The following is a 57,671-nucleotide window of genomic DNA, read 5'->3' as shown; positions in this document are numbered from 1 at the left end:
CCATATTATTCCGCTTGCCGAAGCCTTCTTCGCTCACCGTCAGAACCTGGCAGTCCGGTTCGAGCACGTCGGCGCCGATGACGCTGTCCCCTTCGGCCAGGGAAATGCCGCGGACGCCGCGGGTATTGCGGCCCATAGGACGGACGTCGTTTTCATTAAAGCAGATCGCCATGCCCAGCTTCGTCGCCAGAATAATGCGCTGATCGCCCTTTGTCAGGCGCACCTTCGCCAAGTGGTCGCCTTCCATGAGGGAAATGGCGATGAGGCCGTGGCGGCGAACGTTTTTAAATTCCTTCAGCTCCGTCTTCTTGACCAGCCCCTTTTCCGTCGCCATGAACAGGTTCATGGACGGGTCTACCTGGTCCAGGTCGATCAGGGCGTTTACCTTTTCCCCGCTGGCCATCTGCGGCAGGATGTTGATCGCGGCGATACCCTTGGAGTTGCGGCTGTTCGCTTCAGGGATTTCGTAGGCCTTCAGGCGGTATACGCGGCCAAAGTTCGTAAAGAACAAGACCGTGTTAAGCGACGACGTATACAGCAGATGGTTGACGGCGTCTTCATCTTTCGTGCTCATGCCCTTGATGCCCCGGCCGCCCTTATTCTGCGTATGGTATACGTTGGCGTTGATGCGCTTTACGTAGCCCCGGCGCGTCAGGGTAATGACCATCCGTTCGTTCGGAATCATGTCTTCGATAGCGAAATCAGACGAGTCGGCTACGATTTCCGTCCGCCGTTCGTCGGCAAATTTCTTCTTCGCGTCGAGCAGTTCCGCCTTGACGATTTCCATAATCTTGTGGTCGTCGGCCAAGACGTCGCGCAAGTAGGCAATCCGGTCCTGCACTTCCTTGTATTCCTGTTCTATTTTTTCTCGTTCCAAGCCGGTCAGGCGGCGCAGGCGCATGTCGAGAATCGCCGTCGACTGCTTGTCGCTGAGGCCGAATTTGCTCATCAAGGCCTGTTTGGCAATTTCATCGGTCTGAGATTCGCGAATCGTCCGGATGACTTCGTCGATGTGGTCCAGCGCAATGAGCAGGCCTTCCAAAATATGGGCCCGGGCCAGCGCCTTTTCCAGTTCAAATTTGCAGCGCCGTGTAATGACGACCTTCTGGTGTTCCAAATAGTAATGGAGGACTTCCTTCAAGGTCAAGATGCGGGGGTGGCCGTCAACGAGGGCCAGCATGATAACGCCGAAGGTTTCCTGAAGCTGCGTATGCTTATACAGCTTGTTCAGGACAATATCCGGGTTGGCGTCAGCCCGCAGCTCGATGACGATGCGCAGCCCCTTGCGGTCCGATTCGTCCCGCAGGGCCGTAATGCCGTCGATTTCCTTGTTGCGCGACAAGTTGGCAATCGATTCGATAACCCGGGCCTTGTTGACCTGATAGGGAATTTCCGTGACGACAATGCGGTTTTTGCCCTTCGCCATGGGCTCGATGGACGCGCAGGAACGCATCTTGATGCTGCCGCGGCCCGTAGAGTAGGCTTTTAAAATGCCGTCGTGTCCCATGATTTTCGCACCCGTCGGGAAGTCGGGTCCTTTGATCTTGGTCATAAGCTCGTCCAGGCTCGCTTCGGGATTGTCGATGAGCATGACGCAGCCGTCGATGACTTCGCCTAAGTTATGGGGCGGAATGTTGGTCGCCATGCCGACGGCGATGCCGGCAGAGCCGTTGACCAGCAGATTGGGAATCTTAGACGGCAGCACGACCGGTTCCTGGAGAGACCCGTCGTAGTTAGGCATAAAATCAACCGTATCCTTGTCGATATCTTCCAACATTTCGCCGGTGATCTTAGCCATACGCACTTCTGTATAACGCATGGCAGCCGCGGAGTCGCCGTCGACAGAGCCGAAGTTTCCGTGACCGTCAACAAGAGGATAGCGCGTGGAGAAATCCTGGGCCAGGCGGACTGTCGCATCATATACGGAACTGTCACCATGGGGATGATACTTACCTAAAACTTCCCCGACGATACGCGCTGACTTTTTGTACGGCTTGTTCGGCGTCATGCCCGCTTCATGCATGGCGTACAAAATACGGCGGTGAACAGGCTTGAGCCCGTCCCGTACATCAGGCAATGCGCGCGTAATGATAACGCTCATGGCATAGTCGATGTACGACGTCTGCATTTCGCTTTCCAGACAAACCGGTAATACTTTATCAGATTGTTGTTCGTCCACAATGTCACCTCAAATATAATGTAATAATATAAATACTGGGACGTCCTGCATATATCGTTATAGATATATATTTAGGATATCTGTTCTATTATACCAAAAAATCAGCAAAATAGATAGCTCCGCCGAAAAACAGCCCTTCATCCGCCTTGACGCGCCTTTTATAAAGGATGTAGAATAGAGAAAAAGTATTCTTTAGGGAGAATCCATCATGACAACTTCGCCTATTATACCCGATGATCCGGCAAAGGAAATCGGAAAAATTTTAAAACGCATCCGCTTTGACCGCGACTTGACGCTGGATAATGTCGCCGCCATGACCGGCGTGAGCAAAACCATGCTGGGACAAATAGAACGGGGCGTATCCGTGCCGACGATTTCCGTATTATGGAAAATCGCCAAGGGCCTGCAAATTTCCTTGTCTACCTTGCTGAACGAACCGCCGCAGCAATACCAGGCCGTCGATATCCTGAAGGATCTGCAGCCCATTTACGACGAAAACAATAACATGATATTGTACAATATCTTTCCCTTCAATCCCCTCAGCGGCTTTGAATATTTCTACATCATCCTTCAGCCCGGCACGAAGCATCATTCTGATGCCCACCGCAACATTGCCGAAGAATACGTCATCGTCACGGAAGGCACGCTGACCCTGCAGGTCGAACAGCAGACCTTTACGCTGACAGCGCCGGCTAAGATTAATTTCCGGGCCAACGCGGACCACTACTATATCAACAATACAGATAAGCCGGTTATTTTCCAGAATATCATGAAATATTAACGCCGATCGCGTCATCAAACCACGACAAAAAACCTCTCCGCCTCATATCCTATGGATATGAAAGCAGAGAGGTTCTTTTTTTATTTAAAGGATACGGCGCGGACGCCTTCCTTCTCGATGATATCAGTTAAATGCTGCAGCTCCTCCTGGGAGGGAGTTCGAAATTCGCCCTCGTCATAGGGCATTCCCAGTTGTACGTATTTATCCACACCGTATGGATGATAGGGCAGCAGCTCTATCTGCGGGTCGCAGAGGTGAGCCTTGACAAACTGCGCCGTACGCCTGATGTTGTCGTCATCGCCATTGACGCCCATAATCGTCGGAATGCGGACGACGATGCCGCTGCGCTGCCCGCCAAGAGCGGCGATATTGCGCAGGATGCGGTCGTTGTCGACGCCGGTAAAGGCGATGTGCTTTTCCCTATCCATATGCTTGATGTCCAGAAACAGCAAGTCGATTTTATCCAACGTAGGCTGCAAAGCCTCCAAGTCGAAATACGCGCTCGTCTCGATGGCCTGATCCAGCCCCATGTCGTACACGGCGTCGACGAGCTCCGCCAGAAATTCCGCCTGCATGGTACATTCTCCGCCGGAATAGGTGACGCCGCCGCCGGAATTGCGGAAAAACCGCAGCTGCGTTTCCAATTTAGCTGTAATCTCATCGACAGTATACTCTGTAACGGTATTCTTACGGGCCTTTTCCAGGCAAGCATCGACGCAGGCACCGCATCCCGTACAGCGTTCCCTGGCCTGGGGCGACTGAAAATCGAAGCTGATGCCTTCGGGGCATACGGCTTCGCAGCGGCGGCAGCCAATGCACCGCGACGCGACGTACAGGATTTGATTTTTCGGCGTATATCCTTCGGGATTTGCGCACCACCGGCAGCGCAGGGGGCATCCGGCGAAAAAGATCGTCGTCCGGATGCCGTCGCCGTCGTTGACGGAATAATTCTGCAGCTGTAAAATGCGGCCCTTAGAAGCCATCGTGAACGCTCCGGCGAATGATGGAGTCCTGCAGCGTCTTGGAAAGGTGGACGAACTGCGTGCTGTATCCGGCTACGCGGACCAGGAGGTCTTTGTAATCTTCAGGATGCTTCTGCGCTTCGATGAGCGTTTCCGTAGACAAGGTGTTGAACTGTACGTGGAACGCGCCCATATCGAAGAAGGTCTGTACCATAGCGGCCAGATTGCTTCTGCCCCGTTTCGTCTTGACCAGGTCGTGGCTTAAGCGCATGTTGAGCAGCGTGCCGCCGGAATGAACGTCCTGGTTCATCTTCGCGCAGGAATTCATCGCGGCCAGAGGCGTAGACGTATCGGTACCGGCGACAGGCGAAACGCCTTCGGAAATCGGTTCGCCGGCCTTGCGTCCGCATGCCGTCGCGCCGATAACCCGGCCCGTCGGAATGAAATTGGAAATGCCCATAAAGGCGCTCGTAAAGGGATTCCCGTAAATATCCGTGTATTTATGGGTTTCTTCATAGAAGTGGTTGGAAATGCGCTGGGCAATGTCGTCGACAAAGTCGTCGTCGTTGCCGTACTTCGGCGCGTTCTGAGCCTGTTTGCGCAATTCTTCGTAGCCTTCCCAGTTCTTGTCCATGGCGTCGAGGATTTCGTCCATCGTGCAGACCTTATCTTCGAATACGAGCTTCTTAATTGCCGCCAGGCTGTTGGCCGATTCGGCCAGGCCGATGCCGGTCAGCACGGGGCCGACGTTGTATTTCGCACCGCCGTCGACGAGGTCCTTGCCCTTTTCCAGGCAGTCTTCAAACAACGCCGAGAAATACGGACGAGGGATCATGTCCTTCTGCAGGCGCTGGGCGATGAGCGTGCCCGTAACGGAAATGTCGATGAGGTTGTCAAACTGTTCCATGAAAGCTTTTTCTACGTCTTCGTACGAAGCGAACTTTCTGTCCTGATAGATAGGCAGGCCCATTTGCTTGCCCGTCATGCGGCTCTTGCCGCCGTTCGTCGCGTATTCGAAAGCGCCGCTGAAGTTGACGTTTACCGTGCTCGTCCATTCGAAGGTCTTGCGGAAATGGGGCACGACGCAGCCGCAGTTATTCCAGTCGCGGGCGTCTTCCGTATCGTAGCCGAGGTTTTTCAGCATCTGGTATCCCGTCTTATCGCTGTGAATGGCCGGGAAGCCCGTGCCCAGGGCGACGAGGTCCATGACGGCGTCAACGAATTCTTTCGGGCTGTTCTGGGAAATGCGGACGGATAAGCCCGGCTGATGGGTCTTCACTTCGGCCGTCGCCTTCAGCGCCAGGTAGCTCAGCTCGTTCGTCGCGTCCTTGCCATAGCGGTCGCTGCCGCCGACGGTCAGGTTCTGGAACTGGTTATAGCCGGCGAAGAAGTCCGCCGTATTGGCCGAAATCGTCCAGACCCATTCGGACAGCTTGAGCCAGTAGCATTCGATGAGCTCTAAAATGCCGTCGTCGTCATGGAGCTTATTGTCGATATCGTAGCGGTAATACGGATACATGTACTGGTCGAAGCGGCCCGGGTTGAGGGACAAGGGATTTTCCATCAAGATGCCGCCGAGCTGATAGAACCAGATCATCTGCAGTGCTTCCTGGAAGGTCTGAGGCGGGAATTCGGGAACGCGGCGGCAAATCGCGGCAATCTGCTGCAATTCGCTCTTGCGCACGGCGTCCGTTTCAGCCGCAGCCATTTCTTCCGCCTTGTCGGCATAGCGATGAGCTAAGGCAATCATGCCTTCGCCGCACAAAATGACGGAGCGGTAGAAATCATATTTTTTCAGCGCATCGGGCTGGGAAAGCTTAAGCTGAGCCATTTTTTCCCGGCACGTATCGATAATGCCGCGGAAGCCTTTCTTAAACAAGACGTCCTGATAGTCCGGCGTAATTTCGCCTACGGACTGACGCCATTTGGAATCGATATCGATAATGCCCGTATCGACGGCGACCTTCGCCGTTTCCGCCGGAATCTGGGCCAAGAAGGCTTCTTCCAGCGATTTGCCCTTCCAATAGGGGAAAATATTCTGGCGAACGAAGGCACGCTGTTCGTCCGTCATTTCATAGGGATCCTGCACGCGGTCGGAGAAATGGTCCATTTCCCGATCTACCCAGGTCCAGGAAAATTCAGGCGTCAGGATACCGCATTTGCGGAATTCGCCGACGGCGCCGACGATGAGTTCGCCGGGGAAAATCGTAACGACGAGTTGTTCGCACACGTCTTTAAACGCCTGGGCGCGGCGAATCGGTTCCGTCTGGCCTTCCGTTTTTTTATACGACTCGGTCCAGATTCTGGCCCGGTCATAGGAAATAGCCGGTTTGTTATTTACATACTCGTTTTTTGCTTTTTGAATTCGTTCCGTAAGCATAGGATGTGCCTCCTCTTTGAAGTACAAAGCATTTTGTGCGTTATAACGTCTTTCATGACTTCAATGTATCACATTAATGCTCCATTGTCAATAGAAAAAAACAGCTCCTTTGCGCATATAATCGGGCCCGACGACACAAGCTTCGTCTTAGCAAAATATCTCCGTTCAACCGCGATAAAAGGGCCGCCCCGCCGCTGGCGAGACAGCCCTTCATCGTCCGATCCCGACGGAAGGAGCGCCGTCGTCAGGACAGGTTATCCATTGTATTCCTTATATAATTCGTTCAGGATGTGCCGTCTCGTCACGAGACCTACGAGCCGGTTGTTGTCGATGACCGGAATCAGCTTGAGATGCTCCGATACCATGATGCCGGCGATCTGTTCGACCGTCGCCTTCGGCGAAGCGACGACGACGTCCGTCGTCATGAGCTCCTTCGCGTTGCAGGCCATCTTCTTCTGATAGCCCTTTTCATACTCGTTCATGCCGTTGTAATAGACGTTTTCTCCCAGCAAACTGGAATAATGGGCCATATGGGGCTTAACTTTTTTATACACCAGGTCTGCTTCCGTCACGATGCCCGCCAGAGCGCCGTCGTCCCGTACAATGGGAATGACGGCTACGTTATGCTCTACCATCATGTCGATGAGGTCAAAGACAGACGTGTCCGGAGCGGCCGTGACAAAGCTTTTTTCCATAATATCGGCAACAGTACGTTTTTCCATCGAAAACCTCCCCCTCTCAGCGTACTTGTCTGGAATAGGTCGTATGCAGCAGCTTGTGGGCTTTTTCACCCAGCGGCTCGCCCAGCCAGTTCTGATACAGCGCCTGAATCTGCGGATTGTCGTGAGATTTGCGGAGACGGCTGGCGTCGTCGATGCGATACAGCGCTTCCATTCTCTTCTTTTTGATGGCCATGCTCGTCGGCACGGGCTGGCCGCCGCCGCCGATGCAGCCGCCGGGACAGGCCATGATTTCAATGAAATCATATTCGGCGTTGCCGGCCCGGATGCGGTCCATGATCTGCTGCGCCGCTCCCAGGGAATTGCAGACGGCAATGCGGACCTTATGACCGGCTACGTATACTGTCGCTTCTTTCGTCTGATACAAGCCGCGGACGGCCGTATATTCGATGTCCTTCAGTTCTTCGCCGGCTACGATATCGGCGACGGTGCGCAAGGCCGCTTCCATGACGCCGCCGCTCGTCCCGAAGATGACGCCGGCGCTGGAGCCGAGGCCGACCAAGGGATCGTCGAAGTCGCTGTCCGGCAGGGACTCAAAGCTGAGCCCGTCTTCACGGAGCATACGGCCCAGTTCGCGCGTCGTAATGGAAATATCGACGTCCTGATAGCCCGACGCGCGCAGCTGCGGCCGCAGGCATTCGGCCTTCTTTGCTGTGCAGGGCATGATGGACACGCTGACGATATTCGCCGGATCGACGCCGGCCTTTTCGGCCCAATAGGTCTTGATGATGGAGCCGAACATGCCCTGCGGCGATTTCGCCGTCGACAGATGATCCAGCAAATCGGGATATTTCAATTCGCACATGTTGACCCAGCCGGGGCTGCACGACGTAATCATCGGCAGGATGCCGCCGTTCTGCACCCGCTGCAGGAACTCATGGCCTTCTTCCATAATCGTGAGGTCGGCGCTGAAGTCCGTATCGAATACGCGGTCAAATCCCAGGCTCTTCAGGGCCGATACCATCTTGCCCGTTACGATACTGCCCGGTTCCATGCCCAGCTCTTCGCCGAGAGATACGCGGACAGCCGGCGCGATTTGGCATACGACGACCTTGTCGGTATCGTGGATGGCGTCCCATACGCGTTCCGTATCGTCCTTTTCGCGAATCGCCGCCGTCGGGCACACACTGGCGCACTGGCCGCAGTAGGTGCAGGCTACGTTGGACAAATCCTGCTCGAAGGCCGTCGAGACCATGGAGTCAAAGCCGCGGCGGGCGTAGCTGTATACGTTCATCTTCTGTACGTCGCGGCACATGCGGATGCAGCGGCCGCAGAGGATACATTTATCCTGATCGCGGACGAGACAGGGATTGGAATCGTCTATCGTATGGGCTTTCATTTCCCCGCCGTCGAAGCGCCGCGTGCGGACGCCCAGGTCGGCGGCCATCTTCTGAAGCTCGCAGTCGCCGTTCTTCTGGCAGGACAGACAGTCCTGAGGATGATTTGCCAGCAGGAGCTCCATGACCATACGGCGGGCCGCCCGCACCTTGCTCGTATTCGTCTTGACGACCATGCCTTCGGCTACGGGATAACAGCAGCTGGCGACCAGTCCTTTGGCGCCGCTGACTTCGCAGATGCAGAGACGGCACGCGCCTTCAGGCTTTAAATCAGGATGATAACACAAAGTAGGAATATATATACCGGACATCCGCGCCGCTTCCAAAATAGTAATTCCTTTGGGAACCGTGACGGTCATGCCGTTTATCGTTAAAGTAATCGATTCCATAACACACTCTCCTTACGCCTTTTTAACAGCCTTGAACGGACATTTACTCATGCAGACTCCGCATTTGATGCAGCGCTGCGGGTCGATAACGTGCTTTTCCTTCGGCTGGCCCGAAATCGCGTGGACCGGACAGTTGCGGGCGCACAAGCCGCAGCCCTTGCATTCGTCAGAAATGACGTAGTGCAGCAGGTCGGCACAGACGCCGGCAGGACATTCCTTGTTTTCAATATGGGCCTTGTATTCGTCGCCGAAGTAGTGAATAGTGCTCAGTACGGGATTGGGAGCCGTCTGGCCCAGGCCGCAAAGAGCAGACAATTTAATATTATTGGCCAAATCCTGGAGGAGATCGAAATCGCGGCGCGTCCCCTGGCCCTTTGTAATGCGGACGAGGATTTCCAGCATGCGCTTCGTCCCTTCGCGGCAGGGAGCGCATTTGCCGCACGATTCGGCCTGCGTAAAGGTTACGAAGAATTTCGCCACGTCGACCATACAGGTCGCTTCATCCATGACGACCAAGCCGCCGGACCCCATCATTGCACCGATGCCGGACAAGGAATCAAAGTCGACAGGCGTATCAAGCATGGCTTCAGGCAGACAGCCGCCGGAGGGGCCGCCGATCTGCACGGCTTTAAAGGCCTTGCCATGAGGAATGCCGCCGCCGATTTCAAAGATGATTTCCCGCATCGTAATGCCCATGGGCACTTCGGCCAGGCCCGTGTTGTTGATTTTGCCGGTCAGGGCGAAGACCTTCGTCCCAGGAGACGTCTTCGTGCCGATGGAGTTGAACCACGACGCGCCGTTGCGGATAATCGAAGCGACGTTGGCCCACGTTTCGACGTTGTTGTTGTTCGTCGGCTTGCCCCATAGGCCGCTGTTGGCCGGGAAAGGCGGACGGGGACTCGGCGTGCCGCGGCGGCCTTCAATGGAAGCGATGAGAGCCGTTTCTTCGCCGCAGACAAAGGCGCCGGCGCCTTTCTTGATGTGAATCTTAAAATTAAAGCCGCTTCCTAAGATATTATTGCCGAGCAGGCCGATTTCTTCTGCCTGCTTGATCGCGACTTCCAATCGGTGAATAGCCAAGGGATATTCAGCGCGGCAGTAGATATACGCTTCGTCGGCGCCGATAGCGTAGCCGCCGATGCACATACCTTCCAATACAGAGTGGGGGTCGCCTTCAAGAACGCTGCGGTCCATGAACGCACCCGGGTCGCCTTCGTCGGCGTTGCAGATGATGTATTTCTTATCGCCCGGCGCGTTGCGGCAGAACTGCCATTTTTTCCCCGTAGGGAAGCCTGCGCCGCCGCGGCCGCGCAGGCCTGAGGCAACAACTTCGTCGATGACGGCCTGCGGTTCCATGGTCAGCGCTTTCGCCAGGCCCTGATAGCCGTCCATGGCGATGTATTCGTTGATGTTTTCCGGATCTACGAGACCGCACCGTGCCAGGACGCGCCGTACCTGCTTCTTGTAAAAGGGAACTTCGTCGTTTGTCTCAACGCGCGTTTCCGTCACGGGGTCCATGTACAGCAGCGATTCTACGACTTCGCCCTTCATGATATGCTGTTCTACAATGTCTTTGGCGTCGCCGGCCTTTACGTGGACATAAAAGGTATTTTCCGGATATATCGTCACGATAGGGCCGTTTTCGCAGAAGCCGTGACAGCCCGTCTGAATCAGCTTAACCGCCGCCGACAAGCCGTTGTCTTCCAAAGCCTTCTGAAAGGCCTCCTGCAACTTTACGGAATTGGAAGCCACGCAGGCCGTACCGCCGCAGACCAGGATGTGCTTCTGCACGCCGGGACGAGTCCGGTCGACAGGCGTTACGGGAACGTTCTTTTCCGGCATCCGTATTTTCATATAGTCTTTCAGGGATTCGCGCAATGCGTTTAATTCTGTTATGGATTTCATTCCTGTATACTCCCTTCACGGTAAAATGAATCGATCTTATTCGTAGCTGGCCAAAATACGGGATATATCGTCGCTCGTCAGCCGGCCGTACGTTTCGCCGTTGATCTGCATGACCGGAGACATGCCGCAGGCGCCCAGGCAGGCGATAGTTTCCAGCGTAAACTTCTGATCGTCCGTCGTGTTGCCGGCTTTGATGCCCAGCTGCTTTTCCAGCTCGGCCAGAATGTGCTTGCCGCCGCGGACGTGGCAGGCCGTCCCCTGACAGCAGCAGATGATATTGCGTCCCCGCGGGTTCAAATGGAACTGGGAATAAAAGGTTACGACGCCGTACACGTCGGCAATCGGCACGTGAAGCCGTTCGGCAATGTACACCAGCGACGGCCGGGGCAAATAATTAAATAAATCCTGCACGTCCTGCAGGACGGCGATCAGCGAGCCTTCCTGCCCTTCATACTTCCTCATGATTTCATCAATTTTATCTTTTTTCTGTTCAAACGCTTCTTGTACGCTATTCGATGTCATCATATCCGCCTCCCATATTATGCAATTTTCTCATTTTCCCATTGCATTTCGATAATGATACTATACAACTTTTTTATCAAAATGTAAACATTTAAGTATAATATGCTTTCTATTTAATTATTTGTGAATCTTTTAACTTTATTAAACGTTTTTGTAATAATTTTCGTCAACTATAAAAAACAGGGATGCAAATAGAGTACGGTCTCCATCTGCATCCCTGAGTCTGCGCCCAAAAGGCTGTATATGTAATTGTCAAACTAGCTGCTGCATCCGCTTGTATACGGGAAGCTTCCGCAAGTGAGCGAGCGTAAAAGAGGCCGTTACGCCGATGAGAATCCCCGTGCCGACGCCGGCAACGGAAAGCACCGGCAAATACAGCATGATTTTGATATTTTCCACGACCAACGAAGCGACGATGACTTGTCCCAGATTATGAAACACGCCGCCGGCTGCGCTGACGCCGATCAAGCTGAACCGTCCCGCCCGTTTCAGCGCAATCATGCTCACCAGACTAAAGGCCGCGCCGGCCGCGCTGTACAAAAAGGCGTTGATGCCGCCGCCGAAGGCCGTCGATAAGGCGACGCGCAGCAGCAAAATCAGGCAGGCGTCCCGCTTTTTCGGCAGGGCGTACAAGGCGATGACCGTAATGAGATTGGCAAGGCCCAGCTTAGCGCCCGGCGCAATGAACGGCACGGGCAGCATGCCCTCGACGATATATAAGACGAGGGACTGGGCGACAAACAGGCTCAATATGATGATGCGAAAGGTTTTGTTCATGTGACACCTCTACCGGGCGGGAATAACATCGGGCTCGCCGCCATGGGACGAGCGCACTTCTACGAGGACTTTGTGAGGCAGACAGACCGTCGTCGCACCGGGCTGGGAAATAAAGCCTTCTCCAATGCAGATTTTATCGGGGCAGTCCGCCTCGACGATGCCGATTTCCTGATCTCTCACGACGACCGTATTATAGCCCGATTCGGTACGGACCGTAAACGTATCCGTGCCGCGATGCTCTGACAGCGGTACGGTTTTATATTCTGTTCCATCGACCTGTATGACGGCGTACGTCCCGCCCTTGTCTGCCGAATTGCCGCCGAGCAGGAATACTCCCTCGGGAATGAAGGAAGCCGCCAGCAGCGCCGCTATGAGGATAATATCCCATTTTTTTATCATGACACGACTCCTATCCGCCGAAAGACAGCCATTCCTGCCTCATCGGCGCGGTGCAGCACCGGTAATCAACGTATTCTAATTATAGCAAATTTTAGTATAATAGGGAAAAGAAATACTATCTGAAAAAGGAGCCCTCGCCATGAAATACAAGATATGCCTCGCCGTCTTAGCATCCATCCTCGCCCTCGCCGCCTCGGGGTGCAGCTCATCCCAAGACGAAGGGCAGCCAAACATGCCCCAGCAACAGCAGTCCGAGATGAAAACCGCGCCGCCTATCAGCGCTGAATCAGAACGATTTTGCCAGGAAGGACTGGCCGCCTACAGCCGGTTCGAATACGACGCGGCCATCGCCGCCTACGACAAGGCCATACAGACCGACGGCCGCAATTACCAGGCCTTATCGGGAAAGGGCGTCGCTTTAGCCATGCGCGGCAACGAGACGGGGAGCCGTCAGGATGTCGCCGACGGCATCGCGTCCATTCAAAAGGCTTTGGCCCTGCAGCCCGATTACGTCCCGGCCTTTTACGACCTGGCCCTAGCGTATAAAATCGACGGCCAGTACGACAAATCCATATCCTATTTTCAAAAGGTATTGACAGCTGACCCGAACAATACGTGGAGCTATTACGGCATAGCGACCATATACGGCGATAAGGGCGACGCCAAAAACGCCGTAGTTTATTTGAAAAAGGCCGCCGCACTGGACAAAGAAAACGTCTTGGAAGCGGCCCGCACGCAATCCCACTTTGACTCCATCCGCAATGACGCGGAGTTCCGCGCCCTCGTATCGCCGTAAGTCCTCGCGCCGGGCCAGACGTAATACAAGCCCCATATCATTTCATAAAAAAACGCTGCGCGCCCGTAGTTCAGGCAGCAGCGTTTTTCCGTTCTTATACAGGTTACATGTCTTCTTCGGCAATTTCGCAGAGGATGTGGCCGATCATGATGTGCATTTCCTGGGCCCGGGCCGTCGTCTTTGCCGGGACAGCCAGGATGACGTCGCACAGCTCCTTCATCTTGCCGCCGCCGATAGCCGTCATGCCGATGACCTTCATGCCTTTGGCCCGCGCTTCGGCAATGGCCGCCAGGACGTTGCCGCTGTTGCCGGACGTCGAAATGCCGACGAGGACGTCGCCTTCGTTCCCCAAGGCCTGGACCTGGCGGCTGAATACGGTTTCATAGCCGTAATCGTTGGCCACGGCCGTCAGGACGGACGTATCGACGGTCAGGGCAATCGCCGGAAAGGCCCGCCGTTCCTTCTGGAATCGGCCGACGATTTCCGCCGCCAAGTGCTGTGAATCTGCGGCGCTGCCGCCGTTGCCGCAGAACAAAATTTTATGTCCCGTCTGCAAGGCCGTCTTGATTATATCGCCGGCTTCGGCAATGGACGGAGCTAAGGCCTTTGTCGCCTGAAATACGGCTTCATGTTCCGCCATGCGTTCTTCAATGATATTCATAGTAATAGCGCCTCCTCATCAGACATTGGAATTATCGTCTACTACGCGGATTTCCCCGATGTGCGGATGGATGACCATGCCATAGACAGCGATATCCTTCGGCAAATAGGGGTTGCTGCGCAGCCGCCGTACCGTTTCCTTTACGGACGTATCGACGTCGCCGATCGGGTCGGCCCATTTCTGCAGCTTCGGCCGCACGGCTTCGATGACGGCGCTTTCGATGCCGGCTTCGGCCATTTTCCGGCTCAGGCTGTCCGACGTCGTGTTGAGCATGCCGCAGTCGTCGTGGCCCATGACGACGATATCGTGGACGTGAAGCTCGTACACGGCTACCATCAGGCTGCCGATTACGCTGTCAAAGTCGTCGAAGGCCGTGTTGCCGGCGACCTTGATGATCTTCGCTTCGCCGCGGCGCAGCCCCATGGCCGGCTCGAGAAAGTCGAGAAGACGCGTATCCATGCAGGTCAGGACGGCCAGATTGCGGTTCGGGTATTTGCTGACTTCGTCCAAACCGCCCTGGGCCAGGGCTTCCTTGACAAAGGCTTCGTTCGCCGTCGTAATTTGCTGTATCAATGCTGACATGATCTGTTCCTCCTATGGCCGCGCGGCTCTGGCGAGCTGCTTAGCCTTAACCTATTCATCTATTTGTTTCTATTCATTTCGTCTGCTCCGAACGCCTTCCTATCGCCGCATTTCACGACGCCGATACCAAAAGACTGTCCGGACTGGCTCCTACATAAAAAAATGGTGCGCCCAAGATGACTCGAACATCCGACACGCAGTTTAGGAAACTGCTGCTCTATCCAACTGAGCTATGGGCGCACAATAATACTATACGCTATGTATGATAGCATGAATCTATAAAAAAATAAAGTGGAGATTAAACAATGACCGGCTCCTTGCACACAAAAAACGCCGCCTCGGCATCGAAAAGCGCAGAGGCGGCGTGATGTACAGCTGTTAATTCGAAGCTAATTTCCGGCCGTCCTGACGATGGAGGAACGTTTCTCCCGCAATTCCCGGCTTCGTCATTTCTTGCGGCGAAAGAATGACGTCGAGCTGTTCTTTCGTCAAGGTGCCGTGAGCCAAAATGATGTCCCGGACGGGCCGTCCCGTGCTGTACGCTTCTTTAGCCAGCATTGCAGCTTCTTCGTAACCGATATGCGGCAGCAGCGCCGTAATCACGCCTACGCTGCGGTCCACCCAATGCCGGCAGCCGTCCGTATTCGCCTGCAAGTCCTTCAGAAGGTAATCTACAAAGGTCTGTACAGCATTCGTCAAATAGTCCATAGAATGAAAGAGATTAAAAGCCATGACCGGCTCCATGACGTTCAATTCAAACTGGCCGTTTTCAACGCCGAGCGTAATCGCCATATCGTTGCCAATAACCTGATAGCAGGTCTGATCCAGCACTTCGGCGATAACGGGATTCACCTTGCCCGGCATAATAGACGACCCGGGCTGACGGGGCGGCACGTTCAATTCATGAAGGCCGCATCTCGGTCCGGACGCCATAAGGCGTATGTCGTTTGCCATTTTAATCAGTACCAGCGCCGCCGATTTCATGCTTCCCGATACGTCGGCAAATACATCCGTATTATTCGTGGCATCGACCATATTGCGGGCCGTAACGAACATTTCCCCCGTCAGCTCCGACAACTTCGCCGCGGCCAGCTTGCTGTATTCCGGTTCGGCGTTCAGCCCTGTGCCGACAGCGGTGCCGCCCATATTGACGACATGCACGTCGTCCAGAGACGTTTCGATTCGCCTGCGGGCGCGGCGAACGGCGGACGCATAGGCGGCCATTTCCTGTCCTAACGTAATCGGCACGGCGTCTTGCAAATGCGTGCGGCCCATTTTCAATACGTTTCTAAATTCATCGGTCTTTTCATCCAGCCAAAATTCCAGCGTCCGCAGCGTACTGGCCAAGGCCTTCCCTTTTGCGGCAAGGCAGACTTTAATGCTCGTCGGAAATACGTCGTTCGTCGACTGGGCCATATTGGCATGGTTGTTCGGCGAAATGATGTCGTATCGACCCTTCGGCTTGCCTAAGATTTCCAGAGCCCGATTACAAAGGACTTCGTTCATATTCATGTTGATAGACGTGCCGGCGCCGCCCTGAATCGGATCGACGGGAAATTGATCGAGCCACTGTCCGTCTATAATTTCATCGGCTGCGCGCGTAAGCGCCTTCCCGACGATAGCATTCAATCGCCCCGTTTCCATATTCGCCAGCGCCGCCGCTTTTTTCACAGTCGCCAGGGCCTTAATAAAATCCGGATCCAGCCGTTCACCGGTAATATGAAAATTCTTAACGGCCCGCATCGTCTGCACGCCGTAGTATACGTCATCCGGTACGTTCATCGTCCCTAAAAAATCATGTTCTTTCCGCATAGGTGTCCCTCCAATGATACAGCAAGCAAAATACAAAATATTAAACTAACCGCGTCTTGCCGTTTTTCGTCACGGCGCTGACGAGAACAAATACGACGAAGTTCGCCGCTAAGGCGATAAACCCGGCGTTAAAGTGTCCGCCCAGCACCGGCAGCGGGTCCATCTGATTCAGCATGAGATAGAACACGAGTGCTTCGCCGACGAGCAGTCCGCAAAGGGCGGCTTTCTTACTGGCCTGCTTCCAAAACATCCCCAAAACCAGCAGCGGGAAAAACTGGGTGACGCCGGAATACCCTGTCAGCAGCAGGTTGACGAGCAGATTGGAGTGGAAAATAGACAGATACAGCGCCGCCGCCGTCAAAATGAGAATCAAGTATCGCGCCGTCCGCTTCATGTGCTCCGGCGAAATCCCTTCGTCGCCGCGGCGCAGCCCTTTAATGTATATATTGCGGGAAATGAGAAGGGACGTGGACAGTAGCAGGTCGGCCGCAGGAATCATGCAGGCCAGGGCGCCGGCCCCGCCGATAAGTCCCAGCACCCATACGGGGAAGGAATCCTTGACCATGTATAAGAAGGCCATGTCGGCGACGGGAATCGGATTGTCCGCATATACCAGGACGGCCGTAAAGCCGACGATCATCGGGAAGATGAGAAACAGGTGGCACACGGGCAGCCATACGGCGTTATGCCGCGGCACATCGGGATCCTTGGCGCTGAAGGTGTTCGTCGAAAAATGCGGCCACATGTAAAACCCCGCCGCCATGACGACGAGGGTCGTCATGGCCCAGATAATGTCCAGATTGCCGGTCCCGCCGGGAAACATCATAAACCCCGGCTTCATCGCTTCGACTTGGGCAAACATTTCGCCGATGCCGCCGCAGTAATGGTACGGCAGATACAAGCCGAAGAACAACATGGAACCCATCATCATGACGTCTTTGACGACAGCCGTCGAAGCGACACCTTTCAAGCCGCTCAAAAATACGAACAGGGCGACCATGACGAAGGCGATGACCATGGCGTATACCCGTGGGATCGCGCCTAAAGACGTGACTTCTACGATAAGGCCCAGCGCCGTCAGCTGCAGCTGCAAATACGGAAGCAGAAAGGCGACGCCGATGCAGGATACTAAAATACCCAAAGGCCGGCTGTCGTACAGGTATTCGACCAAGTCGCCCTGCGTGACGAGCTGATGGCGATGGCCGTACTGGCAGACCCTCGGCAGAATATGATAGCCGACGACGTAGGCCAGCGCCCCGTAGCCCAGGATATAGAAGGTCGGGCCGCCCTTGGCGTAGGCCCAGCCGCTGGCCCCCAAAAAAGCAAAGGCCGTATACACCTCGCCTGCCATGATAAACCAGTTCAGCCAGCGTCCGAAATTCCGTCCCCCGACGGCCCAGTTCTCGGCGTTCATGTGCTTATCTTTCAATCCGGGAATTGCGCCCAGCACGGCGATCCCGATGATGAAGACAAATAAAATAACCAGTGCGCTCATTGCCTCCATAATACATTCCCCCTCGCGAACAAATATACTTTACGACGTCGCCTTATCGAGCACGGCCTGCATCCACTGGCCGAGCATCGCGCCGACAGTCAGACGTGTTTCATCAAAAGCATGGTCGGCCTCCAGCATATCGAACTGCTGCACAGCCGCCGTTTCATGGAGCTGCAGCTGCCGCCACAGCGGCCCGATCATGTCTGCCGCCGGCGCGACGTCGTCTTTCGCCGCGCCGATGAAGTACAGGTTCCTGTCTTTGAGGTCTTCGGCGGCATGGAGAAGGCCGAACTCGGCGTGAAGACAATACTGCGCGTCTTCATATAAGTCCTTCATACTGGACAGGCGCAGGACGTCGGCTCCCTGAATCAGCAGCTCCTTCAGCGATTCTTCGTCGCCCCTTTCAAACAACGACGGAAAATCGTAAGGAGCCATGACGGCGGCGCCGCAAATCCAGGGGAGACGCCGCATGGCGTTCACGGCGGCAAATCCTCCCATGCTGTGGCCGATGAAGAACATCTTGTCCGTATCAATGCCGTATTTAGAAGCCGTTTCCGTCGTCCGGGCCCACTCCGCCGCGGCCACGGCGTCTTCAATGATGCCCGACAAGGTATATTGGCCTTCGCTTCCCCAACAGCCGCGGTACGATATGCTCACGGCGACGGCTCCCATCCGGCGCAGCCCCTGGCCGATATCGAACAGCGACGTATATCCCGGATACCCGTGCAGCAGGATTGCGCAGGGACGCCGTTCCCCCGGCGGCCTTCCCGGCGTCATCACCTTTCCGTATATGTGGGCGTCCCCGCCGCCGCTGAGAATACTCAGCCCTTCCAGAGCCGGCGGTATCTCTCCGGGACGGCAGGGCGGGTCTTGATACATATATTCCAAATGCAGCGTCATATTACATCTCCTTCTTAGACCGCAGCCGGTCTTTTTTATCCAATACCCACAGCGTATGGATACAGGCCACCGTTACGATGACGCCGGCCTGAATCCAAAAGGCCAGGAAAGGCAGCCCGGCAAGCTGCGGATGAAAGGTATTCACAAACGGCAGAGCCGCGATAATCCAAATAAACGGAATCACCGTCAATAGGCATTTCATAGCAGGTTCCCCCTTTTTACTGCAAAACAATGTGCGGCGCGGCTGTTAGGAATGAAGCCGCAGCCAGTCTACAGCGTACATGGCGTAGATGCCGGCCGCTCCCGGCAGCGCCGATTCGTCAAGCGTAAAGGTATCGCTGTGATGGGAATGCACGGCGCCGACGTCGGGATTATAAATGCCGATCAGGGCAAAGCACCCGGGCTTCTTCTCCAGATAGTAGGCGAAGTCTTCGCCGCCTGTCGTCTTTTCCAGCGTCGTCACGGCGTCGCCGCCCAAAATCTTTCTGACGGCGTCTTCCGCAATGGCCGAGCAGCCTTCCTCGTTGACGACGGGCGGTACCATGACCCGGTACTGCAATTCTGCCGAGGCGCCGTAAGCCGCCGCCGTGTTCTGAACGATCCGTTCCATCGTCGTCTTGATGTCCTCCGCCATTTCCTTCTTGAAATACCGCGTCGTGCCGCACAGCTCCGCTTCGCCGGAAATGATATTGAACCGCGTGCCGCTCTTCATGGTCCCGATCGTCAGGACGACCGAATCCAGCGGGCTGACATGACGCGACACGACGCTCTGCAAATTCAGGACTATGGCCGACGCGACGACCGTAGCGTCCACGGTCTGCTGAGGCTGCGAGCCGTGGCCTGCCAGGCCGTGTACGAGAATGGTAAATTCATCGGCCGCCGCCATCCGTTCGCCTTTTTCGACGGACACCTTCCCCGACGGCACATCAATCCAAAGATGGCCGCCGAAGATGGAGCCGATTTCTTCATACCAGTTTCCAAAGCGTATCATATACGGCGCGCCGCGCCCCGTTTCTTCGCCGGGCTGAAAAATCAAATACACCGTGCCGTACAGCCGGTCCTTCATGTTGACCAGCATACGCGCCGCCCCTAATAACACGGCGATATGGCCGTCGTGGCCGCAGGCGTGCATACAGCCGCTGCAGCGCGATTTGAAGGGCACGTCGTTTGCTTCCTGTACGGGCAGGGCGTCTATGTCGGCCCGCAGGGCCACAGCTTTTCCCGGATGATCCCCTTCAATCTTGGCGACTACGCCCGTATGCTGCTCCGGATTCACTTCGCACGGAATGCCCATGTCTTCCAGAATATTGACGATTCGCAGCGTCGTCCGCCGTTCCTGAAAGCTCGTTTCCGGATATTCGTGAAACTGCCGCCGCCACTGGCGAATCTGTCCTTCGTATGTTTTCATATATGTTTTAATCATATCGGCGTCGTTCATCAGTAGTTCCCCCTCTGCCGTTCAGATTCTTTCACACTACGCGCCGCGCGGCTCCGTTTTCCCTCCAGCCGCGCAAAAAAGCGCCGTTGAATGCAGATTCAACAGCGCCTTTGCCGCACGTACTATGAAATTAAAGCCATTATAGGGGTTCCCTTTCGCCTTGTCAATAAAAGCCCCGTATTTTTTACAAAATAGTTAGAAATAGTTTAGAAAAAGTAAGGCTTGCGCGTCTATGCCATCCTTTCTATAATGGAAGGTATAAGTAAAGAAAGGACCTCTGCATATGATTGATCTCCACGCTATCGCAACAGAACAGCGCAACGAACAGACGCGGCATATAGACCGGCTGTCTACGCTGGATATGATACGCCTTATCAACGAAGAAGATACAAAGGCTGCCCTCGCCGTCGGCGCTATCGCCCCGGCCATTGCCGACGCCGTCGACTTGATTGCCGGCCGGCTGCGGCAAGGAGGGCGGTTATTTTACATCGGTTCGGGTACGTCGGGACGGCTGGGCATACTCGACGCCGTCGAATGTCCGCCGACGTACAGCACGGACCCCGACATGGTCCAGGGCCTCATCGCCGGCGGGTACGAAGCCATCTTCCGGGCCAAGGAAGGTGCCGAAGACTCACAGGACATGGGACGGGCCGACCTGGCAGCCAAGGCCGTGACGGCAAAAGACGTCGTCGTCGGCCTCAGCGCGTCGGGACGGACGCCCTACGTCCTCGGCGGACTTCAGTACGCCGCTTCCGTCGGCGCGGCGACGATTTCCATCGACTGCTCGCCTCAGGCCCCTATCGCCCAGTATGCACAAATCGACTTATGCGCCCTCGTCGGCCCGGAGGTCATCACCGGCTCGACGCGCATGAAAGCCGGCACGGCGCAGAAGATGATCCTCAACATGCTGTCTACAGGGGCCATGATACGGCTCGGCAAGGTATACGGCAACCTCATGGTCGACGTAAAGGCCTCTAATGAAAAGCTGAAAGAACGAGCCTGCCGCATCGTCATGACGGCGGCCCAATGCGGACGAAGGGACGCCGAACAGGCCTTGCTTCAATGCCGCGGGCAGGCTAAAACGGCCATCGTCATGCTGCGCCTCGGCGTGTCCGCCGCCGAAGCGGAGCAGCGGCTTGCCGCGCACGGCGGATACATAGACCGGGTATGCAAGGAGACACCTCATGACCGATAAAGAATTAGCGGAACAGCTGCTGGCCGCCGTCGGGCCGGCCGAACGCATCGCCCACGCCTACAACTGCATGACCCGCCTGCGCCTTCACGTCAAGGACGGCGGCATACCCGTTGAGGAAATCAAAAAGATTCCCGGCGTCTTAGGCGTCAACAAGTCCGGCAACGAATGGCAGATCGTCCTGGGCCCCGGCAAGGCCACCAAGGTGACGAAGGAGTTTAAAGCCCTTCTGGAAAAAGACAGCGCGACGCCCAAGTCCGACGGCGGCACGATTTCCTCCCTTGCCCAGGCCGCGTCGGTCGGCGACGGGAAAGAGCTCCACGACGCCATACAAAAAAAGAACGCCACGCCGGCTAAGCTGGCCTTAAAGAAAATTTCCGCCATTTTCGTCCCCATCATTCCGGCCTTCATCGCCTGCGGCCTCATTACGGGACTGCTGAACGTCGCCTTGAAAATAGAACCGTCGTGGGCGGCGTCGCCTATTGCGCAAATGCTGGCCGTCGCCGGCAGCGCCGCTTTCTTCGGCCTGAATATATTCGTCGGCATCAACGCCGTAAAGACCTTCGGCGGTTCGCCCATGCTCGGCGGCGTGCTGGCCGCCGTCATGAGCCATCCGTCTCTGGCGTCGATTTCAGCAGACGGCATCTCCTTCGCGCCCGGCCGGGGCGGCGTCGTCGCCGTCCTCCTCGTGTCGCTGTTCGCCGCCTGGCTGGAAAAAAAGCTCCATCGCCATATTCCGGACATGTTCGACCTCTTTGCGACGCCCCTCATTACGGTCCTCGTTTCCACCTTCGCGGCCCTCTGCATCTGCCAGCCCGTCGGCGGCTTCATATCGGAGGCCATCGGCGCGGCGGCAACGGAATCTATCCGTTCCGGCGGAGCCGTCACGGGATTCCTGTTAGGCGGAGCCTTCCTGCCCATGGTCATGGCCGGCGTACACCAGGGCCTTACGCCGATTCACGCCGAGCTGCTGTCCCGCTACGGCGTGACGATTCTCCTGCCCGTCCTGGCTATGGCCGGCGGCGGTCAGGTCGGGGCAGCCTTAGCCGTATACGTCAAAACGAAAAACAAAGGGCTGCGCAAAACCATCGCCACCGCCCTTCCCGTCGGCATCATGGGCGTCGGCGAGCCCCTCATCTACGGCGTCACCCTGCCCTTAGGCAAGCCCTTTATCGGCGCCTGCATCGGCGGAGCCTGCGGCGGTGCCGTCCAGGCCTACTACATGGTCGGCTCGGCCGCCTTAGGAATTTCCGGCCTGCCCCTGGCAGCCAGCACCGATAATATTCCCATCTACCTGCTCGGCCTGGCCGTATCCTACGCCGCCGGCTTCCTCGCCGCCTGGATTCTCGGCTTCGACGACCCCGAGCCATAAGGAGGAACGACATCATGAAAACGGGAATCTCCCTGTACCCGGGCCTGCACGGCGCGGCAGAAGAACATATGAAATTATTGGAAAAGGCCGCAGACGCAGGCATAAGCCGTGTGTTTACGTCCCTGCATATTCCCGAAGCAGACACTGCAGCGCTGCGCAGGGAACTGCGCGCCCTGCTGCAGACGGCACGGCGGCGCGGCCTAGACGTCGTCGCCGACGTATCGCCCCAAACGGCGGCCATCCTCGGCGCCGACAGCCTTCAGCCGCAGCAGCTGGTGGAACTGGGCATCACGACAGCCCGCCTGGACTACGGCTTCGGCGTGCGAAAGACGGCCTTGTTCAGCCGCGTCATGTCCGTCCAGCTCAACGCCTCGACGGTGCAGCCCGAGTACATAGACGCCCTGCGCGACGCCGGCACGGAGTTTTCCCGCATCGACTGCCTGCACAACTTCTATCCCCGGCCCCATACGGGACTGAGCGAAGCCTTTTTTACCGCCCAGACGGCGCGGCTGCAGCAGGATGGCCTGTCCGTCGGAGCCTTCATTCCCAGCCAGCACGGCCGGCGCGGGCCTTTGTTTGAAGGGCTGCCGACGCTGGAAGACCATCGCCGCCTCGACGTCAGCCTGACGGCCCGGCACCTGGCCGCCTTAGGCGTCCAGTCGGTCTTCATCGGCGATGCCCAGCCGTCCGACGCAGAGCTGGAAGCCCTCGCCGCAGCGGGCCGCGAAGAAAAGGACGTCGTCGTCTTAAAGGCCCGCCTCTGCAGCCGCGAGCCCTGGATCCGCGATTTCCTGTCCTATACCTTTACGTCCCGCCTGGACCCGTCCCGCGATATGATACGGACGCAGGAAAGCCGCTCTCACGCGAGCGGCTCCATTGTAAGAGACGAGGCTTGCCCCCGCCGCGGCCTGCGGCGCGGTGACGTAACCATCGACACGGATATGTACTTGCGGTACCGGGGAGAAATGGCGATTATGACGGCCGACGCCGAAGACGACGACAAGACGATGATCGCCGCCCAAATCCTGCCGGAAGAACGATTTTTACTGAAATACATCACGCCGGGACGGCGATTCCGCTTAGAATTCGTCCGCTGATTAGGATCTGCAGTTCAGCAGCACGACGGCTCCCAAAATACAGGCGATACCGCCGAGACCGGCTGCCGTAAGAGGTTCGTGAAATACGGCGACGCCGACGAGGGTCGACGTCAGCGGTTCTACAGATGCCAGAATGGACGCTTTCCCCGCTTCCATTTTATTGAGCCCCAGCGTATACAGGCCGAAGGGCAGGGCCGTCGACACGACGCCCAGCAGGACAAACAGCGCCGCCGCTTCGGGTACTGTCAGGACGACCGCGGCAATCTGTCCGGCATGGCTGAAGCCGACAAGCCCGGCCGCGGCGACGACAAAGGTCCACGTCGTCACGGCAAAGGGCGTGTATTTCGCCAGAGCATAGCGGGCGAAAATCGAATACAGGGCGTAGCCGAAGCCGGCGCCCAACCCGGCCAGGACGCCGGGAATGTTGACCTTCCCCACGCCCAGCCCGCTGACGAGGACGCAGCCGGCAAAGGCCAGGACCAGACACAGGGCTTTCACCGGCGTGAAAGCCTCTTTAAACAACAGGATTGACAAGACCATGACGATGCTCGGCGCGGTGTACAGCAAAATAGCCGCCATGGACAGGGTCGTCAGCTGAATCGCCGTGAAATAGCAGATGTTGAAAAAGACGATGCTGCACAGGCCCGTCCCCAGGAACATCCATATATCCCGCTTGGCAATGGCCAGCTCCGACGCCCTCGTGCTGGCCATGAACAGCACCATGACCACTGCCGTCACAAAGGAGCGGCCGAAGGCAATCTGGACCGGCGAAAATCCCAGCGCCGCCAGCTGACGGGAAAAAATCCCGATGACGCCCCAGCAGATGCCGGCGGCGATAATAAAAAACGGCGCCGTCTTGCCGTCAAGTCGTATAGTCATAGTCCATCCCTTCTTTTCCCTTTGTTATGCGTTTCATAGTAAAAGACTTTCGTCTCATTGTCAATACGCTGCCATAAGCGCTCCGCTATCGCCGCGCGCCTATGGCATGGTATACTACATGTATATGCACGATGTATAGTCACGGTATCTGCTTCGCCGATACCGCCTCTGCCGCCCTGCCTGCGCAGGAGAAAGGAGATACCTCTCATGTCCGCATCATCATGGAAACGAGCGGCCATACGCGCCGCCATCTGCATCAGCCTCAGCGCCGCCGTCGCCCCGGCCGCGCCAGTCCAGGCCATTAACCTCGGCGCCATCGGCACGATCATCGGAGCCGGCGTACAGTACGCCAGCCTGAATAAGCAGCTCAGCTATCTGGACAATGAAGGGCGCGACGAATTCATGGAACAGGTCAAGGCCCAGTACGGCGTCAATTACGACCCGCAGGCCAACGCCATGACGGCCCGCATCATGGAAAACCTGTCCCGTTCCGTTGCGGCCATCGACCCGTCCATCCTGGATAAGCCGTACAATTATTTTGTCAACAACGACACGTCCTTCAACGCCTTCTGTACCATCGGCCACAACATGAGCGTCAACATCGGCCTCTTTGAGCCCCTGAACTACAACGAAAACGAAGTCGCCTTCGTCCTGGCTCATGAAATGGGACACGGCCAAAAAAATCATCCCATTGAAGGCGTCAAGAAATCCATGCCCCTTGATTTGCTGGCATCCTTAGCCGGAGCCAACGGCAGCGCGGCCCAGCTTGGTTCGGCCATCTTGTCGCAAATCGGCACGGCGAATCTGGTCACCAAGCCCATGGAAAAGGAAGCGGACAAGCTGGCCTTCGAATACGCCGTCGGCGCAGGCTACAACCCCGGCGCGGGAGCCGCCTTATGGCAGCGCATGCTGGAAAAGGGAGGCTCCGTCAAGACGAGCGGCGTCATGGAGCTGTTCAACGACCATCCGACCAACGTCAGCCGCCGCGACACGTACAGCAAGACCCTGACGAAATGGAGCAACAACGTCGTCAAGGTCGACGCCGAAACGGGCATGATTTCCATCCGCGGCAAAGAATGGTTCGCCCCGGCCGATACGGCCTCCATGAGCGGCCTGGAGCAGGCCTATCTGATTGCCGGCAACCTGGCCGCCGTCTACCACCAGAGCAAGCGGCCGACGGCCTCCGTCCATACACAGGGGCAGATGCTCTACGTCGGAGCCCAGCCCATTGCCGATTTGAGCGCCGAGCCGAACCCAGCTGCCGTGACGGCCCGCCTGCAGGCCCTGCTGTAATCGGCATAACACAATATCTTTTATTTTCCCGGCCTAAATGATACAATAGCAGGCAGGAGGAATCACATTTATGGATCATGAAATGAAATTAGCCGTCCTCATCGACGCGGAAAATATTTCCAATAAATACATTGACGTCATCTTATCGGAAGCCAACAACTTAGGCGACGTCATATACAAGCGCATTTACGGAAACTGGACGACACCGCAGATGGCCTCGTGGCGCAGCACCATTCTGGACAACGCTATCCAGCCCGTGCAGCAGTACAGCAACACGACGCGCAAGAATTCGTCCGATTCGGCCCTCATCATCGACACGATGGACCTGCTGTATCAGAGCCATCTCGACGGCTTCTGCATCGTATCGTCGGACAGCGACTTTACCCGCCTGGCATCGCGCCTGCGCGAATCGCAGAAATACGTTCTCGGCATGGGCGAAAGCAAGACGCCCCGCTCCTTCATCTCGGCGTGCAATAAGTTTCTGTATTTAGACGTCCTGCTGGAAGAAGCGGAAGAAAACGAAAGCGAAGAAGCTAAGCCTGTTTCAACGCCGGATACAGCCGCAGCGGCCCAGCCTTACGTACCGGCTCACGAAAAAACGCCGGGCAAGGATTTCCTGACCATCAAGCAGGCTCTCATCAAGCTGACCGAAGAAAACTCCGACGACAACGGCTGGATTTTTTCCGGCACCCTGGGGAATTTGCTGAGCAAGCAGTTCTCCGACTTCGACGTGCGCAACTTCGGCTACAAGAAATTCGTCCCCTTTATCGAATCACTGAAGCTGTTCGACGTAAACACCATTACGGACGACAAGAACAAGACGGTAAAGCACAATTACTTCCGCCTCAAGTCGCAGACGTCGTACCGTCCGGCCCGCTCGTCCCATCCGTATCACAAGAATTACCGCTAATACGGCGAGGTACAATGGAACGGCCCATCCCATTCCATGGCACCTCGTTTTTCCTATCGGCCTGCTCCCTTGGAAATACAGACGAAAGGAAGGGTTCCCATGTCTGACGAACAAATGCAGAAAACGCTCGAATCGCTGTCCCGAAAGCATCCGAACCGGCCCATCGCCGTGACGGCCGATTTGGCCAACGACAACTTAAACAGCATTTGCCGCCTGTCCCTGGCATGGATCAGCGACGGCAGCGTCCACGGTCTCACCTTCTTGATCAAGCCGCCGACGGACGAGTTTACGTGCCGCAAAATCACGGCCGACATGGTCGCCGACTGCCAGCCCTTCGCCGACGTCTGGGACGGTGAAATCAAGATATTGCTGAAAAACGCCGTCCTTTCGGCGTATTCGTCAGAACAGCTCTTCCTGGCCATCAAGGCCAGCTACGAAGCCAGCGGCAAGCCCTTTTCCATGGAAGACGCCTACGTCCGCGACCTGAAATTTCTCGCCGCGGCCTATATTGCCGACTTGGAAAACTTTTCTTTTTTATCGATTATGCATTACATGAACATTTCTGTAGACCTGGACAATTCCCTCAGCCGGGCCATGGCCTGCGCCTGCGGCATGAACTGGATGGAAAATCTGTATCCCATCGGCAACTACGGGCTGCCCCTGTCGGCCGTCATGGCCGGCGCGCTCCACGAACCGACGGAGGAAGAAACGCAGCGAAAGGCTGAGGCGCACAAAACACTAGAACAGGCCGCTCACTATATGCAGCGCCTCTTCCTACCCTTCGTCCTGCTGTGCCTGATTCTGGCTGGCTACTATCTATACTCGCTGCAGGAAAACGCCAAGACTCACGTCGACTTTTCGCAGTACTCGTCAGTCAAGGCCGTGCCGCCGGAGCAAAAGCCCTCCTTTCCAGCCATCGAGACGAATAAAGAGTACCTGATGCTCCGCGGCACCTACATCGTCTGCGACGCCAGGACTATTCCAGAATTTCTCGACGCCTTTCAAAACCACGACGTCGAGCTGATTCGCCAGATGGTGCGCTCCGACGAGGTCATCGTCTTTATGAATCCGACGCGCGTAAAATCACTGAGCCCGGCCGATGAAAAAGGCTTCGTCCTCGTAAAAATCCTCGGCGGCGAATACGACGGCGCGACGGGCTACGCCCACAGCATGATGCTGGAATAAGACTGTACTTCACATACCGACATACGCCCTCTTTACAGAAAGGACACGATATTGATTATGAAGCACTCTCCTATAGTTACGTTTCTAAAAGGCTTGATCGTCGGCGGAACGATGCTCGTTCCCGGCGTCAGCGGCGGCTCCATGGCCATCGTATTAGGCATATACGACAAGCTCATTCACGCCGTCAGCGCCCTGACGCGGCTCGATAAGGCCTCCTTTTTCTTTCTGTGCGCCTTCTCCGCCGGCGGCGGCCTCGGCATCATCGCCTTCGCCAAGCCGCTGCTTCACTTCATGGAAACGTATCCCATCCCCACGTCATACTTCTTCCTGGGCGCCGTAGCCGGCAGCGTCCCTATTACCTTCCGTCAAGGAAATATCTCCAGACTGTCAGCTAAGGCCGTCCTGTATATCCTCTTGGGCGTGGTCATCGTCGCTTTGTTCGCCGCCGCGCCTATAGACGGGCTGCACGCCCAGACGGAGGTCGGCTTGTTCTTCCTCATCCTGTGGATCGTGACGGGCTTCGTCGCCTCCATCGCCCTCATTCTGCCAGGCATCAGCGTATCGTACCTGCTGTATCTTTTAGGCGTATACGACCAGATACTGCTGGCCATCAGCAGCCTGTCCTTTTCCCTGCTCATCCCCTTGGGCGGCGGCGTCATCGCCGGCATCGTGGCAACGACGAAATTGCTGGAAAAAGCTATGAGCCGCTATCCCCAGGCGACGTACCTCATCATCTTAGGCTTCGTCCTCGGCTCCATGTGGGAGCTGTTCCCCGGCCTCCCGACGGATCTGCTCTCCCTCGTGTCCGCCGCCGTTCCCCTGGCGGCCGGCTTCGCTGTCATCTACACTCTTTCAAAACAGGAGCTTTCCTAAAACCTTTATAAAAAAAGCTGAATGCACGCGGCATAAGCGTATGCATTCAGCTTTTTTAGTATGCTCTCTTACATGATGGACAGCTGCGAATTCAGGACGTCGGTGATAAACATGTAGCCCGGCGCATGGGTAATCATGAACTCGGGCTTCACAGCCATGGCCACAGCCTGAGGCGTCACGCCGCAGGCCCAGAAGACGGGCACTTCGCCCGGCTTAATTTCAGACCGTTCGCCGAAGTCGGGCTTATCGATATCGGAAATGCCGATCGCTTCGGGATCGCCGATGTGGATCGGCGCGCCATGGACGAAGGGCATGCGCGTCGTAATCTGCACGGCCCGGATCGCGTCGGCAGGCTTCATGGGCCGCATGGACACGACCATAGGGCCGTGAAATACGCCGGCCGGCACGCACTCGATATTCGTCTTGTACATGGGCACGTTGTGGTTGTCCGTAATGTGGCGGATTTCCAGCCCCGCCTCTATCATGGGGCCTTCAAAGGAAAAACTGCATCCCAGCAAAAAGGCCACCAAATCGTCGCGCCAGAACGGCGCAGCGTCGGTCACTTCGTCAGTCAGCTCGCCATGGCGATAAATGCGGTACCGCGGTATGTCGTACCGCAGGTCGGCCCCGGGTGCCACGAGCTTCGGCACAGGCGAGCCGGCTTCCGTCACGTCCAATACGGGGCAGGGGATCTTGTTGCGCTGCGTAAACAGCAGGAAATCAAAGGCCAGCTCCTTCGGCAGCACGGCCATATTGGCCTGGGCGTAGGGAGCGCACATGCCGCTCGTCGGCTTATCCAATTCTCCGGCCCGGATGAGGCTTCGCACTTCTGCCGGAGATGCTTTCGCTAAATCCATGACAGTTCCCTTCTTTCTACGTATTTAAAATCTCTTCCAGATGCTCTTCCAAATAATTCGTGTTGACCTGGCCGCAGCGGAAGGCGTCTGTCATCAATATCTTCCGCTGCAGGGGGATATTCGTCGTTACGCCTTCGATTTTAAAATCAGCCAGGGCTTTTTCCATCTTGTCGATGGCTTCCAGCCGCGTCGGGGCCCATACGATGAGCTTGGCAATCATCGAGTCGTAAAACGGCGTAATGACGCAGCCTCTGTACATGGCGCTGTCCACGCGGATACCGCGGCCGAAAGGAGGCGTGTAGCGCGTGATTTTCCCCGGGCAGGGCATGAAATTGTGCATCGGGTCTTCGGCATTGATGCGGCATTCGACGGCCCAGCCGTTCATGCGGATATCGGCCTGCGTCCACGGCAGCTTTTCCCCTGCCGCGACGAGTATTTGCGCCTTGATCAGATCCGTCCCCGTCACCATTTCCGTGACGGGATGTTCAACCTGGATGCGCGTATTCATTTCCATGAAATAGAAATTTCCCGTATCGTCTACGATGAATTCTATGGTGCCTGCGCCGCTGTAGTCGACGGCCTTGGCGGCCATGACGGCGGCTTCGCCCATCTTCTTCCGCATGTCCGGCGACACGACGGGCGACGGCGCTTCTTCAATGACCTTTTGGTGACGGCGCTGCGTCGAGCAGTCCCGTTCGCCCAGGTAGACGACGTTTCCGTAATTGTCGGCCATGATCTGAATTTCTACGTGCCGCGAATGGGATAAGTATTTTTCCAAATACACGCCGGCGTTGCCGAAAGAGCGCTCCGCTTCCTGCGAAGCCTGACGCAGGGCCTTGACCAGCTCCGTGCTGTCTTCGACAATGCGCATGCCCTTGCCGCCGCCGCCGGCCGTGGCCTTGATCAGCACGGGATAGCCGATGGCTTCCGCCGTGCGGCGCGCTTCGTCTTCATCGCAGATGACGTCTTCCGTCCCCGGAATAACGGGCACGCCGACGCGCTTCATCGTGCTGCGGGCCATGGCCTTGTCGCCCATGTGGCGGATAGCCTCACCGCTGGCTCCGATGTAGGTAAAGTGATAGTTTGCGCAGGCGTCGGCAAAATCGGCGTTTTCCGACAAAAATCCGTAGCCCGGATGGATGGCGTCGGCCTTGGCCGCCTTCGCCGTCTCGATAATGCGGGCAATATCTAAATAGCTTTTCTTGGCCTGGGCCTGTCCGATGCAGTACGCTTCGTCGGCCAGGCGGACAGGCAGGGAATCGCGGTCGGCTTCGGAATACACGACGACGGCGCTGATTCCCAACTCATGACATGCTTTGATAATTCGCACGGCAATTTCGCCGCGGTTGGCAATCAATACTTTCTTAAACATACGCCCAAGCCCTTTCTATACGCCGACATGGCCTTTTTTCACCTTGAACAACGGCTGGCCGAATTCGACGAACTCGCCGTCTTTTACCAGCACTTCCGTAATCTCGCCTTCTACCATCGCTTCGACTTCCGTAAAGAGCTTCATCGCCTCCAATACGCAGACGACCGTATTCGGCGTCACGGCGGAGCCGACCTTTACGAAGGGAGGCGCCTTGGGGTCCGGTGCGCTGTAGAAGGTGCCTACGATAGGCGCCGTAATTTCGACGATGTGCTCGCCGGGCTGCGGGGCTTCAGCCGGAGCGGCGGCAGGCGGCTGGACAGCCGGCATCATCGGCTGCGGCACGGCGACGGCGACGGGCGCGCCGCCCTTTTCCAGCAGGACCTTTCCGTCCTCGTAGGCCAGTTCCATCTTATTCAGGGACGACGTTTCAAGAATTCGTACTAATTCCTTGATTTCTTCTAACGATAACAAACAAATCCCTCCTAGTTATAGCATGCCTGCGACGGCAATCTTTATATTTTCCATGCAGCGTTCCATGTCGATAAACAGACGCTCGCCTTCTTCGTTGCTGATCAGCCTGAAATACATGCGGTCGCCCGGCTTGAGCTGGGCCACGCGGGCTACGTCTACCTGGGCGACCTGGCCGATGACGGGATAGCCTGCCGTCGTCTGGTGGTCAGCCATCAGGATGATGGGCATGCCGTTGGGCGGCACCTGTACGGTTCCCAGCCCGGCAACTTCGGAAATCATTTCCAGGGGCCGCTTCATTTCCAGCTTAGGGCCGTTCAGGCGATAGCCCATGCGGTCGGACTGTGTCGTAATGAGAAAGTCCGTCCCGAAGAAGTCGTACTTGGCCTTTTCCGTAAACTCGTCGTACTGCAGTCCGGCCATGACCTTAATCGGCTTGCGCAGCCGCTCCGGCGTCGTATGAACCTTGCTGATGCTCCAGCGGGCATGCGTAAAGGAATGAGCGCCGCGGGTCAGCAGGTTGAACATCATCTGCTGGCCGTACTCGCTGGGCTCCTTCGTATTCAGCAAATCGCCGCGGCGCAGGGCCCGCCCTTCCAACCCGCCGAACTGAGCCCGCAGATAGGTGCTCTTGCTGCCCATGACGACGGGCACGTCGTACCCGCCGGCCACGGCCAGATAGGCCCGGCAGCCGACGACACAGGGGCCGAAGCGCAGGATCGCGCCGGCCTTGACGGCGACGGGACGGTGCATGGGCACCTTCTGGCCGTCGATCACCGGGCCGAAATCGCCGCCGGTAATAGCGATGAGCGTATCCGACGTAAACTCGATCGTCGGCCCCATGAGGGTGATTTCCAAAGCCCCTTCGGTTTCATCATTGCCGACCAGTATATTCGCCAGCCGCAGGGAATACACGTCCATCGCCCCTGAAGGGATGACGCCGATCTTCTGGTATCCATAGCGTCCCGTATCCTGAATCGTCGTCAGCAGGCCCGGGCGGATAATATTAAGACTCATGGCCGTATTCCTCCTTTAAGGCTGCAAATTCTTCTTCCGATACGGCGTAAAACTTCACGATGTCGCCGGCGTGCAGCAGGCTCGGATCGTCTTCCTTCTTCAAGGAAAACATATCCATCGGCGTGCGCCCGATAATCTGCCAGCCGCCGGGCGTGCTCAGGGGATATCCCCCGGTCTGTTCGCCGGCAATGCCGATGCTGCAGGCCGGTATGGCTACGCGCGGCGTATCGCGGCGCGGCGTGGCGATGCGCTTGTCCATGCCGCCCAAATAGGGAAATCCCGGACAGAAGCCGATCATGTACACCAGGTATTCCGGCTCCGTATGGATGGCGATGACTTCCTCTACAGACAACTGATTGTACTGGGCCACATAGTCGATATCCGGCCCGTATTCTCCGCCGTAGCATACGGGAATCTGCACGACCCGGGCCGTTTCCTTCTGTACGTCGGCCAGCTGTTCCATGCATCTGCAGAGGTACGCCGACGTAATCTCCAGGGCCGAGTCGCTTTTATACTTACCGGCCTGCTTTTTGACGACGAAGGGATTGTAGTACACGGCCAGGCTCGTATACGAAATGACGTATTCTATCATCCCGGCGAAGGGATGGGTTTCCAAATAATCGGCCAGCGCCTTGACCTTGCAGTGAATTTCCGGGCTGATGGTACTGCCGAAATTCACGAGGACGCCGGCTTCGCCTAACGGTTTTATCGTAAATTCATGGTTCAAGCGTAACAGCCTCCCTGTCACATAAACAATTTAGGCAGCTGCTTCATAATAGTCAGCACGCCCATGTACGCCGTCATGATAACGACGATGACGCCGAAAATGCTCATCCACACCGGATGCTTGTAATCGCCGACGATCGATTTCTTATGGGCCGCGATGATCATGACCAGCAGCGTAACCGGCAGGATCAGACCATTCAGCGTCCCTACGAGGATCAGCGTCTTGACGGGCTGGCCGACGAAGGCGAAGACGACCGTCGAAAAGACGATGAAGGCGATGACAAACCAGCGGTAGTTGTTTTCGATTTTAGGGCTGAAGGTGCGGATAAAGGAAACGGACGTATAGGCCGCGCCGATAACCGACGAAATAGCCGCCGACCACATGACGACGCCGAAGACCTTGTAGCCGATATCGCCGACAGCCAGCTTGAATACCGAAGCCGGCGGATTGGCCGGGTCGAGCTGCAGGCCGCTGGCTACGACGCCCAGCGTCGCCAGGAACAGGAATACGCGCATGACACCGGTCAGGCAGACGCCGGTAACGGAGCTGCGCGTAATCTGGGGCAGCGCTTCCTTGCCGACAACGCCGGCGTCGACCAGGCGATGGCCGCCGGAGAAGGTAATATACCCGCCGACGGTGCCGCCGACGAGGGTGACGATCGCCAAGGGATCGATGACGTCGGGCACGAAGGTCTTCATGACCGCTTCGCCTACAGGCGGGGCCGAAGACACGGCGACGTACAAGGTCAGCACAATCATGACGACGCCTGCGGCCTGGGTGAATTTATCCATGAGCACGCCTGCTTCTTTAAACACGAAAATCGAAACGGCGATGACTGCGCTGATGGCCGCGCCGGTTACGGTATCCATGCCGAAGATGACGCTGAAGCCCATGCCGGCGCCGGCGATATTGCCGATGTTAAAGCCCAGGCCGCCCATGACGATCAGGGCCGCCACGACGTATCCCAAGCCGGGAAGGACCATATTGGCCACGTCCTGGCCGCGCTTTCCCGAAATGCCGATGACCCGCCATACGTTGAGCTGCGAGCCGATATCCAAAATAATAGACGTCAAGATGACGAAGCCAAAGCTGGCCAGCAGCTGCTCCGTAAACACGGTCGTCTGCGTTAAAAATCCCGGGCCGATAGACGACGTAGCCATCAGGAAGGCCGCGCCCATCAGCACGCTGAAATCAAATCCTTTTTTAGTTTTCATACTCTCGCCTCTTCCTCCTTCATCTCAAGACACCCTTACCGGTGTATAAAGGACGTTATCTGAATCTGTTCCTTCTGCAGCGCCTCGCCGATGCTCCTGGCAAAGGCCAGGGCCTTCGGGCTGTCGCCGTGAATGCAAACCGTATCGGCCTTGACGGGAATATCCTTGCCCGTCGCCGTACGGACCTTGCCTTCGGTAATCATCGTCAGTACCTGCCGTATCGACGCGGCGTCGTCTGTAATCATGGCGTTCGGCTGCGTCCGCGGCGTCAGCGACCCGTCTTCCTGATAGGTCCTGTCGGCGAATACCTCGCTGGCCGTCTGCAATCCCGCAGCTTCCCCGGCTTTGACCAGCCAGCTGCCGGCCAGGCCGAACAGCACCAGCTGCGGGTCGACATCGTACACGGCCTTGGCAATCGCTTCGGACATGGCCTGATCCTTGGCCGCCATGTTGTACAGGGCTCCGTGGGGCTTGACGTGCTGCAGCCTGCCGCCTTCGGCCTTGACAAAGGCCGACAGGGCCCCGACCTGATAGACGATTAAATCGTAGATTTCATCGGGCTTCATGACGATATTGCGGCGGCCGAAGCCGTTCAAATCCATAAAGCCCGGATGCGCGCCGACTGCCACGCCCCGTTCCAGAGCCAGGCGCACCGTCTTGTGCATGACGAAGGGGTCGCCGGCATGCATGCCGCAGGCGATATTCGCCGAGCTGACGTAATTCAAGACGTCGCTGTCGTTGCCGATAGTATACATGCCGAAGCTTTCGCCCAAATCGCTGTTTAAATCGATTTTCATCATCTGAAATTCCTCCCGTTTATTTTCATATTTTATACAAAAAAGCGCTGAATATTAAACATACTCAGCGCTTTTATCCAGTAAAGTATATTTATAATTCATTATAATATACCACGGAAACCCTTGTCAATATATAGTCATTTCGACTATTTTCTTAAATTTTTAATAAAAACAGGGCCTATCTTCCGTTCTGGCGGTACATTACATATTTTCACATACTTTAAAGATTTTTATTGCATCAATATAAATTTTTTTATTTTTATCGCTATAATCCTGCGTTTTTATTTTCAAATGAAATTTAATTGCGCCATTCGAAAACGCCGCGGTTCAGGACAGCCTTCCCCGTCGTCTTGTTGACCAGCTTGAAGTAAGCCGTTCCTTCACCCATCTTCCAAAGCTGCAGCATAACCGGCGTATCGGGGAACAAGACTGACGTCATCTGCGCCGCCATGCGGGTCATCCGTTCCGGCTCGCCCGGAATCAGCGCGCCTATCGCCATGCGGCAGGCAAAGCCGAAGGAGCACAGGCCCTGCATGAACGACGTTTCAAAGCCCATCTTCTGGGCGTACTGCGGGTCGACGTGCACTAAATTCGTATCGCCGGTCAAGCGGTACAGGAGGTTCTGCACGGGGCTGATATAATCGTCGATTTCAACGTCGGGACCCCTGTCGGGAATCTGGACGGGGCTCTTGGGCATGGGCGCGCCGCCGAAGCCGCCGGCTTCGTGAAAAAAGGTCGTCGAGTAGTTGGTGCATACGTCGTTGCCCGCCTCGTCGCGCACGTCGATGCGCGTGCGCACGACGGCGCCCTTGCCTTCGCCGCGGTCGTATACGTCTGTAATAACATCCTGGTACTGGAAGGTTCCCTTAATCGGATCGATAGGCCGGTGCATGATAATTTCGTGGTCCATGTTCAAGAAGGAAATAGTCGGCTTGATGATGTCATTGGCCAGCATAGACGCCGGCAGAGGCATCCACTGATACGGCCGGACGTTGACCGTCCCCCAGTACGGCACGGTACCGTAGGTCGGGATGGCCTTCAAATACTTCTCATAGGTATACATCAAATCGTCCCGCTTGGCTCCGACTGCCAAAGCGTACAATACGACGTCGCGCCAGTTGTACTCCAGATAGCGCAGCTCCATCTTTTTTCCTACGAGGATTTCATCCAATTTCAGCTTCATCATAATTCACTCCTTCACGTCTTATCAAGTCTATTATATACGTACTATTGTACACGATGGACGCAGGAATATCTACACTACATCCAGGCACCTGACTAGACTTTTATTGCCAATACCTGTCCAACTGAGCAGCAGCAGACTCTATATCGTTGACCAGCTTGCACGTGTGATACCCGTCTGCTACGGCATGATGGACCGACACGGCCAGCGGCAGCAGTATCTTTTCCCCAACAGTCGCAAACTTTCCAAACCGAATAAGGGGAAATAAGAGGGAATTTTCTGCGTACGTATCCTGGGAAAAAGACGTGAAATGAAGCCACGGCACAGCGGACACGGGACAAAAATTAGGCGGTTGGTTGGCTTTCGCTTTGACAAAGCCGCCTACATCTTTATACGTTTCCATATCGCCTACGATGCCGTCGTAAAAGGCACGGGCACAGGGATCGTAGGGGCTCCATATATCGGAAAAGGTCTTATCTTGTTCATGAAACAAGGTATAACACGGCACGACTTCGTCCCAATAGCCGAGACGGCCTTCGACGTCAAAACTCATGCGGAACTCCTGATTTTCATTGACGGCCCGCATAATCGCGTACAGCATAAGAGGGAAAAATTTTAACTTCCTCTCTTTTTGAAACACTCGCAGCGGCGCAATATCAATATGGGCCGTCAGCGTATACCGGCATTTGATTTGGTTATAATAATAGTTGAAGTGGCCGCTGCGGGGCCACGTTTCCCAGTTGATGAAATGAAATGACCTTGCCATAAAAACCCTCCTACTGCCGGGCCTCCATCGCCCGGATTAGATTATCTTTTCTGCTATCAGCACATTCACGGGATACCTCCGCTTTGGCCATCAAATATGGCTCTTCCTCAGGAAGCAATAAACCAGGCGGCTTGGAAGCAAAAGTATTCAGAACACATACGCCGCCCAGCCCACAGGCGCAGGATTCCTTTATGATTTCACAGCGCCGCGACGGCAACAGAAGACGGAATATCCGCTTGAAAACAGTATATCATAGTCCTGCATCGGAATATATTCTTTTATGCCGGCGCGGAAAAAAGGAAAAACAATTCATAAGACCAAAGCATACCAGCCCTCGCCTGGCACAGAGCCGCTGACTGCGGAAGCCGCGCAATATCTGACAGCATCTATCCCCGTTACCATGCAGAAATAGGCAGACAAAGATAAGCGCAGCCTTTTAGCCGCCGACTCCTGCGTCGTAGCATGATTCGGGTAAAAACCATGCGGATTCGTTTATGTATTGATAGGCTCATTTTTATACAATCTTAATACGCTCATCGGCTTCTTTACGCCGCAGTAAGTTCATCTGTGATACAATAATATAATAATCATAATAAGTATCATGAATCGGGTGAATGATATTGGAACCATCAACTTATCCGGAGCTGCATTACCAGCCCAAACAGGGAAAACTGAAAATCTTCTTTGGCTATGCTGCCGGCGTCGGCAAAACATATGCTATGCTAAAAGCAGCCCATCGAGCCAAGCAACAGGGGTTCGATGTCGTCGTTGGATACATTGAGCGGCATACACGCCCCGACACGTTAGCGCTTGTAGAAGGCCTGGAGCAGATTTCCAACAAACTCATCGATTACAAAGGAATTACCTTAAAGGAATTCGACCTAGACGAAGCACTTGCACGACACCCGCAAATACTTCTCGTCGACGAGCTGGCTCACAGCAATGCGCCAGGATGCCGCCATGCCAAGCGGTATCAAGATGTAGAAGAATTGCTCCGCAGCGGTATCGACGTGTATACGACAGTAAACGTCCAGCATTTAGAATCCCTTCACGACTTAGTAGACTCCATCACACAAGTTGCGGTCAGCGAACGCATTCCTGACTCGGTTTTCGATTCAGCAGACCAAGTTGAACTTGTCGATATCGAACCGGATGATCTCATCGCACGACTTCAGTCAGGCAAGGTCTACCAACACCAGCAGGCAGCCCGTGCATTAACCCATTTCTTCACAAAAGACAACTTAATTGCATTACGGGAAATTGCCTTGCGCCGCACAGCCGACCGCTTGAGCCGTAAAGCCCAACAATCAGGAAATAAGACAGCTGCAAAAGCTGGTGAACACATCTTGATCTGCTTGTCCGGAGCGCCATCAAATGCCAAAGTAATCCGTACGGCAGCCCGTATGTCTGAAGCGTTCCACAGCGGATTTACAGCGCTTTTCGTCGAAACATCGGAAACTAAAGAGCTGACAGGAAACAGCTTAAAACGCCTGCGCGACAATATACGTCTGGCAGAGCAGCTTGGCGCGCAGATTACGACTGTTTACGGCGAAGATCCGGCAGAGCAAATTGCCGAATATGCCAAACGCAGCGGCATCACAAAAATCGTACTTGGAAGGACAAATCATCGGGCAGGAACATTTTTTAAAAATAAGACGTTGATAGACAAGCTCACCGATATGGCCGGCGACATTGATATTTATATTATCCCAGACTCACAGCCGCTGTACAAGAAAAAATTTTCCCTCTTTCGCCAGCAAGCCCCTGTCTTTCGCTGGAAGGATTTTTTAAAAACCTTAACCGGTACTGCAGCTGCAACATTAATCAGTTTGGCCTTTTATACACTTGGGTTCAGAGAAGCTAATATCATTATTGTATACCTCCTAGGCGTCCTGCTGACAGCTATATGGACCCGCGGGCGGTTATACGGTGCACTTGCATCGCTTTTCAGCGTATTCGCCTTTAACTTTTTTTCACAGAACCCCGCTTTACATTTGTCGTAACAGATCATGACTATCCGATTACCTTCTGCATCATGCTTATTGCCAGCATGATTTCCTGCACGTTAGCAACGCGCGTAAAAAAACAAGCGCGCTTGTCGGCGCAAAAGGCATATGCCATGGAGCTGCTCATCAACAGCAATCAAAAACTGCAGCAAGGACAGGACGAGCAGGATATTATACAAATCGCTGCCGAACAGCTTGTAGCATTATTGAACCGCCCGATCTTGTACGCTTTAGCCGGCAAAAATCGGGAACTTGAATTCCATGCCGTACCACTATCGGAAGCAAGTAAACTCATCGGTACCATGACGACAACTGAACGGGCCGTCGCCGACTGGGTCGTCAAAAACAACAAACATGCCGGTGCAACTACATCTACCCTGTCTCACGCCCGCAACCTGTATTTATCAGTCCGCGGTAATCAAGAGGTCATGGGCGTCATAGCCATTCCGTCACAGTACTATCCATCTCTTGACGTATTTGAAAAAAATCTCATGATTTCCATATTAAACGAATGCGGGTTAATTCTGGAACGGCGGCGTTTGCGTGAGGAAAAACAGCAAATCGAAATGGAAACACAGCGTGAGCGGCTTCGTGCCAATCTGCTTCGCGCCATTTCCCATGACCTGCGCACGCCATTGACAAGCATCAGCGGCAACGCCGGAATCTTAATGGAAAAAAGCATCGCGCTGGACGAAAAGAAAAAGCGGGATATATACACTTCCATGTACGACGATGCCATGTGGCTCGTCAACCTGACAGAAAACTTATTGTCCATTACGCGCATCGAAAATGGCACGATGAATTTGCAAACAAATGCCGAACTCATTGACGACGTATTCCGCGAAGCACTGTCTCACATAGACCGTAAAGCCTCGGAACATCATATTTCCATAGATCTGGAAGACGAACTGCTCATGGTCAACATAGACGCACGGCTTATCGTGCAAGTCATTATCAACATCGTAAACAACGCTGTCAAATACACCCCTTCTGGTTCCCATATCTGTTTATCGGCAAAGAAACAAGAATCCATGGCCTGTATCTGTATCAGCGACGACGGTCCGGGTATTTCCGAAGAAGCCAAACATCATCTGTTCGATATGTTTTATACTGCTGGCATCGGCAAAGCCGACAGTCGGCGCGGTCTGGGCTTAGGTCTCAGCTTATGCAAGTCTATTATTGAAGCTCATGGCGGTACTATTTCCGTTTATGACAATACACCGCACGGCGCATCCTTTGTATTTACATTACCGTTAGAGGAAGTGAACTTACACCATGTATAAGCCGAAAATACTCATTGTAGAAGACGATCCAGCCATTACCAATCTTCTGCGGACGACGCTGGATACGCAGGAATATCAGTATCATACAGCAAAGAATGGCGCCGGCGCATTGCTTGAAGCCGTATCTTACAATGCCGATGTCATCATACTCGATCTAGGCCTTCCTGATATGGACGGCGTCGATATTATTCACAAAATCCGCACGTGGAGCAGCGTGCCTATTATCGTCGTAAGCGCCCGCAGCGAAGATGCCGATAAAGTCAGCGCACTCGACGCCGGCGCCGATGACTATCTGACGAAACCCTTTAGCATTGACGAGCTGCTGGCCCGGCTGCGCGTAGCCCTGCGCCGGAGCCGGTCAGATGAGACGGCCCCGCAGGGCGAATCGGTTTATCACAACGGCGAGCTGTCTATTGACTATGCCGCCGGCTGCGCCTATTTAAACGGCGAAGAACTTCATCTGACGCCTATTGAGTATAAGCTTTTATGCGTACTGGCCAAAAACACCGGTAAAGTCCTGACGCATAATTACATTTTAAAAGAAGTCTGGGGCAGCGCATGGGCTTCTGATATGCCGTCGCTGCGCGTATTTATGGCGACGCTGCGAAAAAAAATCGAGAAAAAAACGTCATCGCCTCAATATATTCAAACTCATATCGGCATAGGCTACCGCATGATACGAAAATAAAGAACAGGGTCTGCCGCACCTTTTCATGATATGCTCCCTTCTAGGTAGACAAGTGAAATAATAAAAACTTGCCACTTAGGAGGGAGTATATTTTATGTCTGAAGATGCAAAAGAATTATCGCCAGAAGAAAAACTCTGGGCGGTAAAGGAATACCTTTCCGGTAAAGGTAGTACGTACTCTATTGCGGATAAGAATGGAGTTACAGATACCAGTATTCGAAGATGGGTAGACCGTTACAAGATAGATGGGGAAACAGCCTTTCACAGAAAGATAAGGCATCCCCTCTGCCAAGCAGGCGTTCATACCATCCGTGCCTTCATAACCAATTCACGGCACCTGGCTTCTCTTTTACGTCACAAAGCCAGCCCGCATACTAAGTACCCTACGGCGCTGAAAACAGTCGCCATAATCGCGTAGGGCAATTGAGATAAGGCATGATCCATGTTTTGTATGTTACAGCAGCTCGACGTAAGCACCGTCGCGTCAGAATAAAAGCAAGCATGACTGCCCAACACGGCGCCGGACACAATAGCCCCCATCGTCAGCAATAAGTCGGCCTCCAGCGAAACTGCCATCGGAAGCATAACCGGCGACACGACAGCCGTAACGCCCCAACAGCTGCCCGTAGAAAAAGTTAAAGAAGCGACAGTTAAGAATACAATCACAGGAAAAACGCTGCTATCCATATACGGCTCCATACTTTCAATCGCATACTCGGCAATACCGATATCCGTCATGGCCTGCTGCATAAAGAAAGCAAAGAAAATAATCGCAACAGTAGGAATCATATTGCAGAAACCGTGCATCATAAGATCGCAGTACTTGCAGACCGTCATTTTTCCCCGTGGAATGTATAGTATAAAACAAACGGCGATAGCCGCCATAACGGCCTGGAGCAGATCTTCCATCATAATCGCGCCCCCTGTAAGTACGCCGATAGGAATCAGAAAGTCCCACAAATTTCCCGTCATATTTGATGCATCAGCCCATTCTTTCTCTTCTTCCAGGTTCAGCTCTTTGCTTTCCGGCGAATATACATTTCCCGTTTGCCTTACTCTCTCATAGGCCGCTTTCATACGGCCAAGCTTCGGCAGCGCATCATAACAAAACAGCGGCACAAGGATAATGGCGGCAATAGCATAAAAAATATACGGAATTACGTGGCAAAACGTCTGGAGCGGATCGCCCAGCCCCAGCTGCGGCACGCCGTTTTCACTGCAAAACAAGTTGGCAAAAAAGACAGCCCACGTGGAAAACGGAAGAAGCGCACATACCGGCGCGCCTGTCGAATCAATGATATAAGAAATCGTTTCCCTGGGAATCTTATTTTTATCTGTTAGCTTCTTCATACACGTACTAATCGTCATGATATTTAAATAATCATCGACGAAGATGACGATGCCCATAATCCAGGTAACCAGCATCGTCGTCTTAGGGCCGCAGCAAATTCGATCAAGCCATGCAGCAAACCCCAGCGTACCGCGGGCTGCTCCAATTAAGGCAATTAAACTGCCAAACAAAGCGCAAACCATAAATACCCATTGATTCTGCCGATTAGCCAGCACCGAAAACATGACTTCTATCCACGCGGTCACACATCCCCATCCATTCGTAATGACATAGACCAGGCAGGTACCGATAAACAAAGGCTCCAAAGTCCGCTTGGTACGAAGAGCTAATATAATAACAACCACAATAGGAATTAAGGACCATACGCCGTAATTCACTTGAAATCACCTCTTAAAAATTTTTCATCAGTATACCATTCATCTCCTTAAAACAGTGCAAAACATGAATCGTTCAGATTAATGTTGCAAAAAGCTCTTTCCTATATTTCCAGCCGACACGTACTATATGCAGTAATCCTTCAAGACGTCTAACAGCTATCTGCATGCCGGCGTCGTCCGTATAGCCACGCAGCCGCTTCTTGTCAAATAACGCAGCCGGTATAGGGCAAATATTCCTTATTATCCTGCTTTTTTATTCCGAGGCCTCCGTCGTTCATCCCTTCGTCTCTATTGCACGCATACCTCAGAAAGCCTCTGTAAAGCGCCCCCAATCCTTCAAACCAATATGTCCAATTCTGCTGAAACCCATTCTCCAGACTATCGGGCTACCAGCTTTAACCCAAGTAAAAAAACGCTATGACGCGCCTGAGAAAGCAAAAGTCTTCTGTATCGCGCATAGAAAAAGACGGAGGCAACAGTAATATGCCGTTGTCTCCGTCTTTTCCAGATAACCTGTCGTTTATAAAATTCCCATAGCTTTTCCAATTTGGATATTAGCCATCAATACGTTGACGGTAGGCTCGCCAAAGACCCCCAGTACCTTTCCTTCCGTGTTGGCCTTGATAATCTCGCGCACGGTCTCTTCGCTCAAGCCGGAAGCGTTCGCAATTCGCGGAACCTGTACTTCGGCAGCTTCCGGAGAAATGTGCGGATCCAGACCGGAGCCCGATGCCGTCAATAGATCTGTCGGAATATCAGAGGCCTGAACGCCAGGATTTCTAGCTAAAAACACCTGCATATCGGTTTCTACGCGGTCGCGCAGGGCCGGATTTGACGGAGCATAGTTGTTAGACCCGGAGCTCAAACCGGAAAACTCGGTACCGTCCAAATACCGCTGGCTTCCATTGCCATCTTCTGTGTATACATTATAATGGTAGGCCGACGGACGGCTCCACAAATAATAATCTTGTGTAAATTCCTGCCCGACAAATGCCGTACCTACGGCCTGCCCGTTGACAGTAACAATATTGCCCTTGGACTGGCTTGGGAATAACACAGCTCCCAGGCCGCTTAATGCGCAGGGAAACAAAAAGCCGCAAATAAACATAAGCACCACTGATGCTGTTATCGCCTGCCGCGTACCGTCAATGATATTCTTCATGGCTTCATTCATCATACCAAGCATCCTTTCTTACAATCCAATAACTGAAAGCAACGGATAAATCATCAGGTCAATAATCTTGATTCCCGCAAAAGGCACGATTATGCCGCCGACGCCATAAACCAGCAGGTTCCGCGCCAAGAGGCGGCCCGACGACATCGGCCGGTACGCCACGCCTTTCATGGCCAGCGGAATCAGGCAGGGAATGATGATGGCGTTAAAGAGCAATGCCGATAAAATAGCGCTGTACGGCGTCGCAAGATGCATGATATTCAATACGCCGAGCTGCGGAATCGCCATCATAAACATAGCGGGAATAATAGCGAAATATTTCGCTACGTCGTTGGCAATGGAAAAGGTTGTCAGGCTGCCGCGCGTAATAAGGAGCTGTTTTCCGATTTCTACGACTTCCAAAATCTTCGTCGGATCAGAATCCAAATCCACCATATTAGCCGCCTCTTTCGCCGCCGTGGTGCCGCTGTTCATAGCCAGGCCCACATTTGCCTGAGCCAATGCAGGCGCGTCGTTTGTACCGTCGCCGGTCATCGCAACGATTTTGCCTTCGGCTTGCTCTTTTTTAATGAGAGCAATTTTGTCTTCAGGTTTGCATTCTGCAACAAAACCGTCCACGCCGGCTTCTTTCGCGATCGTCGCCGCTGTCAGCGGATTGTCGCCGGTACACATGATCGTCTTGATCCCGATAGCGCGAAGACGTTCAAATCGTTCTGCCATACCGGGCTTTACCATATCCTTCAAGTAGATGACGCCTAAAATCTTATTGTTTTCGCAAACAGTCAGCGGCGTACCGCCCAAGCCGGCGATATGGTCGACCTTCTGCTGCAAATCGGCAGGTATATCGCCGCCCAACGATTGCACATACTGCGAAATGGCGTCAGACGCGCCTTTGCGCACTTTCGTCCCGTTAGGAAGATCTACGCCGCTCATGCGAGTCTGAGCCGTAAAGGGAATAAATTCAGATCCGGCAGTTTCGTTACTTGTATCGCCTAAACGCCGCGCCAACTCTAACGTCGACTTGCCTTCCGGCGTATCGTCGCGCAGGCTGGTCAAGGCGGCGCAGCGAATCAATTCGCTGCGGCTCGCGCCGGCTACAGGTACAAAATCAGCAGCCAGGCGATTGCCGTATGTAATCGTCCCGGTTTTATCTAAAATCATCGTATCTACGTCGCCGCAAGCTTCAACGGCCTTTCCGGACATGGCGATCACATTGAAACGCGTAACGCGGTCCATGCCGGCAATACCAATAGCCGACAAAAGTCCGCCAATCGTCGTCGGAATCAGGCAGACCGTCAAGGCGATAAGGGTAGACGTCTGCAACTGTACGCCAGAATACAGACCGATGGGATACAGCGTCACAATGACAATCAAAAAGATGATAGTCAACGAAACAAGAAGCGTATTCAAGGCAATTTCATTCGGCGTCTTCTTCCGCGACGCCCCTTCGACCAGCGCAATCATGCGGTCTAAAAAGCTGTTTCCTGCGTCGGACGTAATGCGTATTTTAAGCCAGTCAGAAACAACGGTCGTACCGCCTGTAACAGAGCAAAAGTCGCCGCCTGATTCACGGACGACGGGAGCTGATTCGCCAGTAATCGCCGATTCGTCAACAGACGCAATCCCCTCGATGACTTCACCATCGCCGGGAATGACGTCTCCTGCCGATACGATGACGACGTCGCCCCGTTTAAGCTCGCTCGATAAGACGCCCCTTTCCGTTCCGTCGTCAGAAAGAAGGCGAGCCTGCGTATCTTTCTGCGTTTTCTTCAAGCTCGCAGCCTGGGCTTTGCCTCTTCCTTCAGCAACAGCTTCGGCAAAGTTAGCAAATAATACGGTGACAAACAAGACAGCGCAGACGATACCATTGTATACCCGTACGTTCGTCCCTCCTCCGGCGTCGCCAAATACATCAGGAGCTATAAAAAGAACTAAGGTAATGAAAAAACCAATTTCAACGACAAACATAACCGGATTTTTCATCATGTATATGGGATTTAGTTTCTTAAAGGAACCAATAACAGCCTGACGGAGTATTTCAGGCGTAATTAACGGTGTTTGCTTTTTTTTGCTCATAACGTTCCTCCTGGAATCAAAGAGTAAGATGTTCGGCAATCGGCCCCAGCGCAAGTACGGGGAAGAAGGTCAGCGCCGCAAAGATATATACGACAAAGGCCAAAACGACGGCAAAACTCGTCGTATCGGTATGCAAGGTGCCGATCGTCTCGTTAACAAAGCGCTTTTTCATCAGAGAGCCGGCTATCGCAAGCTGGATAACGATAGATATGTACCGGCCAAAGAACATCGCCAGCCCTGTCGTGATATTCCAAAACGTCGTATTATCAGCCAGGCCCTCGAACCCTGAACCGTTATTCGCCGCTGCCGAAGCATATTCATATAAAACTTGGGAAAGACCGTGAAAACCAGGATTGGTAATCCCTTCCGTACCTCCCGACGTCCCTACAGCCAAAGCAGAAAACGCCAGGATAAGCAGCGGATGGACAATGATGCACAAGGCTGTCAATTTCATTTCCCGGCCTTCAATTTTCTTGCTCAAGTATTCCGGCGTCCTGCCGATCATCAGCCCGCAGATAAATACAGCCAGAATAGCGTACATAATCATATTCATCAGTCCGACGCCCTTACCGCCAAAAACGACGTTGAGCATCATATGAAGCATAGGAATCATGCCGCCGAGAGGGGTCAGGGTATCATGCATGTTATTGACCGTACCAGTCGTAAACGATGTCGTAACTGTCGTAAATAACGCCGACTGCGCAACGCCGAAACGCACTTCTTTTCCTTCCATGCTGCCCATAGACTGGCTCAGCCCGGCTTGAGCCAATACAGGATTGCCCTGGCTTTCTGCCCAGAAGCATACGCTCAGTCCGATGAGGAAGATAATGCCCATAGCGGCAAACATACTGCGGCCTTCTCTGCCAAAAAATCGGGCCATCAGTCCTGCCGGATTCGCTTTCACAGGCGCCGCTCCACTATCGCCGGCAAAACCTGCAGGGGCAATCGCTGCGTCACGCTTGCGGTCGCGGACCATGTTTCCGAAGGTCACGACGCAGGAACCAGGTAAAAGCATCATGGCGTACAGTTCAATCAAATCAGAAAGAATCGTCGGATTTTCAATAGGCGTAGCTGAATTCGCGCCGATAAAACCGCCGCCGTTCGTCCCAAGGTGCTTAATGATTTCCAGCGAGGCCACAGGGCCCATGGCAATGATTTGCTTTGCCCCTTCTATCGTATTGACGACGAGATTTTCAGAAAAGTTCTGGGGAACGCCCTGCCATATGAGAAGCAGTCCGCCGGCAATAGAAAACGGCAGCAGCACGCGCGTCGTAATGCGGACGAGATCGGCAAAGAAATTGCCGACATGGTCGGCCGAGGAACCAGCTAACCCGCGGATAAAGGCAATACAGGCGGCGTACCCTGTCGCGGCGGAAACGAACATCATATACGTAATAACCAGCATTTGCGATAAATAGGATAAGCCTGCTTCACCAGAATAATGCTGCAAGTTCGTATTGGTCATAAAGCTGATAATGGTATTAAAAGAGAGAAATTCTTCCATTGCGCCGATGTCATTAGGATTGAGCCACGCTATATATTGCAGGCGCAATATAGCATAGCCCAAAAAAATCATGACGGCATTCGTCCCGACTAAAGCAAATGCGTATTGTTTCCAGGTCATCTGGCCCTGGGGTCTAATGCCGCAGACAGCGTAGATGCAGCCGTCGACGCGATCAAACAGCGGATCTGCAAAGGTACGCTTTCCCGCTGCAATCTTATATACATACTGACCTACGGGAACGACCACTATCAAATAAATAATAATGGACAATATAATTTGTAACATACTCAGTTCCTCCTGTAGATATTAAAACTGTTCCGGGTGCACTAATGCGTAAACAAGATACAAGCCTAACAGCATAGTGATACTTCCAAGGATTAACATGATTTCTTCCTCCTTATTCGCTTCTATTTACCTGGCTGCCGCACCATTTGATCAACAAAAATACAATGCCGATGCAAAGGGCGGTTATACCTATGACTGCAAGATCTGCCATATGCGTATCCTCCTGTCTTTCATTTTTGTATTATGATGATAGCACGTTTGCTATAAGCATAGTCTTCATATTTTTACCTGGCCGTTAAGATAGTATAAATAGTAAATTCGCCGGCCACAGTCAGTTGGCAGAAATCACTCCGCAACAAACCTTTTGCAAGTCAATGCAAAACGCCGTATCATAAACATATGACCTAAACCATACAGACAGGACGTGAAAGTAATGGCGCAGCATATTACAGTCGTTGAATACGATCCTCATTGGAAAGAAGCTTATGAGAAAGAAACCGCCCTACTGCAAAACATCTTGGGAAAAAATTGCACAGCTATATATCACATCGGCAGTACAGCCGTACTCAACCTGGCGGCCAAACCCATTATCGACATCATGCCCGTCGTCGCCGTCTTATCTGTCGTCGACCAGAAAAAGGCGGATTTCGAGAAAATCGGATATGAATATTTAGGCGAATTCGGCATGGCCGGACGGCGCTACCTGCGTAAAGGAGGCGACGAACGAACGCATCAAGTGCATATTTTCCAAGAAAATGACCTCTACAACATTGAGCGTCACCTGGCTGTCCGCGATTTCCTGCGAACTCACGAAACAATAGCTAGTCAATACGGCGCATTGAAAAAATCCTTGGCTCGTTGCTATCCCTATGACATCGAATCCTATTGCGACGGCAAAGATGCATTTGTAAAAAACTGGAGCAACAGGCGCTGCGCTGGAAAGAAACCCATGCCGCAGCGCATAATTTGACGAGCCGTTCTATAAATGATATAGTTAAAATTAAATAAAGTTAAAAATATGTCGTGCAAGGGTCTATTTTCTTATACAGCCAAAAGAGCCGTATGGCCTGGTTATATAAAAACAGGATGAGTTCAACGCCATGCCGATACGGCACGCACTGAAAGGGGATTGAGCTATGAAAAACACGGTAGCCACATTACAAGCACAAAAAGATAATCATGACAAGATTACCATGCTCACGGCTTACGACTACTCGACAGCCAAAATTATGGACGAAGCAGGCATCAACATGCTGCTCGTCGGCGATTCCCTCGGCATGGTCATGCTCGGCTATGAAGACACCCTGCCGGTCACAATGGAAGACATGATCCATCACACCAAAGCCGTATCGCGCGGCGCAAAAAACGCCTTCGTCGTCGGCGACATGCCCTTCATGTCCTACCAGACATCCATTTACGACGCCGTGTACAACGCCGGCCGCCTCATGAAGGAAGGCCGCTGCCACGCCGTCAAGCTCGAAGGCGGCATGAGCGTATGCCCGCAGATTCAAGCCATCGTCGAAGCGGGAATCCCCGTCGTCGGCCACATCGGCCTGACGCCCCAGTCGGTCAACGCCTTAGGCGGATTTAAAGTACAAGGCAAGAGCGAAGAAGCGGCCCGCAAGCTCATCGAAGAAGCCAAGGCCGTCGAGGCGGCCGGAGCCTTTGCCATCGTCCTCGAATGCGTACCGGCAAAACTCGCCGAGCTCATTACGGCATCCCTGCGCATCCCGACCCTCGGCATCGGCGCCGGCGTCCACTGCGACGGCCAAATCCTGATTTATCAGGACATGCTGGCCCTGTTCAGCGACTTTACGCCGAAATTCGCCAAGCAGTTCGCCAACGTCGGAGCCCTCATGAAGCAGGCCTTCGCCGACTACATCAAGGAAACAAAAGAAGGCGCCTTCCCCGGCCCGGAACACGGCTTTAAAATCGACGACGAAGTCATTGAAAAATTAAAACAGTAAAAAACAAAAAAGCTATGCCTTCCCATGGAAGACATAGCTTTTGATCGTTGATACGCCATATGCCAAAAATATATACGACAGCCTTTGACATAGCCCGTATATATCGCATATACTAAACATCTAGGCGCTGCAAAAAGCGGTAGGCGGTTAATCCTGGCCCCGGAAAGGGGCGATGCCCTATGACACCATACGACCTGTTGGCCTTCGTGTTCTTAGTGGCAATTTGCATTATTGCATTAAAAGCATAAAAGGAAATCCGCCCCACAGCTACCAACTATAGGCGGATTTTCTTTTTTCCTATGATATGGGGCTGACCGTTGCCGGCAGCGCCTTTTTTCTATGTTTATTATACGTAAATCCTGTCAATTCGTCAAATATCCGAGACGCTACGGCTCGTAAATATCGCCGTATTCCTTATGCCGTTTGAGCCACGCTGACGCATAGGAACACGACGCGCCGGTTTTACGGCCTGTACTGCGGATGTAATCCGCCGCGGCCTGCACCAGCATTCCCGCCGTTCCCTGCCCCTGCTGCGACGGGTCGACGCCCGTATGGACAATATCGTATTTCCCGTTCTGATCCTGAAGGAAATCAATCTCACCGACAGTCTTTCCCTCTTCATCTTCTATCCAAATTCGCTTGTCGCTGTATAACATCTTCATGGCATATCATCTCCTTTATTTCTAGTATATCCCATGGAGGCTGCCATGTATGTTGTTTTTCTAACAGAAAAGTATATCAAAAAAGAATGCTATTCCCATTTAATCCTTTTTGAATCATCTACATACAGCTCTTTATTTCGAATATCCTTTTTCAGCATGGAAAAGAAGGTAATCAACAGCAAGGCAATAACCAAAAGCAGCGGAATAACGATGAGACTTGTAACAGACTGTATTGTTGTCAGCACATTTAATCCCGGTACAAACTGCTCTAAACAAAGAATTCCTAATGGTAAAAGCAATACTAAAAATCCCCAAAAAACCTTATACCAGCTTGCAGGCTCTTCATCGTTTTTAAGATTTTTAGACGTTAACGTTGCAACTACCGTCGACGCTGCCGTAGCACCGCAAGCTAAGGTAACAAATACGACGACCATATACACGACGATAGCTATTGCCGACAACGGGAGAGACTGCAAAACAGCCAGCACGGCTACATTATTTCCGCTGTCCATTGCAATTTGAGATAATTGCAGTCCGTTGACCAACTGTTGATAGATGCCGTAATTTCCCAGTACGGCAAAAGCCAGCCAGCAAGCCAAGGTGGTCCAAATGCATCGAACGATTGCAATCTCACGGAAGGTTCTTCCGTATGAAACACGAGCCAGCCATAAGCCGTCCGAAATAGTACAGCCTAAATACCATGCCCAGTAAAATACGGTCCACTGCTGCACAAACCCAGTTTGCGCAATAGCGTCGGTATTAAAACTCATGTGAACAAATTCGCGAATATTCGTACCAACAGCCATTGTAAAATTATTGATAATAAACGACGTCGGTCCCGCCAGAAGGATAAACAAGAAAAACGCCAAAGCCAATTTAACATTGAAATTACTGATAATGCTGATGCCTTTTGCAATACTCTTAGATGTTGAAAGGATAAAAAACACCCCAAACACGACAATAACAGCTATCCGCAACCCAAAAGTAATTTCAACGCCTAACAAATATCCAGCTAATTCTGCCAAGATAGACGTCCCCAAGCCAAATGTGCAAACTAAGCCACCAATATATCCAAAAGCTACTAATCCATCTATTACTTTCCGAAGAACTTTTATCGGCAAAGAGTTTCCTTTTAACACAGATTTGCACAAATCCGAAAGATTTAGAGAATCAACTTTTTTGTTCCAAAAGATATAGCCTAAGGCTAACGACACAGGCAAATAGATCGCCCAAGCGGCAAATCCCCAATGAAACATTCCGTAAGGCAATGCATACTCATACGCCTGAATAGATTGCGGCGCAATGCCAAAGGGCGGCGTCTCCACATAATACATCCATTCAACCATGCCAAAAATAAAAATTCCCGCACCGGCAGCAGAGCACATGTTCATCGCCGCCCAGGAAAACGTCTTATAGTGAGGCTTCGCATTCGCGCCGCCAAGACGAATATCTCCGTATTTGGAGAACATAATAAATACAGCAAAGACAGAACTAAGAAACGCAATCAACATAAAGGCCCAAGGAAAATTTATTGTCATGACATCGTAAAAAACGCTAATGACATACGCCGTTCCTTCGGGAACAACAATCATAGGAATGACCAAAGCAAATAGTAATCCTACGCCTAATAATGCAACAGGCAGATTGATATTTTTTAACATTCCATTTCCCCCTTTACTTAGCTTTTGCAAACACAGTAAGAGCTTGGCGAAAATCAGCAATCAAGTCCTGTATATCCTCTATTCCGACAGAAATACGAATCAAGCCTTCTTCCATTCCCATTTTAATTAACTGTTCCGTGGTAAATTCAAAACGAAACGCTGTGGCTGGATGAGCAATAGTCGTCTTATAGCCTCCTAATGTGCCGAGATATTTAACAAGCTTGAGCCGATGCATAAATTCATTCACTTTTTCCCGATCATCTTCTACCCGAAAACTGAGCATCGCACCGCAGCCATTTGGCATTAACTGCATCGCTAATTCATGCTGGGGATGATTTATCAGCGACGGATAGTTAACGTACCGCACATGGCAATCTTCCTGCAGAGCTTCAGCCAGTGCCTTTGCATTCGCAAACTGTCGGGACACCCGCATCTCCATTGTTCGAATACTTCTCAGCATAAGCCAAGAGCTATTCGGATCCAAGCAGGTTCCAAACAATAAATAATCAGCATATATCTTTTTCATCAGTTCATTGCGTCCTGTAATGCAACCAGCCGTGAGATCGCTGTGTCCACCGAAATATTTCGTCATGCTGTGGATAACAATATCAGCTCCGTGTTCAAGGGGACGCAGGGCAAAGGGGGTGGTAAACGTGCTGTCCACAACGACCAGTGCTCCGACACGATGAGCTATATCGACAATACTGTCTATATCTACTACGCGAATAAGTGGATTCGTTATAATTTCCGTATAGATAATCTTCGTATTGTCTCTAACAGCACGCTGTACTTCCTCGCGATTTGTTAAGTCAACATATGTCACTTCCATGCCGAATTTAGTAATAATCCGGTCAAACAACTCAATCGTTTCACCATAAATTGCATTGCTTGTAATAATATGATCGCCAGCCTTCGCTAACGAAAGGAGGGTTGTAGAAATAGCAGCCATCCCGGAAGAACACACTAAAGATTGTTCTCCCTGTTCCAGAAAAGACACTGCATCCGCTACATTATCCCGATTCGGATTTGCTGTGCGGCAATAATAATATTTATTGCCCTGACTGGCGTTATCATAATCGTCCATATCGCAGATAATATTCGCCGTCGACACATAAATAGGCGGGGTTTCCGGCCTCTCCACCGGCATTTTAGGTTCGCTGCCTACATAAAGAATTCCTGTCTTTTTAGTTACGGTTTCATACATCATGCATTCGCCTCCATTAAATATTGTCAAAATATCGGTTCTTTTCTTTCTACGTAAAGGGTAAACCTTAAGGTCGGAGGCGAGTCAAATACTTTTATATTAAAAAAAAGAATAGCACCGCCATGATGCAGCGCTATTCTTCTAAAAAAACGATAGTATGCAACTGATTAATTGCATTTTTATCATCACTTTATACATTTTCCTTTGCCTGTAACCTTCTTGCTACAACAATGTTGCGCAAAAACGCCTTATGAAATATAAATTTGAATCTCATACGGCGCATTGCTCCAATCTACCAGATTTTCTTCAAATTCAAGCGCCAATACCATATTCGGCAAATTATGATCGGGAAAAAATTTTTTCAGCGCGTTTACGTCCCACTGTTCTTTCAATATAGGCGTCCTAAAACAAAGATATTCCCCTGCGGGGAGCACCTTATATTCTGAAACATATTCCTTAGGTCGGCGCGTTAAATACGTAAAATACGATTTAGGCCTGAATGTGCCGGAAAAAAAGTCGGAAACAGACATAACATATCCATATTGTCTCCGATAAGGCAAATCCCGAAGACGATCCGAGCCCTTCGCCTCTGCCAAACGGATTTCCATATCGGCCAATTCATCCGTGTCATAGCAAGGCACCTGAATGATATGCCGTTCGGGCAAGTATAAATGATACCATTGCTGCAAATCCGACGTTCGGCTCATATAGGTAAAACAATCAATGTACCATTCTATATCTTTTATACGCTCTTTAACCCGCTCTAATTCCCGATGTGCATTTCGCCATTCTGCTTCTAAGGCTTGAATCATAGCCTCCGCCGTTCCATCTTTAATAATCGCGCCAATTTCCGCTAGATTAAGGCCCAACCCCTGCAAATATTTTATCCGATCAATGATATGAAATTGATCGTACGTATACCATCGATACCCCGTATCTTCTGATATTTTCTTAGGTTTTAAAATTCCGATTTTCTCGTAATGCCTAAGAGTCGTTGTTGTCACGCCTAATAATTTTGCTGTTTCCCCGATAGAGTAATACTCTTTCATCATATTATCCCCTATATACCGCGATTAAAACGCATCCCATTCGGCAAAGCGCTCGTTCATGCGCTTTTTCTTTTGCTTCGCCTTTGCCGGCCCTTCTGACGCCGGGCCGAAGGGCATTTTTCCTGCTTCTACTGTGCGCTTATAGAACAGGGCGACGGCTTCTTCTTCGCTTAATCCCATGCGGGCAAAGATAGCCGCCGCTTCCTTGCGCAGCTGTTCATCTATCATCCTGGTGTTCCGCCCCTTTCTCCATACGCCTGCGATGGCGTTCTTCCGCTTCGCCGTTGATGCCGTCGAGAGTCGCCATATGCCCTACGGCATACAGCATTGTCTTCAGCATGACGACGCCCAGCACAGCTCCCGTACCTTCTCCCAGAGCCATGTCAGCGTGGATAGGCACGTCGTATTCATCTATACCGCACAGCCGCAAGGCCGCGCTCATGCCGGGCTCGCGGGAAATATGCGACGGCAGCGCATACTGCCGCACGGCCGGATGGGTCTTCACGGCGCAGGCCAGGGCTACGGCTGTAATAAATCCGTCGATGTAAAACGGCAGATGAACGTCGGCACAGGCCAGCATTGCGCCGTACAAGGCAACTAAGTCGAATCCGCCGACGCAGCGCAGGGCGTCCTCCGGCGTCTGGATTTCCTCTTTATATTTTTGCAGCGCCTCCTTGACGACCTGCTCTTTGTGAAACCAAAGGCGGTAATTGCCCCTAGACGAGCCGTGGCCGACGAGAAACGCGCTGCCGGCCGGCGCTATGGCCGTCAGCACGGCGGCCGACGTCGTCGTGTTTCCTATGCCCATTTCACCGAAGGACAGGATGTTGCATCCCCGGGCTTTCGCCGCTTCGACCCGTTCCCTGCCGACGGCGGCGGCGCGGGTAAATTGTTCCGTTGTCATCGCCGGCTGTACCGAAAAATCGGCCGTCCCTCTGGCGATTTTCCTGTCGACGCCGACGGCGTCTTCACTGTCGATGCCGACGTCTACGACTTCGTAGGGAATGCCGTGACAGCGGCAGAAGCAGGTCACAGCCGACGTTCCTTCCGTCATATGCACGCTCTGCATATACGTAATATCCGACAACTGAGCTACGACGCCGGAGCGGACGACGCCGTTGTCCGCGGCAAAGATAATATGGCGAGGACGAAGTTCCTCCTGAAAGGAGCCCCAGGCCAGGAAAACCTGACGCACCTGCTGCTCCAGCAGGCCCAGGCTTCCCGGCGGCTTGGCTAAGTTATGGAGCCGTTCGTCTACTTGCGCTGCAAAATCCATTATACCGTCATCCCTTTATAAGCCAAATAGGCGCGCCGCCGCGCCTCACCCTGCTCATCCAGCGCCGGCAGCGTTACGCCGTGGGGCCGGGCCTGTCCCGTTTCCTCTTCGATATGGACGAAGGATACGAAGCATTCCGCCGCCATGGCCCCGTCGGAGCGCCGCGTCATGGCGATATGTGCGCCGACGCTCGTCGTCCCGGCATAGACGACGGTACTGGAAATGTCGATGGTGTCGCCTTTGCGGACCGGCCGGAGAAACCGCAGCCCGTCCAATCCCAGGCAGACGATATGGCCGCTGTTCAGAAAGCTTTGCACGGCCAGAAAGCCGCACTCGATCATATACGACGCCGCCTGCCCGGCAAACAACGTATCATGAGGATTTAAGTCCTTTCCCAGTACCATATGCGCCGCCGATACGTGCCTGTCGATTCCCGTCATAGTCATTCCTCCCCAACTTACCGTTAATGTATCTATTGTATCATACTATAGCGAGGAAATAAGCCTATTCTAGCCTTGAAAATTCGTTTTTTTTATGTCAAAATAAAACAATATAGAGGGGGTATAGTATGTCTACGATTAAAGATATCGCTCGTGAAGCCGGCGTTTCCATCGCCACCGTTTCCATCGTCCTGAACGGCAAGGGACAGGAACGAAAAATTTCCAAGGAAACGCAGGCCCGGATACACCAAATCGCCAAACAGCTGAAATACGTGCCGAACCAGTCGGCTAAAAAGCTGCGGGCTACGCAGAAAAACAGTTACGCCATAGCGTTTTATTGGGCGACGGACTTCCGCATCAATTACCTGGCCCGTATTACGCTGGGTATTCAAAAAGAAATTATGCAGCAGAATAAGGTCGTCCACCTGACCGTCGTGCCCTACGAGGTCGACAACCTGAAAAAGCAGATGGAAACGACGCAGAATGAATTTTTTAACGGCATCATCATCGCCAATATGTCTAACGCCGACATGGAATATTTAAACTCCTGCGACATTTCCTATCCCGTCGTCCTGTTCAACAGGGAATCGCCGAAATACAGCAGTGTCACCATGGACAACTACGAAGTCGGCGCCCAGGTCGCCCGCCATTTTCTCGACAAGGGCATCTACGACGCCGGCGTGCTGACCCACGACACGACCTTCCCCATCATGCGCATGTGGATGAAAGGCTTTCTCGACACCTTTGCCGAAACGGGCCATCCCGTTCCGGAGGAAAATATCGTCCTGTGCGACACGTCGTCGTCCAGCGCTATCGACGCGACGAAGAAGCTCTATGCAGAAAAGCGCCTGCCGAAGGCCATGTTCTGCGAATCCGACGTATTGGCTCACGGCATGTTGTTCGCCTGCCATGAATTAGGCGTCTCCATTCCCGGCGACGTAGAAGTATTTACCATCGGCATCAACATGGCCGAATTCAACGATTACGCCATTCCGTCCTTGTCCCGCATCGATATTCCCATGCGGGAAATCGGCGAAAAATGCCTCCATCTCCTCGTCGACCTCATCGAAAAGAAGACGCCGAATCCGACAGTCGTCTACGCCGAGGGCATTAAAATCATTGGCCAGTCGTCGCCGGAAGCCTAATGGCCCGGCCGGAGGAGAGGGGATTCCGTTGCGCCGCCGCGGCAAACATGGTATACTGAACCTATCTTGGGGGAGTATGGGTTCTGGTGTGCCCTCTGGTCTTCAAAACCAGTATGAGGAGTTAAGAGCTTCTTAGGTAGGTTCGATTCCTACACTTTCCCGCCAACTACCCGACAAGGCAGCCCGCAAAGCCGCCTTGTCTTTTTTAGTATCTAGCCGCTCCGTTTGCCTTTGCAATAGAAGCAGCCCGATAAAAAAGCGAAGAC

At 53.4% G+C, this 57,671-nt stretch carries 52 protein-coding genes and 2 tRNA genes (1 of these 54 running past the window's edge); 16 read left to right on the top strand and 38 right to left on the bottom strand.

The annotated features are described in order from the left end of the window. Positions 1–2,179, bottom strand: partial view of a DNA gyrase subunit A gene (gyrA, locus tag E0L13_RS06620; RefSeq protein ID WP_168061177.1) — the 5' portion only. The gene continues 293 nt to the left of window position 1, outside the view; 2,179 of the gene's 2,472 nt are visible here — the first part of the coding sequence; its start codon is at positions 2,177–2,179; the stop codon falls past the left edge of the window. A 208-nt stretch (positions 2,180–2,387) separates the two neighbouring features. Here gyrA and E0L13_RS06615 point away from each other — a divergent pair, with 208 nt between their 5' ends. Beyond that, positions 2,388–2,960 carry an XRE family transcriptional regulator gene (locus tag E0L13_RS06615; protein WP_087478121.1) on the top strand — a complete coding sequence of 191 codons (573 nt, stop codon included), beginning with the start codon at positions 2,388–2,390 and terminating at the stop codon, positions 2,958–2,960. Between the two features lie 80 nt (positions 2,961–3,040). Here E0L13_RS06615 and E0L13_RS06610 read toward each other — a convergent pair whose 3' ends face one another. The 8 genes from E0L13_RS06610 to E0L13_RS06575 form a co-directional block, all read right to left on the bottom strand. Continuing rightward, entirely contained in the window at positions 3,041–3,943 is a 903-nt protein-coding gene (locus tag E0L13_RS06610; protein ID WP_168061175.1) for a glycyl-radical enzyme activating protein, read from the bottom strand. Beyond that, a complete protein-coding gene (locus E0L13_RS06605) occupies positions 3,933–6,302 on the bottom strand; it encodes a pyruvate formate lyase family protein (RefSeq protein WP_168061173.1) in 2,370 nt (789 codons plus the stop codon). Before E0L13_RS06605 ends, E0L13_RS06610 begins: the two co-directional genes overlap by 11 nt. A gap of 254 nt (positions 6,303–6,556) precedes the next feature. Next, on the bottom strand, positions 6,557–7,024 hold the full coding sequence (locus E0L13_RS06600; protein ID WP_087478124.1) for a CBS domain-containing protein: 468 nt from the start codon (positions 7,022–7,024) through the stop codon (positions 6,557–6,559). A gap of 16 nt (positions 7,025–7,040) precedes the next feature. Continuing rightward, the gene (locus E0L13_RS06595; RefSeq protein ID WP_168061171.1) at positions 7,041–8,768 is read right to left on the bottom strand and encodes an NADH-dependent [FeFe] hydrogenase, group A6; all 1,728 of its coding nucleotides are present in this window, start codon (positions 8,766–8,768) and stop codon (positions 7,041–7,043) included. A gap of 12 nt (positions 8,769–8,780) precedes the next feature. Beyond that, positions 8,781–10,673 carry an NADH-quinone oxidoreductase subunit NuoF gene (gene nuoF / locus E0L13_RS06590; protein WP_168061169.1) on the bottom strand — a complete coding sequence of 631 codons (1,893 nt, stop codon included), beginning with the start codon at positions 10,671–10,673 and terminating at the stop codon, positions 8,781–8,783. A 36-nt stretch (positions 10,674–10,709) separates the two neighbouring features. Next, the gene (gene nuoE, locus E0L13_RS06585) at positions 10,710–11,198 is read right to left on the bottom strand and encodes an NADH-quinone oxidoreductase subunit NuoE (protein WP_087478126.1); all 489 of its coding nucleotides are present in this window, start codon (positions 11,196–11,198) and stop codon (positions 10,710–10,712) included. Positions 11,199–11,447: 249 nt separating this feature from the next. Continuing rightward, on the bottom strand, positions 11,448–11,972 hold the full coding sequence (locus tag E0L13_RS06580) for a Gx transporter family protein (RefSeq protein WP_087478127.1): 525 nt from the start codon (positions 11,970–11,972) through the stop codon (positions 11,448–11,450). Positions 11,973–11,981: 9 nt separating this feature from the next. Beyond that, on the bottom strand, positions 11,982–12,371 hold the full coding sequence (locus E0L13_RS06575; RefSeq protein ID WP_168061167.1) for a NusG domain II-containing protein: 390 nt from the start codon (positions 12,369–12,371) through the stop codon (positions 11,982–11,984). Positions 12,372–12,510: 139 nt separating this feature from the next. Here E0L13_RS06575 and E0L13_RS06570 point away from each other — a divergent pair, with 139 nt between their 5' ends. Then, positions 12,511–13,167: a tetratricopeptide repeat protein gene (locus tag E0L13_RS06570; protein WP_168061165.1), complete on the top strand. Its 657-nt coding sequence runs from the start codon at positions 12,511–12,513 to the stop codon at positions 13,165–13,167. A gap of 103 nt (positions 13,168–13,270) precedes the next feature. Here E0L13_RS06570 and gmhA read toward each other — a convergent pair whose 3' ends face one another. The 8 genes from gmhA to E0L13_RS06530 form a co-directional block, all read right to left on the bottom strand. Next, positions 13,271–13,828, bottom strand: a complete 558-nt coding sequence (gmhA, locus tag E0L13_RS06565; protein ID WP_154877636.1) for a D-sedoheptulose 7-phosphate isomerase — start codon at positions 13,826–13,828, stop codon at positions 13,271–13,273. A gap of 18 nt (positions 13,829–13,846) precedes the next feature. After that, positions 13,847–14,410, bottom strand: a complete 564-nt coding sequence (locus E0L13_RS06560; protein WP_168061163.1) for a carbonic anhydrase — start codon at positions 14,408–14,410, stop codon at positions 13,847–13,849. 163 nt (positions 14,411–14,573) lie between these two features. After that, positions 14,574–14,650: transfer RNA gene (locus tag E0L13_RS06555), tRNA-Arg, on the bottom strand. Positions 14,651–14,788: 138 nt separating this feature from the next. After that, positions 14,789–16,222, bottom strand: a complete 1,434-nt coding sequence (locus E0L13_RS06550) for an aspartate ammonia-lyase (protein WP_168061161.1) — start codon at positions 16,220–16,222, stop codon at positions 14,789–14,791. Positions 16,223–16,262: 40 nt separating this feature from the next. Next, complete coding sequence (locus E0L13_RS06545; RefSeq protein WP_206081558.1) at positions 16,263–17,726, bottom strand: sodium:solute symporter family protein; 1,464 nt, start codon at positions 17,724–17,726, stop codon at positions 16,263–16,265. A gap of 30 nt (positions 17,727–17,756) precedes the next feature. After that, the gene (locus E0L13_RS06540) at positions 17,757–18,617 is read right to left on the bottom strand and encodes an alpha/beta fold hydrolase (protein ID WP_168061159.1); all 861 of its coding nucleotides are present in this window, start codon (positions 18,615–18,617) and stop codon (positions 17,757–17,759) included. A gap of 1 nt (position 18,618) precedes the next feature. Beyond that, positions 18,619–18,819, bottom strand: a complete 201-nt coding sequence (locus E0L13_RS06535; RefSeq protein WP_168061157.1) for a DUF3311 domain-containing protein — start codon at positions 18,817–18,819, stop codon at positions 18,619–18,621. 45 nt (positions 18,820–18,864) lie between these two features. Then, on the bottom strand, positions 18,865–20,055 hold the full coding sequence (locus tag E0L13_RS06530; RefSeq protein WP_168061155.1) for an amidohydrolase: 1,191 nt from the start codon (positions 20,053–20,055) through the stop codon (positions 18,865–18,867). Positions 20,056–20,338: 283 nt separating this feature from the next. On the opposite strand from E0L13_RS06530, the gene murQ reads away from it, so the two are divergent. Genes murQ through E0L13_RS06515 form a run of 3 tightly spaced genes read left to right on the top strand, consistent with a single transcriptional unit; the run spans position 20,339 to position 23,716 of the window. Next, positions 20,339–21,250 (top strand): N-acetylmuramic acid 6-phosphate etherase, encoded by a 912-nt coding sequence (gene murQ / locus E0L13_RS06525; protein ID WP_107196162.1) that lies wholly within the window; start codon positions 20,339–20,341, stop codon positions 21,248–21,250. After that, positions 21,240–22,619, top strand: coding sequence for a PTS transporter subunit EIIC (locus tag E0L13_RS06520; RefSeq protein WP_168061153.1), 1,380 nt, complete (start codon positions 21,240–21,242; stop codon positions 22,617–22,619). The genes murQ and E0L13_RS06520 overlap by 11 nt, the downstream gene beginning before the upstream one ends. Before the next feature lie 14 nt (positions 22,620–22,633). After that, a complete protein-coding gene (locus tag E0L13_RS06515) occupies positions 22,634–23,716 on the top strand; it encodes a MupG family TIM beta-alpha barrel fold protein (RefSeq protein ID WP_168061151.1) in 1,083 nt (360 codons plus the stop codon). Here E0L13_RS06515 and E0L13_RS06510 read toward each other — a convergent pair whose 3' ends face one another. Next, entirely contained in the window at positions 23,717–24,595 is an 879-nt protein-coding gene (locus tag E0L13_RS06510) for an EamA family transporter (protein WP_206081557.1), read from the bottom strand. A 207-nt stretch (positions 24,596–24,802) separates the two neighbouring features. Here E0L13_RS06510 and E0L13_RS06505 point away from each other — a divergent pair, with 207 nt between their 5' ends. From E0L13_RS06505 to E0L13_RS06490, 4 genes are all read left to right on the top strand, one after another. Further along, positions 24,803–25,888 (top strand): M48 family metallopeptidase, encoded by a 1,086-nt coding sequence (locus E0L13_RS06505; RefSeq protein ID WP_168061148.1) that lies wholly within the window; start codon positions 24,803–24,805, stop codon positions 25,886–25,888. Positions 25,889–25,958: 70 nt separating this feature from the next. Further along, positions 25,959–26,798: an NYN domain-containing protein gene (locus E0L13_RS06500; RefSeq protein ID WP_168061146.1), complete on the top strand. Its 840-nt coding sequence runs from the start codon at positions 25,959–25,961 to the stop codon at positions 26,796–26,798. A gap of 99 nt (positions 26,799–26,897) precedes the next feature. Then, on the top strand, positions 26,898–27,983 hold the full coding sequence (locus E0L13_RS06495; RefSeq protein ID WP_240924679.1) for a hypothetical protein: 1,086 nt from the start codon (positions 26,898–26,900) through the stop codon (positions 27,981–27,983). 57 nt (positions 27,984–28,040) lie between these two features. Next, positions 28,041–28,856: a DUF368 domain-containing protein gene (locus E0L13_RS06490; RefSeq protein WP_168061144.1), complete on the top strand. Its 816-nt coding sequence runs from the start codon at positions 28,041–28,043 to the stop codon at positions 28,854–28,856. A 68-nt stretch (positions 28,857–28,924) separates the two neighbouring features. Here the strand turns inward: E0L13_RS06490 and E0L13_RS06485 are convergent, their stop codons facing one another. The 9 genes from E0L13_RS06485 to E0L13_RS06445 form a co-directional block, all read right to left on the bottom strand. Further along, complete coding sequence (locus E0L13_RS06485) at positions 28,925–29,713, bottom strand: putative hydro-lyase (protein ID WP_168061142.1); 789 nt, start codon at positions 29,711–29,713, stop codon at positions 28,925–28,927. 16 nt (positions 29,714–29,729) lie between these two features. Further along, positions 29,730–31,085 (bottom strand): acetyl-CoA carboxylase biotin carboxylase subunit, encoded by a 1,356-nt coding sequence (gene accC, locus E0L13_RS06480; protein ID WP_168061141.1) that lies wholly within the window; start codon positions 31,083–31,085, stop codon positions 29,730–29,732. Between the two features lie 15 nt (positions 31,086–31,100). Continuing rightward, on the bottom strand, positions 31,101–31,556 hold the full coding sequence (gene accB, locus E0L13_RS06475) for an acetyl-CoA carboxylase biotin carboxyl carrier protein (protein ID WP_168061139.1): 456 nt from the start codon (positions 31,554–31,556) through the stop codon (positions 31,101–31,103). Between the two features lie 15 nt (positions 31,557–31,571). Beyond that, positions 31,572–32,570, bottom strand: a complete 999-nt coding sequence (locus tag E0L13_RS06470) for a biotin-dependent carboxyltransferase family protein (RefSeq protein WP_087478147.1) — start codon at positions 32,568–32,570, stop codon at positions 31,572–31,574. Continuing rightward, positions 32,560–33,297, bottom strand: a complete 738-nt coding sequence (gene pxpB / locus E0L13_RS06465) for a 5-oxoprolinase subunit PxpB (RefSeq protein ID WP_206081556.1) — start codon at positions 33,295–33,297, stop codon at positions 32,560–32,562. The genes E0L13_RS06470 and pxpB overlap by 11 nt, the downstream gene beginning before the upstream one ends. 17 nt (positions 33,298–33,314) lie before the next feature. Continuing rightward, entirely contained in the window at positions 33,315–34,511 is a 1,197-nt protein-coding gene (locus E0L13_RS06460; protein ID WP_168061138.1) for an NRAMP family divalent metal transporter, read from the bottom strand. Positions 34,512–34,546: 35 nt separating this feature from the next. Beyond that, positions 34,547–35,311 carry a 5-oxoprolinase subunit PxpA gene (locus E0L13_RS06455; RefSeq protein ID WP_107196153.1) on the bottom strand — a complete coding sequence of 255 codons (765 nt, stop codon included), beginning with the start codon at positions 35,309–35,311 and terminating at the stop codon, positions 34,547–34,549. Positions 35,312–35,606: 295 nt separating this feature from the next. After that, positions 35,607–36,494: a MaoC/PaaZ C-terminal domain-containing protein gene (locus tag E0L13_RS06450; protein WP_168061136.1), complete on the bottom strand. Its 888-nt coding sequence runs from the start codon at positions 36,492–36,494 to the stop codon at positions 35,607–35,609. Between the two features lie 100 nt (positions 36,495–36,594). Beyond that, positions 36,595–37,257, bottom strand: coding sequence for a CatA-like O-acetyltransferase (locus E0L13_RS06445; RefSeq protein ID WP_168061134.1), 663 nt, complete (start codon positions 37,255–37,257; stop codon positions 36,595–36,597). Positions 37,258–37,877: 620 nt separating this feature from the next. Between E0L13_RS06445 and E0L13_RS06440 the strand changes: the two genes are divergently transcribed. The 3 genes from E0L13_RS06440 (at position 37,878) to E0L13_RS06435 (ending at position 41,234) form a co-directional block, all read left to right on the top strand. After that, complete coding sequence (locus E0L13_RS06440; RefSeq protein ID WP_240924678.1) at positions 37,878–39,260, top strand: DUF4118 domain-containing protein; 1,383 nt, start codon at positions 37,878–37,880, stop codon at positions 39,258–39,260. Between the two features lie 116 nt (positions 39,261–39,376). Continuing rightward, positions 39,377–40,546, top strand: coding sequence for an ATP-binding protein (locus E0L13_RS11875; protein ID WP_240924677.1), 1,170 nt, complete (start codon positions 39,377–39,379; stop codon positions 40,544–40,546). Continuing rightward, a complete protein-coding gene (locus E0L13_RS06435; RefSeq protein WP_168061132.1) occupies positions 40,539–41,234 on the top strand; it encodes a response regulator transcription factor in 696 nt (231 codons plus the stop codon). Before E0L13_RS11875 ends, E0L13_RS06435 begins: the two co-directional genes overlap by 8 nt. Before the next feature lie 354 nt (positions 41,235–41,588). Here the strand turns inward: E0L13_RS06435 and E0L13_RS06425 are convergent, their stop codons facing one another. The 4 genes from E0L13_RS06425 to E0L13_RS06410 form a co-directional block, all read right to left on the bottom strand. Then, positions 41,589–42,830, bottom strand: a complete 1,242-nt coding sequence (locus tag E0L13_RS06425; protein ID WP_206081555.1) for a Na+/H+ antiporter NhaC family protein — start codon at positions 42,828–42,830, stop codon at positions 41,589–41,591. Between the two features lie 652 nt (positions 42,831–43,482). Beyond that, positions 43,483–44,139 (bottom strand): K(+)-transporting ATPase subunit C, encoded by a 657-nt coding sequence (gene kdpC, locus E0L13_RS06420; RefSeq protein ID WP_206081554.1) that lies wholly within the window; start codon positions 44,137–44,139, stop codon positions 43,483–43,485. A gap of 15 nt (positions 44,140–44,154) precedes the next feature. Beyond that, positions 44,155–46,212 carry a potassium-transporting ATPase subunit KdpB gene (gene kdpB, locus E0L13_RS06415; RefSeq protein ID WP_168061126.1) on the bottom strand — a complete coding sequence of 686 codons (2,058 nt, stop codon included), beginning with the start codon at positions 46,210–46,212 and terminating at the stop codon, positions 44,155–44,157. Positions 46,213–46,228: 16 nt separating this feature from the next. Further along, positions 46,229–48,001 carry a potassium-transporting ATPase subunit KdpA gene (locus E0L13_RS06410; protein WP_168061124.1) on the bottom strand — a complete coding sequence of 591 codons (1,773 nt, stop codon included), beginning with the start codon at positions 47,999–48,001 and terminating at the stop codon, positions 46,229–46,231. Positions 48,002–48,434: 433 nt separating this feature from the next. Between E0L13_RS06410 and E0L13_RS06400 the strand changes: the two genes are divergently transcribed. Together E0L13_RS06400 and panB are read left to right on the top strand one after the other, a co-directional pair. After that, on the top strand, positions 48,435–48,971 hold the full coding sequence (locus E0L13_RS06400) for a GrpB family protein (RefSeq protein WP_168061122.1): 537 nt from the start codon (positions 48,435–48,437) through the stop codon (positions 48,969–48,971). Positions 48,972–49,137: 166 nt separating this feature from the next. After that, positions 49,138–49,968, top strand: a complete 831-nt coding sequence (gene panB, locus E0L13_RS06395; protein ID WP_168061120.1) for a 3-methyl-2-oxobutanoate hydroxymethyltransferase — start codon at positions 49,138–49,140, stop codon at positions 49,966–49,968. Positions 49,969–50,354: 386 nt separating this feature from the next. Here the strand turns inward: panB and E0L13_RS06390 are convergent, their stop codons facing one another. From E0L13_RS06390 to E0L13_RS06360, 7 genes are all read right to left on the bottom strand, one after another. After that, positions 50,355–50,630 carry a GNAT family N-acetyltransferase gene (locus E0L13_RS06390; RefSeq protein WP_107196149.1) on the bottom strand — a complete coding sequence of 92 codons (276 nt, stop codon included), beginning with the start codon at positions 50,628–50,630 and terminating at the stop codon, positions 50,355–50,357. Positions 50,631–50,719: 89 nt separating this feature from the next. Continuing rightward, positions 50,720–52,291 (bottom strand): BCCT family transporter, encoded by a 1,572-nt coding sequence (locus tag E0L13_RS06385; protein WP_087478156.1) that lies wholly within the window; start codon positions 52,289–52,291, stop codon positions 50,720–50,722. 13 nt (positions 52,292–52,304) lie between these two features. Further along, on the bottom strand, positions 52,305–53,498 hold the full coding sequence (locus E0L13_RS06380; RefSeq protein ID WP_168061118.1) for an aminotransferase class I/II-fold pyridoxal phosphate-dependent enzyme: 1,194 nt from the start codon (positions 53,496–53,498) through the stop codon (positions 52,305–52,307). 245 nt (positions 53,499–53,743) lie between these two features. Continuing rightward, on the bottom strand, positions 53,744–54,547 hold the full coding sequence (locus E0L13_RS06375) for a helix-turn-helix domain-containing protein (RefSeq protein ID WP_204246362.1): 804 nt from the start codon (positions 54,545–54,547) through the stop codon (positions 53,744–53,746). 21 nt (positions 54,548–54,568) lie between these two features. Beyond that, a complete protein-coding gene (locus E0L13_RS06370) occupies positions 54,569–54,772 on the bottom strand; it encodes a type II toxin-antitoxin system RelB/DinJ family antitoxin (protein WP_206081553.1) in 204 nt (67 codons plus the stop codon). After that, entirely contained in the window at positions 54,762–55,820 is a 1,059-nt protein-coding gene (locus tag E0L13_RS06365) for a nicotinate-nucleotide--dimethylbenzimidazole phosphoribosyltransferase (protein WP_168061116.1), read from the bottom strand. Before E0L13_RS06365 ends, E0L13_RS06370 begins: the two co-directional genes overlap by 11 nt. Beyond that, entirely contained in the window at positions 55,820–56,260 is a 441-nt protein-coding gene (locus E0L13_RS06360) for a hotdog domain-containing protein (RefSeq protein ID WP_168061114.1), read from the bottom strand. Before E0L13_RS06360 ends, E0L13_RS06365 begins: the two co-directional genes overlap by 1 nt. A gap of 128 nt (positions 56,261–56,388) precedes the next feature. On the opposite strand from E0L13_RS06360, the gene E0L13_RS06355 reads away from it, so the two are divergent. Further along, positions 56,389–57,405 (top strand): LacI family DNA-binding transcriptional regulator, encoded by a 1,017-nt coding sequence (locus E0L13_RS06355; protein WP_168061111.1) that lies wholly within the window; start codon positions 56,389–56,391, stop codon positions 57,403–57,405. A gap of 68 nt (positions 57,406–57,473) precedes the next feature. Next, a tRNA-Sec gene (locus E0L13_RS06350) sits at positions 57,474–57,570 on the top strand. Positions 57,571–57,671 lie beyond the last annotated feature (101 nt).

Origin of the sequence: Megasphaera sp. SW808 (assembly GCF_012027795.1) — a bacterium.
Taxonomy (GTDB): Bacteria; Bacillota; Negativicutes; order Veillonellales; family Megasphaeraceae; genus Megasphaera; species Megasphaera stantonii.
This window is presented reverse-complemented; position numbering and strand designations above follow the sequence as displayed.

Bases quoted from the DNA above. Each gene is read 5' to 3' on its own strand.
- E0L13_RS06535 (WP_168061157.1), bottom strand. From the start codon at position 18,819: ATGAAATGCCTATTGACGGTGATTCCGTTTATTTGGATTATCGCGGCT.
- E0L13_RS06445 (WP_168061134.1), bottom strand. From the start codon at position 37,257: ATGGCAAGGTCATTTCATTTCATCAACTGGGAAACGTGGCCCCGCAGC.
- panB (WP_168061120.1), top strand. From the start codon at position 49,138: ATGAAAAACACGGTAGCCACATTACAAGCACAAAAAGATAATCATGAC.
- E0L13_RS06485 (WP_168061142.1), bottom strand. From the start codon at position 29,713: ATGGATTTAGCGAAAGCATCTCCGGCAGAAGTGCGAAGCCTCATCCGG.
- E0L13_RS06365 (WP_168061116.1), bottom strand. From the start codon at position 55,820: ATGGATTTTGCAGCGCAAGTAGACGAACGGCTCCATAACTTAGCCAAG.
- E0L13_RS06605 (WP_168061173.1), bottom strand. From the start codon at position 6,302: ATGCTTACGGAACGAATTCAAAAAGCAAAAAACGAGTATGTAAATAAC.
- E0L13_RS06550 (WP_168061161.1), bottom strand. From the start codon at position 16,222: ATGCGGAAAGAACATGATTTTTTAGGGACGATGAACGTACCGGATGAC.
- E0L13_RS06450 (WP_168061136.1), bottom strand. From the start codon at position 36,494: ATGATGAAGCTGAAATTGGATGAAATCCTCGTAGGAAAAAAGATGGAG.
- E0L13_RS06500 (WP_168061146.1), top strand. From the start codon at position 25,959: ATGGATCATGAAATGAAATTAGCCGTCCTCATCGACGCGGAAAATATT.
- E0L13_RS06505 (WP_168061148.1), top strand. From the start codon at position 24,803: ATGTCCGCATCATCATGGAAACGAGCGGCCATACGCGCCGCCATCTGC.
- E0L13_RS06595 (WP_168061171.1), bottom strand. From the start codon at position 8,768: ATGGAATCGATTACTTTAACGATAAACGGCATGACCGTCACGGTTCCC.
- E0L13_RS06515 (WP_168061151.1), top strand. From the start codon at position 22,634: ATGAAAACGGGAATCTCCCTGTACCCGGGCCTGCACGGCGCGGCAGAA.
- E0L13_RS06470 (WP_087478147.1), bottom strand. From the start codon at position 32,570: ATGAGTCTTAATATTATCCGCCCGGGCCTGCTGACGACGATTCAGGAT.
- E0L13_RS06580 (WP_087478127.1), bottom strand. From the start codon at position 11,972: ATGAACAAAACCTTTCGCATCATCATATTGAGCCTGTTTGTCGCCCAG.
- E0L13_RS06360 (WP_168061114.1), bottom strand. From the start codon at position 56,260: ATGACGGGAATCGACAGGCACGTATCGGCGGCGCATATGGTACTGGGA.
- E0L13_RS06410 (WP_168061124.1), bottom strand. From the start codon at position 48,001: ATGTTACAAATTATATTGTCCATTATTATTTATTTGATAGTGGTCGTT.
- E0L13_RS06545 (WP_206081558.1), bottom strand. From the start codon at position 17,726: ATGGAGGCAATGAGCGCACTGGTTATTTTATTTGTCTTCATCATCGGG.
- E0L13_RS06460 (WP_168061138.1), bottom strand. From the start codon at position 34,511: ATGAAAACTAAAAAAGGATTTGATTTCAGCGTGCTGATGGGCGCGGCC.
- E0L13_RS06390 (WP_107196149.1), bottom strand. From the start codon at position 50,630: ATGAAGATGTTATACAGCGACAAGCGAATTTGGATAGAAGATGAAGAG.
- E0L13_RS06510 (WP_206081557.1), bottom strand. From the start codon at position 24,595: ATGACTATACGACTTGACGGCAAGACGGCGCCGTTTTTTATTATCGCC.
- E0L13_RS06575 (WP_168061167.1), bottom strand. From the start codon at position 12,371: ATGATAAAAAAATGGGATATTATCCTCATAGCGGCGCTGCTGGCGGCT.
- E0L13_RS06530 (WP_168061155.1), bottom strand. From the start codon at position 20,055: ATGAACGACGCCGATATGATTAAAACATATATGAAAACATACGAAGGA.
- accC (WP_168061141.1), bottom strand. From the start codon at position 31,085: ATGTTTAAGAAAGTATTGATTGCCAACCGCGGCGAAATTGCCGTGCGA.
- E0L13_RS06490 (WP_168061144.1), top strand. From the start codon at position 28,041: ATGAAGCACTCTCCTATAGTTACGTTTCTAAAAGGCTTGATCGTCGGC.
- E0L13_RS11875 (WP_240924677.1), top strand. From the start codon at position 39,377: ATGGAGCTGCTCATCAACAGCAATCAAAAACTGCAGCAAGGACAGGAC.
- E0L13_RS06600 (WP_087478124.1), bottom strand. From the start codon at position 7,024: ATGGAAAAACGTACTGTTGCCGATATTATGGAAAAAAGCTTTGTCACG.
- E0L13_RS06540 (WP_168061159.1), bottom strand. From the start codon at position 18,617: ATGACGCTGCATTTGGAATATATGTATCAAGACCCGCCCTGCCGTCCC.
- E0L13_RS06610 (WP_168061175.1), bottom strand. From the start codon at position 3,943: ATGGCTTCTAAGGGCCGCATTTTACAGCTGCAGAATTATTCCGTCAAC.
- E0L13_RS06375 (WP_204246362.1), bottom strand. From the start codon at position 54,547: ATGATGAAAGAGTATTACTCTATCGGGGAAACAGCAAAATTATTAGGC.
- kdpB (WP_168061126.1), bottom strand. From the start codon at position 46,212: ATGAGCAAAAAAAAGCAAACACCGTTAATTACGCCTGAAATACTCCGT.
- gmhA (WP_154877636.1), bottom strand. From the start codon at position 13,828: ATGAATATCATTGAAGAACGCATGGCGGAACATGAAGCCGTATTTCAG.
- E0L13_RS06520 (WP_168061153.1), top strand. From the start codon at position 21,240: ATGACCGATAAAGAATTAGCGGAACAGCTGCTGGCCGCCGTCGGGCCG.
- murQ (WP_107196162.1), top strand. From the start codon at position 20,339: ATGATTGATCTCCACGCTATCGCAACAGAACAGCGCAACGAACAGACG.
- E0L13_RS06380 (WP_168061118.1), bottom strand. From the start codon at position 53,498: ATGATGTATGAAACCGTAACTAAAAAGACAGGAATTCTTTATGTAGGC.
- E0L13_RS06570 (WP_168061165.1), top strand. From the start codon at position 12,511: ATGAAATACAAGATATGCCTCGCCGTCTTAGCATCCATCCTCGCCCTC.
- kdpC (WP_206081554.1), bottom strand. From the start codon at position 44,139: ATGATGAATGAAGCCATGAAGAATATCATTGACGGTACGCGGCAGGCG.
- nuoE (WP_087478126.1), bottom strand. From the start codon at position 11,198: ATGATGACATCGAATAGCGTACAAGAAGCGTTTGAACAGAAAAAAGAT.
- nuoF (WP_168061169.1), bottom strand. From the start codon at position 10,673: ATGAAATCCATAACAGAATTAAACGCATTGCGCGAATCCCTGAAAGAC.
- E0L13_RS06385 (WP_087478156.1), bottom strand. From the start codon at position 52,291: ATGTTAAAAAATATCAATCTGCCTGTTGCATTATTAGGCGTAGGATTA.
- E0L13_RS06435 (WP_168061132.1), top strand. From the start codon at position 40,539: ATGTATAAGCCGAAAATACTCATTGTAGAAGACGATCCAGCCATTACC.
- E0L13_RS06615 (WP_087478121.1), top strand. From the start codon at position 2,388: ATGACAACTTCGCCTATTATACCCGATGATCCGGCAAAGGAAATCGGA.
- E0L13_RS06355 (WP_168061111.1), top strand. From the start codon at position 56,389: ATGTCTACGATTAAAGATATCGCTCGTGAAGCCGGCGTTTCCATCGCC.
- E0L13_RS06400 (WP_168061122.1), top strand. From the start codon at position 48,435: ATGGCGCAGCATATTACAGTCGTTGAATACGATCCTCATTGGAAAGAA.
- E0L13_RS06560 (WP_168061163.1), bottom strand. From the start codon at position 14,410: ATGTCAGCATTGATACAGCAAATTACGACGGCGAACGAAGCCTTTGTC.
- E0L13_RS06495 (WP_240924679.1), top strand. From the start codon at position 26,898: ATGTCTGACGAACAAATGCAGAAAACGCTCGAATCGCTGTCCCGAAAG.
- E0L13_RS06370 (WP_206081553.1), bottom strand. From the start codon at position 54,772: ATGATAGATGAACAGCTGCGCAAGGAAGCGGCGGCTATCTTTGCCCGC.
- E0L13_RS06455 (WP_107196153.1), bottom strand. From the start codon at position 35,311: ATGATGAAAATCGATTTAAACAGCGATTTGGGCGAAAGCTTCGGCATG.